Here is a 43,906-nt window from a genome sequence, read left to right as displayed (position 1 = left end):
GTGCAATATTTATTTTTTAAAACTTAACTTTAATTATAAATTTTATATAAAAAGTTGAACCTTATCCTTGGTAGTTAACTCGGACAATGAGTAAACTATAAAGATCACTTAGTGAGGTACCAAATGCAACAGTATGACAATCAACGACATGAGTTTACTCCGCAAGATGTGGAAATAGTCTCAAAAGAGACGCTGTTTCGTGGTTTTTTCAAAATGGTTAAGTACACATTTAAACATAGACTGTTTGAGGGCGGCTGGAGCCAACCAATAGAGCGAGAGATGTTTGAGCGTGGACATGCTGCCGCTTTGCTACCTTATGATCCTGTGCGTGACGAAGTTGTGATCGTCGAACAGATCCGTGTTGGTGCCCTAGAGCATGAGAACCCATGGCAATACGAAATTGTTGCTGGGATCATTGATACGGACGAATCGCCACAAGATGTCGCTCGTCGTGAGGCGATGGAAGAAGCCGGAGTCGAAGTCGGATCTGTATTGCCTATTACTTCGTATTATCCTTCATCTGGTGGTTGCTCTGAAAAGCTCGACGTCTTTGTTGGCTGTGTTGATGCAACGACAGCCAAAGGGGTACACGGATTGGACTACGAAGGTGAAGACATTCGTGTACAAGTGATGAGTCGCGAAGCTGCTTATCAGTTGGTAAAAGATGGTGTATTTGAAAATGGAGCCACGATCATTGCGCTACAGTGGCTACAATTGAACTACCAAGAATTACAGTCAGAGTGGATAGATTAACGTCATGCCAAATATCGCGGTCAAAAAACCGTATCATGTTGATCTTGCTGAATTGATGCGAGTTTACGAGACTAACTATGCCAAACTGAACGCTTTGTTACCGGTTGGGCATGAGGTTGGTGACGTTCGCTGTTACCAAGCCGTTAATATGGTGTATCAATTGACAGTGAATGAGGTCACAAAATACACCACATTAATAGATATATGTCAGAGTGATGCGATGCCAGTGTTTCCTTTGCCAAAAATGTCTGTCAGGCTATATCACGACGCTCGAGTTGCAGAAGTGTGCGCTAGCGGGGATTTTTCGCGAGTCAAAGCGAAATATGACTACCCCAACACTAAGCTTCTGCAAAAGGACGAGAAATTTCAATTGAATAAATTTCTTGGGGAATGGTTAACGTTTTGTTTAAAAACGGGTATCAGCCGAACCCCAATTGCCTTTTAATTGAGCCTATTTATCAACACTTTTAAAGTCTAAACAGTAACGTATCTGGATTTGTTATTTTGGAATTATCACACACTTCAAAATTTGATGAGAGCACTATTAAGCTTGTGCAGCTAACGGACACGCATTTATTTGCGCCGAGCAATGGCAGCTTATTAAGCATCAACACTCAAGATAGCTTTCGTGCTGTAGTCGATGGCATTGTTAGTCAGGGCTTTGACTATCAAGCGATTTTAGCAACCGGTGATATATCTCAAGATCACAGTGCTGAGTCGTACCAGAAATTTGAGTCAGGGATTCAGCCTTTGGAAAAGCCATGCTATTGGCTGCCAGGGAACCATGACTTTAAGCCTAATATGGGCAGTGTTTTACCATCACCACAAATACAGTGTGTTGAGCATGTCTTGCTAGGCGATAACTGGCAGATGGTGATGCTAGACTCGCAGGTGGTTGGTGTGCCTCATGGTCGCCTCAGCGATCAACAGCTTGACCTATTAGAACAGAAGCTGACGGAGTTCCCTGAACGTAATACCTTGGTTCTATTGCACCACCATCCATTGTTGGTTGGCAGCGCATGGTTAGATCAACATAACCTAAAAGACGCCGATCAATTTTGGGATGTGGTTCAACAGCACACCAATGTTAAAGCCGTACTGTGTGGTCACGTTCATCAAGACATGAACCGAGATCATCATGGTGTACAAGTCATGGCAACACCGTCGACTTGTGTGCAATTCAAACCTAACTCAGATGACTTCGCGGTTGATACTTTGTCTCCGGGCTGGAGAGAGATTGAATTACATCAAGACGGTACCGTTAGCACGCAAGTTCGTCGTCTGCCTCATGGGCAGTTCTTGCCTGATTTTAAGGCTGCTGGTTACTAATGAAGGCGGTTATTGATGCCAGGCTCTAATCAACAAGCTAATAAGCCATCGCTGCTTCTCTATATTCACGGATTTAACAGCTCATCACGTTCTCATAAAGCGAATGTGATGGCAGATTACTGTGCGGAGCATCGCGCTGATATTAAAGTCGTAACCCCTCAACTGCCGAGTTTCCCTCAACAAGCGGCACTTCATTTACAGCAGCTGGTGGAGCAATACAAAGAGCAATATCAAATAGCGTTGGTCGGTAGCTCGCTGGGTGGCTATCTTTCAACATGGCTGAATAGCCACTATGGTTTTAAAGCGGTGGTTGTAAACCCAGCAGTGAAGCCGTATGAGCTTCTTGCTGACTATTTAGGTGAACAAGTAAACCCATACACAGATGAACGATATGTACTGGAAACAAAACATATTGATGAACTGAAGGCGTTAGAGGTTTCGGCTATCGCTAAGCCGAGCGACTTCTGGTTACTTCAGCAAACGGAAGACGAAGTTCTGGATTACCGACAAGCGGTAGAGAAGTACCAAGGTGCAACACAGACAGTAGAAGAGGGCGGGGATCATAGCTTTGTTGATTTTGAACGCTACCCACAACAAATCATCACCTTTCTAAATCTTTAATCTGTTCCACCAACCAAGTGATTTTCTCTTGTTTGCCTGTTATTTCATCTATCAATGGTGAAATATCATAGTTTGATGTCTTAGTTTTTGAACTAGCTTGACATCATTACTCAGCTTCCAGACTATATTCCCCAATACTTCGCTCGTTCGCTCTACTATGACGGTTCATAGTAATGATTCTGCTTTAGTGAAACTGGAGCCAGCGAACTGACGCAAACTTTTTGAGTAAACTCCGTATTATGACTGAACAATATAATGCAAAAGACCTCGAGGTACTTGAAGGTCTCGACCCTGTGCGACACCGCCCGGGAATGTATACCGAGACAGAAAGACCTAACCACCTTGCCCAAGAAGTCATTGATAACTCGGTCGATGAAGCACTAGCGGGACACGCTAAGAAGATCAAAGTGGTACTTCATGCAGACCAATCGTTAGAAGTTACCGATGACGGCCGTGGTATGCCTGTCGATATCCACCCTGAAAAAGGGATCTCAGGTGTTGAGCTGATTTTAACTAAGCTCCACTCTGGCGGTAAATTCTCGAATAACAACTATAAGTTCTCTGGTGGTCTGCACGGTGTAGGTATCTCGGTTGTAAACGCGCTGTCAAAACGTGTTGAAGTGACCGTACGCCGAGAAGGTCAGGTTCACGAGATCGCACTTGAAGGCGGTCATGCAGTAACAGAGCTTACTGTGACGGGCACTTGTGGTCATCGTAACAGTGGTACATCAGTACATTTCTGGCCTGATCCTAAGTACTTCGATAGCCCTAAATTCTCGACACTTCGTCTGATTAACAACCTACGTGCAAAAGCAGTGCTTTGCCCAGGTTTAGAAATTACCTTTATCGACAAAGTCGGTGGTGAAGAGCATAAATGGTTCTATGAAGATGGTCTAAAAGACTACCTTGCCGAAGGCGTGAAAGGTTACACCTTGCTGCCTGAAGAACCGTATGTTGGCGAATTCGTTGCTGAAACAGAAATGGCAAACTGGGCGATCATCTGGCAGCCAGAAGGCGGCGACATGATCACCGAAAGTTACGTGAACTTAGTACCGACTAAACAAGGTGGTACACACGTAAACGGTCTTCGCCAAGGTCTTCTTGATGCAATGCGTGAGTTCTGTGAATTCCGTAATTTGCTGCCGCGTGGCGTTAAGCTAACGGGCGACGATATCTTCGATCGCTGTTCGTACGTACTGTCGGTGAAGATGCAAGATCCGCAGTTTGCTGGTCAAACAAAAGAGCGCTTGTCTTCACGTCAAACTGCTGCGTTTGTGTCTGGTGTGGTAAAAGATGCGTTTAGCCTGTGGTTGAACGAAAAGCCACAACTGGCAGAACAGCTAGCAGAAGCTTGTATTGCGAATGCCCACCGCCGTATGCGCGCAAGCAAAAAGGTTGTGCGTAAGAAAATCGCTTCAGGCCCAGCACTGCCGGGTAAGCTAACTGACTGTTCAGTTCAAGACTTAAGCCGTACCGAAATCTTCTTCGTGGAAGGGGACTCGGCGGGTGGTTCTGCTAAACAAGCACGTGATCGTGAGTTCCAAGCAGTTATGCCACTTCGCGGTAAGATCCTAAATACATGGGAAGTGTCAGCAGACCAAGTATTGGCTTCGCAAGAAGTGCACGACATCTCGGTGGCTCTAGGCATCGACCCGGACAACGATGATTTATCCGGCCTGCGTTACGGTAAGATCTGTATCCTTGCCGATGCGGACTCGGATGGTCTTCATATCGCGACACTGCTGTGTGCTTTGTTTACTCGCCATTTCCATGCATTAGTTGAAGCGGGTCATATCTATGTGGCAATGCCTCCTCTGTATCGTATCGATTGCGGTAAAGAAGTGTTCTACGCACTTGATGACGCAGAGAAAGACGGTGTGCTTGAGCGACTATCGCAGAAGAAAGCCAAGATCAACGTGCAACGATTCAAAGGTCTGGGTGAAATGAACCCACTTCAGTTGCGTGAAACCACCATGGATCCAAACACTCGTCGCCTTGTGCAGTTAACGATTGATGACAGCGAAGCAACCAACGAGATGATGGACATGCTGCTTGGTAAGAAACGTGCAGATGATCGCCGTACATGGCTACAGACTAACGGTGATATGGCCGAGGTATAATGGATGTCTAACGAAATTACATATGATGGCGTTGAACAGCTGCCAATGCGCAAGTTCACCGAAGATGCCTACTTAAATTACTCAATGTACGTGATCATGGATCGTGCATTGCCGTATATCGGTGATGGCTTGAAGCCAGTACAGCGTCGTATTATCTACGCGATGTCTGAGCTAGGCTTATCGGCTGCATCGAAATACAAAAAATCAGCACGTACCGTTGGTGACGTATTAGGTAAGTATCACCCACATGGTGACTCTGCTTGTTACGAAGCGATGGTATTGATGGCGCAGCCTTTCTCTTACCGCTACCCATTGGTAGATGGTCAAGGTAACTGGGGTGCTCCTGATGATCCGAAATCGTTCGCTGCGATGCGTTATACCGAAGCCAAATTATCTAAGTTTGCTGAGGTTCTTCTAGGTGAACTAGGTCAAGGCACTGTTGACTGGCAACCAAACTTTGATGGCACGATGAAAGAGCCTCAAATGTTGCCTGCTCGCCTACCTCACATCCTACTTAACGGTATTACAGGTATCGCGGTAGGTATGGCGACCGATATTCCACCACACAACGTGCGTGAAGTCGCTAATGCAGCCATTCACCTAATTGATACGCCTAAGTCTGAGCTTTCAGACGTGATGGGTTTCATTCAAGGTCCAGATTACCCGACTGAAGCTGAGATTATCTCCCCGAAATCGGACATCGAAAAGATCTACCGTACTGGACGTGGCAGCATCAAGATGCGCGCGGTTTGGCACAAGGAAGGCTCTGATATTGTTATCACGGCTTTACCTCATCAAGTGTCAGGTGCGAAGTTACTTGAGCAAATCGCTAACCAGATGCGCGCTAAGAAGCTGCCAATGGTTGACGACTTGCGAGATGAATCGGATCACGAGAACCCAACGCGTATCGTTGTCGTTCCTCGTTCGAATCGTATCGACTGTGACCAATTGATGAGTCACCTGTTCGCGTCGACGGATCTAGAGAAAAACTTCCGCGTTAACTTGAACATGATTGGTTTAGATAATCGTCCTCAAGTTAAAGGCTTAGTTCAAATCCTGAAAGAGTGGATCGAGTTCCGTCGCACAACGGTTCGCCGTCGTTTGCAGTACCGTTTAGATAAAGTACTGGCACGCTTGCACATCTTAGAAGGTTTGCTTGCTGCTTATCTTAATATCGATGAAGTGATTGAGATCATTCGTACAGAAGACGAACCATGTCCTGTCCTAATGAGCCGTTTCAACATTTCTGAAATTCAAGCCAATGCGATTCTTGATATTAAACTTCGTAACTTAGCTAAGTTAGAAGAGTTTAAAATCCGAGCAGAGCAAGAAGAGCTTGAAGCTGAACGTGAAAAGCTTGAAAAGCTACTCGGTTCAGAGCGTCGCTTGAATACGCTGATCAAGAAAGAAATCCAAGCAGATGCGGATAAATATGGCGATGATCGTCGTTCACCTCTGATTGAGCGCGCTGAAGCGAAAGCGCTAACAGAGCGCGACTTAGTACCAAGCGAACCAATCACGGTTGTGTTGTCTGAGAAAGGTTGGATTCGTCATGCCAAGGGGCATGAAGTTGACGCTGAAGGTTTGAACTACAAATCGGGTGATAAATTCTTAGCGAGTGCTAAGGGTAAGAGTAACCAGCAAGCGGTGTTCCTCGGCAGTGATGGTCGAAGCTACTCCCTTGAGTCACATTCATTACCGTCGGCGCGAAGCCAAGGTGAGCCAATTACAGGCCGCTTGAACGTCAGCCCAGGTACTTCTATTCGCCAAGTGGTGATGGGAGAGAATGAACAATTATGGTTAGTCGGTTCTGATGCAGGTTATGGTTTTGTTTGTAAGGGTAGCGATCTGCTGTCCAAGAACAAGAGCGGTAAAGCCTTGGTTAACTTGCCACAAGCTTCTGAAGTGATGATGCCAAGCCCTATTGCTGACTTGGACAGTAATCAGATTCTGGCGATTACTAACCAAGGTCGTATGTTGTTGTTCCCGATTAAAGATCTCCCTCAGCTGAGCAAAGGTAAAGGCAACAAGATCATCAACATCCCTTCTGCGAAAGCAAAAGAGCGTGAAGAGTTTGTCTCACATCTTATGGCTATCCCAGAGAATGCGACGCTGACTATCTACGCCGGTAAACGTAAGCTTGGTTTGAAACCTGCGGATCTTGAAAACTTCCGTGGTGAACGTGGTCGTCGTGGTGGTCTACTGCCTAGAGGACTACAGCGAGTGACTCGCATCGATATCGAAGAGCAAAGTGAATCGTAGAGATACTTGAAACAATCTTTAGATAAAAGAAAACCCAGCCTATGAGCTGGGTTTTTTGTACTTGTGTATTAGCAGCTTGAATCATTGCTTACAGAGTTTGCTCTACAGGCGAGTATCTTCGGCGATGGTCACCTTTAAGGTTTTGCTTTCACCTTGGCGCAATATACCCACATCGATAACTGTACCAGGTCGCAGGTCGGTAACGATGTCCATTACACTCTGGCGACCATTTACTTGGTTATCGTTGATACTGACAATAATGTCTTGAGCTTCAAAACCCGCATCGGCAGCCGGACCATTCGTGTCTATCCCCAACACAACGATCCCGCCGATATTCTTAGTACCCAACATGCGTGAGGTGACTGAGTTGATGTCTTGTCCATCGATACCAATATAGCCACGAATCACACGACCATCGGCGATGATCTTTTCCATGATTTTATTAGCAAGCGGATAGGGGATAGCGAATGAGATCCCATAGGTTTCCATGTCGGTAGCTTGCTGGAAAGAGGCGGTATTGATACCGACTAGCTCACCTTGTGAGTTCACCAGTGCGCCACCTGAGTTACCTTCATTGATTGCCGCATCGGTCTGGATAAAGGCTTGATGGCCATCGGCACTGATCGAAGAACGGCCGGTTGCAGAGATGATACCAAAGGTTGTTGTTTGACCTAGGTTGTATGGGTTACCGATAGCCAGTACAACATCACCGACATTGGCTTTGTAATTAGGATTGAGTGGGATCACCGGTAGATTATCACCGCTGACTCTAAGTATCGCGATATCGGTGCGTTTGTCTGAACCGACAAGTTGCGCAGCTGCTACTCGGCCATCTTGAAGTGCCACAACTATTTGGTCTGCTTGAGCCACCACATGGAAGTTGGTAATGATGTAACCTTTCTCGCTAACAATCACCCCAGAGCCCAAACCTTGTGTGAGCAGTTTGTTTCGATCGCTTTCAGCGTATTTACGGCTATAAATGTTAACCACTGCAGGCGCCGCGCGGCGAACTGCTTGGTTAAATGAAATCTGAAGAGAGCCAATATTATCGACTTTAGGGCTAGTGACGTCAGCGACAATCGCTGGTCTTAAGCTCGGGAAGGCGAGAAGAATAAGCGCCGCTGAAACGAGTCCAAGGGAAATAGAACGAAATAGAAAGGACAGCATGTTTCCCTCTTCAACAAGTAAGGTGTGAAGCCTCCATCAATGGATGACTGATTTGATTACAAGTGAAGCATAGCATTTTGATTGATCTAAAGAAAAGGGAGACTGAGTAAGTTTAAAGCAAACTTACTGAGCCTCCCTGTAATTGCGCTGACGTAAGACTATCGAATCACAAGATAGATAGTTCGGTCGCCTCGCTGGATATTAAGCGCCAGTACACCAGGTTGTTTTTCAAGAATCTCTCTAAACTCAGCAAGGTTCTTAACGGGCTGGCGGTTTACTCCGATGATGATGTCATCTTTCAGGAGTTGATAGGCTTCGGCTGGTGAACCTTGAGCAACATTCGATACCTTGACGCCCGTTGCAGAGTCACTCTCTGTTGTGTTGGTTAACTCAGCACCAGCTAGTCCTTCATGGAGCTTCTCAGCTTGTGTTTTATTATTGGTGGATTCACCAAGCGTCACATCAAAGGTTTTGCTCTTACCGTCACGAACCACACCCAGTTCAATCTGCTTACCAGCGCCGAGTGTTGCGACCTTAGCTCTTAACTCGCTGAAGGTATCAATGCGTTTGCCATTAATAGAGACAATAATATCGCCCGCTTTCAGTCCTGCTTTATCGGCTGCGCTGTCAGGGACGATTTGGCTAACAAAGGCGCCCTTGCTTGATTCATAACCGAGTGCTTCTGCCAATTCAGAGGTCACTTCTCCGCCTTGAACGCCAAGCATGCCGCGTTTTACTTCACCGAAGTCGAGAATTTGTTCTGTCAGGTTTGTCATCATATTAGAAGGGATTGCAAAGCCGATACCGACATTACCTCCGTTAGGGCCAAGAATGGCGGTGTTGATACCAATTAGCTCACCGTTAAGGTTCACTAGCGCACCACCAGAGTTGCCGCTGTTGATTGCTGCATCGGTTTGAATGAAGTTTTCAAAGTTTTCTAGATTCAGGCCGCTACGGCCGAGTGCAGAAACAATACCGGATGTCACGGTTTGCCCAAGTCCGAATGGGTTACCGATCGCGACACTAAAATCACCAACTCTTAGTTTGTCTGAGTCTGCGACTTTTATCTGGGTCAGGTTTTTGGCTTCTTCTAATTTTAGCAGTGCGATATCAGACATCTGGTCGCCGCCGATTAGCTCAGCATCGTACTCTCGACCATCATGCAGTTTTACTTTGATATCGTCCGCACCATTAATGACATGGTAATTGGTCACGATATGACCTTTCTCGGCGTCAATGATGACACCAGAGCCTAATCCGCGGAAGGGACGCTCTCGTGTTTGTTCTGGACCAAAAAAGAATTGAAATTGTTCAGGGATTTGCTGACGTTGTACCTGTTTGCCTTCTACGGCAATACTAACCACAGCGGGGGTCACTTGTTCAAGCATAGGAGCAAGGCTCGGTAATTGTTCATTACCCACACTTAATGGCAGTGCGGCTGTTGCTTTAATGGGGGTGATGATTGAACTTAAGCTTAAAGTTAGCACTGATAAAGCAAGCAAAGGTTTTTTCATCATAAACTCCTCTCTAGTTAAGGTCTTAACCCTCTTATACGTTTAATAAGTATGATAAGTTTCAAATGACCTGAGTGAAAGTTATGACTCAAAAACCTTTGTAAAGTTCACAGAAGTGTTAAATGTTTACGATGCTTTTGCTGTAACAACATCGGGAGCATTCATGATTTCTTTCTTCTGCTCTGTAAATAAACCGGTTGCGCCATTAGCGTAATCTTTCGGTTGTTCCTCAAGTGTCGCCTCTTTTACTGAAGGCTTCTCTTGTGGCTTGTCCGAATGGGCAGCGGCTGTTTTCACAAACGGGTTATCTTGCTCTGGCAGGTTAGGAATCAGCTCTGAGCTTGTTTTTTCCATGTGTTGGTACAGTTTTGTGTAGTCTTTACCTAATGTGTCCAACATTTCTGCTGATTTCGCAAAGTGATCAGCCAGCTCTTGTCGCTGCTGCTCAAGGGCAAACTTTGCGCTATCCAATTCTTTCTGTACGTTCTTTTGTTTTTTGTATTCAGGTGTCATGAGACGAGAAATAGCGACCCCTAAAATAACTCCGACTAGTAAACCGGCAACGGCATACATCCAAGGCATAACAGCTCCTTATTATTGTTTTTTAACATGTTTGTTACTACTTAGTTACACGTGATACAGCTCCATGGTACTATGAGAAAGCCGCAGTATAAAGAGAAATGCGTGTGCGCTAGTTAGCAGTTTGATGCTGCATTATTCACCACATCACGTTATTCCTCGTACTGTTTGGGCTCATTTTTAGTTGTTGTCTGATATTGCTTTCATTGTGGAAATGTCGTCATGAATCCCATTAAAAAATACGAACAAGATATAAAAGAACATGGATTTCAAAGAGATCCAGCACAAGAGCAAGCCGTAAAATCTTTAGATGAACTCTTTCATCAATTTCAAGATTACATGAATACGCCCATTCCTCAACTGACTCGCTTCCAGAAATTACTAGGCAAAAAGCCAGAACTGCCACAACCACCGAAAGGTCTCTATTTTTGGGGTGGCGTAGGGCGAGGAAAAACGTACTTAATGGATACGTTCTATGATGCCTTACCGACCACTAAAAAAATGCGTGTTCACTTTCACCGCTTTATGTATCGAGTTCATGATGAGCTAAAGGCGCTAGGTAATGTGAGTGATCCATTGCCTTTAGTCGCAGACAAGTTGAAGGAAGAAGCGGACATTATCTGTTTCGACGAATTCTTTGTTTCAGACATCACCGATGCGATGATCCTAGGAACCTTGTTCCAAGAGTTATTCGCTCGAAACGCTATCTTGGTTGCGACCTCTAATATTCCACCTGCGGATCTGTATCGCAACGGGTTACAGCGAGCGCGTTTCTTACCTGCCATCAAGCTCATTCAAGACAACTGTCATATCCTTAATGTCGATAGTGGTATTGACTATCGTCTACGTACCTTAGAACAGGCTGAGATTTACCATTACCCGCTAGATAGCCAAGCGAATATTAATCTCGAAAAGTATTACGCTCAGCTCGTTGGTGAAGATAAAGAGAAGCTTAAGCAGATAGAGGTTAACCACCGTCAATTAGATGTAGTCGAAGCGAGTGATGGCGTACTGCATGGTACCTTTGCTCAGCTTTGTCAGTCGGCTCGTAGCCAGAACGACTATATTGAGTTGTCTCGGGTTTATCACACAGTTCTATTGGCGGATGTATTGCAAATGGGCGCGACTTCAGATGACGCTGCGAGGCGCTTCATTGCATTAGTTGATGAGTTCTACGAGCGCAATGTGAAGCTGATTATTTCAGCGGAAGTGGAGCTAGAAAAGCTATACACCCATGGTCAGCTAGAGTTTGAATTTAAACGTTGTCAGTCGCGTTTAATTGAAATGCAGAGCCATGAATATTTGGCAAAAGAACACTTAAGTTAGCTTTGATTATCTCGAATAAGAAATAGAATTAAAAAAATCGTGATTTTGTTCAAAAAGAGGTGATTTTTTCTTCGCTCTTCTCTATAATCCTGCGACCTACCGTTACTGCGGGCCTCTAGCGATGAGTAAAATCACGTTATGCCAAGAGTTTTCCAACACTCGAAGGGGTGATGAATGGTAACTCTTAGACAGTGGGAATACGCGAGTATTCCTTAAGTGTAAATTTTTTAAATAGGTAATTATTAGCATGAAAACTTTCGTTGCTAAACCAGAAACTGTAAAACGCGACTGGTATGTTGTAGACGCTGAAGGCAAAACTCTTGGCCGTCTAGCAAGTGAAATCGCTTCTCGCCTACGCGGCAAGCACAAAGCAGAATACACTCCTCACGTAGACACTGGTGATTACATCATCGTTGTTAACGCTGAGAAAGTTGCTGTAACTGGTAACAAAGCTAAGGGTAAGGTTTACTACCGTCACTCAGAGTTCCCAGGTGGTCTTAAAACTATCACTTTTGAAAAGCTAATTGCTAAGAAACCAGAAATGGTTCTAGAACTAGCAGTTAAAGGTATGCTTCCACGTGGTCCTCTAGGCCGCGCGATGTACCGTAAGCTTAAAGTGTACGCTGGTACTGAGCACAACCATGTTGCTCAACAGCCACAAGTACTAGACATCTAAGGGGATTATGAAAATGGCAGAGAATCAATACTACGGCACTGGTCGTCGCAAAAGCTCAGCAGCTCGTGTTTTCATCAAACCAGGCTCTGGTGAGATCGTAATCAACAAGCGTAGCCTTGATGTTTACTTCGGTCGTCCAACTTCTCGTATGGTTGTTAAGCAACCTCTTGAGCTAGTTGAACTAACTGAGAAACTTGACCTTTACATCACTGTTTCTGGTGGTGGTATTTCTGGTCAAGCTGGCGCAATCCGCCACGGTATCACTCGCGCTCTTATGGAGTACGATGAAACTCTACGTCCTGCTCTACGTGCAGCTGGCTACGTTACTCGTGACGCTCGTTGCGTTGAACGTAAGAAAGTTGGTCTACGTAAAGCACGTCGTAAACCTCAATTCTCTAAGCGTTAATTTTTCTTTACGAAAAAGTACACGCCCCCAGTTTTACGACTGGAATTGTGGTTCAAAGCTCGGCTATATGCCGGGCTTTTTGTTTTTATACCCCCTCTAAACGCTTTCCCTTCCTCGTTTTATTTCCAAATTCTTATATTTTGAAAGCTTTTGTAACCCAATGTGCGCTTTGCCTCATGATTGTTACAAAAAGGTAGCTTTATCTTGTCAAAAAGTAGGGTTTTATTTATCATTTGCCGTCAATAAATAGAACTAAATACATATTTTGTTAGCCATGCTCTTTAATCGGAATTATTTCAATCCACAAGGAGCAAATGGGAGAATGTTTGGATGAGCAACGCGCCTTTAAATAACGGTCGCAGGCGTTTCTTAACCGCAACAACAGCCGTTGTTGGTGGTTTAGGAGCAGCTGCTGTAGCCGTGCCTTTTATTAAATCATGGAATCCGAGTGCCAAGGCGAAAGCTGCGGGCGCGCCGGTGGAAGTGGAAGTCAGTAAGTTAGAACCGGGACAAATGGTTCGTGTCGAGTGGCAAGGTAAACCTGTATGGGTTGTACGCCGTGCTGAGTCGGTACTAGAAAACCTAAAATCGATCGGTGGTCAACTTCGTGACCCTCAATCTGAAGCTGAACAACAACCAGAATACGCACAGAACGAGTTCCGTTCAATTAAGCCGGAATTCTTCGTTGCTGTTGGTTTCTGTACGCACTTAGGTTGTTCTCCAACTTACCTGCCGGATTCTTTTGCAGAACAAGTTCAGGGTGTTAAGTCTGGTTTCTTCTGTCCTTGTCATGGTTCAAAGTTTGATATGGCAGGTCGAGTATTCCAAGGCGTACCAGCTCCATTGAATCTTGTTGTACCAAAGCATATGTATTTGAGTGACACTAAGATCATGATCGGTGTGGACGAGGGAGACGCGTAATGCAAGGATTGCTTGATTGGGTAGAGAAACGTCTACCCGCGATGAATGCGTATAAAAAGCATTTATCTGAATACCCAATGCCTAAGAACTTTAACTTTTGGTACCTTTTCGGTTCTTTGGCAATGTTGGTATTGGTTAACCAAATCCTTACGGGTATTTGGCTAACAATGAACTACGTACCGTCAGGTGAGGGTGCATTTGCTTCTGTTGAATACATCATGCGTGATGTGGAATACGGTTGGCTACTACGTTACATGCACTCAACAGGTGCTTCGGCATTCTTCGTTGTTATCTACCTGCACATGTTCCGTGGCCTAATCTATGGTTCTTACCAAAAGCCTCGTGAGCTACTTTGGATCTTCGGTATGTTGATCTTCTTAGTGCTTATGGCTGAGGCTTTCATGGGTTACCTACTACCATGGGGTCAAATGTCTTACTGGGGTGCTCAGGTAATCATTTCTCTGTTTGGTGCGATCCCTGTTATCGGTGATGACCTAACGCTTTGGATCCGTGGTGACTACATCATCTCTGGTGCAACGCTGAACCGTTTCTTCGCACTGCACGTTATCGCTCTACCAATTGTACTTCTGCTGCTTATCGTACTTCACGTACTAGCACTGCACGAAGTGGGTTCGAACAACCCAGACGGTATTGAGACGAAACTTCCTAAAGGCACAATGGGCGACGACTACAAAACGCAGTTCCCATTCCACAAGGATTACACTAAGAAATACGACATCATTGACTCTATTCCTTTCCACCCATACGGGACCGTGAAAGATATGGTTGGTGTGGCCGGTTTCCTATTCTTCTTCTGTTATGTGCTGTTCTTTAACCCAGAGATGGGTGGATTCTTCCTTGAGCCGCCAAACTTTGAAGCTGCTAACCCACTGAAAACACCAGAGCACATCGCTCCGGTATGGTACTTCACGCCGTTTTACGCAATTCTGCGTGCTGTTCCTGATAAGTTGCTAGGTGTTGTAGCAATGGGCGCATCTATTGTTGTGCTATTCCTACTACCATGGTTCGACCGTTGTAAAGTGCGTTCTTACCGTTACCGTAGCAAACTGCATTTGATTAACATCATCCAATTCACAATAAGCTTTATTGCGCTTGGTGTACTTGGTGCGCTTCCAGCAACGCCAACATACACGCTACTGGCTCAAATCTTTAGCTTAGGTTACTTCATGTTCTTCGTTCTACTGTGGTTCTACAGTAAAAATGAAGCGACGAAACCATTACCAGAAAGGGTGACATTCAAATGAAAAAGTGGATTGTAATTTTATTTGCTATGTTGCCGTCACTGGTGATGGCAGCGGGTGCAAACGTACCATTAGACAAAGCGAACAATGATTTAACAGACAAAGCTTCATTGCAAAATGGCGCTAAGATGTTCATGAACTACTGTTTCGCTTGTCACTCAACGCAGTACCAGCGCTATGAACGTGTTGCGAATGATTTAGAGATCCCCGTTGATCTTATGAAGGAAAATCTGATTTTCGACCCTGAAGCGAAAATCGGTGACTTGATGGTTAATGCTATGCCTTCTGATCAAGCGGCAAGTTGGTTTGGTGCTCCGCCACCAGACCTAACATTGGTTGCTCGTGTTCGTGGCGCAGACTGGCTGTACACTTACCTTCGTACTTTCTATGAAGATCCGTCTCGTCCATTTGGCGTGAACAACATTGTTTTCCCAAGCGTTGGTATGCCGCACGTTCTTGAAGAACTGCAAGGTATCCCAACACCAATCTACGATACTCATATGGTAGATGGCGAGGAAGTGACGGTTGTTGTTGGCACTGAGACTGACGGCTCTGGCGAATTAAGTGCTGGTGAATACGACGAAGCAGTTCGTGACCTTGTTAACTTTTTGGTTTACTCGGGCGACCCAGTTCAACTTGAGCGTCATGCTATGGGTTGGTGGGTAATGGCCTTCTTAGTAATCTTCACTATCATCGTGATTTTGCTGAAGAAAGAGTATTGGCGTGATGTGCACTAATTGTGCTATAATACCGTGCTAATTCCCAAATTATGTTAATGTTCAATGGAGGCTTTAGGCCTCCATTGTTTTTATTTAAAGTGTACTGGAGGGCTCCATGGCTGTAGCTGCCAATAAACGTTCTGTAATGACTCTTTTCTCAAGTGCTTCTGATATGTATAGCCATCAGGTGCGCATCGTTCTTGCTGAAAAAGGCGTAAGTGTTGAAGTTGAGTTGGTTGATGAAAAAAATCTACCAGCAGAGCTTGTTGAACTGAACCCGTACAAATCAGTACCTACTCTTGTTGATCGTGAGCTTGCTCTATATGACTCGAAGATCATCATGGAATACCTAGATGAGCGTTTCCCTCACCCACCGTTGATGCCTGTATACCCGGTTGCTCGTGGTAACAGCCGTCTAATGATGTACCGCATTGAGCGTAACTGGTATTCAGTTGCAGAGAAGATCGTTAAAGGCAACGCTGAAGAATCTGAAGCAGCTCGCGTTAAACTGCGCAACGACCTACTGACTCTTGCTCCTATCTTCGCTGAGTATGAATACTTCATGAGCGAAGAGTTTAGCCTAATTGATTGTTACCTAGCTCCGCTATTATGGCGTTTACCTGAGCTTGGTATCGAACTAATTGGTCCTGGTTCTAAAGAGCTTAAGATTTACATGAACCGCGTATTCGAACGTGATTCATTCCTAGCTTCTCTAACTGAAGCTGAGCGTGAGATGCGACTCGTTCGCTAAGCGTTTATGGATATTTCTAATATGACTCCACGCCGACCATACATGCTTCGTGCATTTTATGAGTGGCTGGTTGATAACGAACTAACTCCACACCTTGTTGTTGAAGCAACATTACCGGGTGTGCGAGTTCCAGAAGAGTTTGTTCAAGATGGTCAGATCATTCTGAACATCGCGCCTCGTGCGGTTGGACAACTTGAACTGGGTAACGAAGCTGTGACGTTTAGTGCTCGCTTTAGTGGTCGTCCACACTCTGTGATCGTTCCGCTTTACGCAGTACAAGCGATTTATGCTCGTGAAAATGGTGCTGGTACCATGTTTGAACCTGAAGAGGCTTACATGGAAGCGTTTGAAGAAGGGATTGAAGAAAGTCCTTTTGAAGAACCAGAAAAAGGCCCATCTTTGAGCGTAGCAACGGCAGACGTAGATGCTGAAGAGCCAGACTCAGATCCTGAGCCACCTCGTCCAGCGAAAGGTCGCCCAAGCCTTCGTGTTATCAAATAACGTTAGTTATACCAATCACAGTAAGTAAGTGATCAGAAATAGCGCAGGAAAAAAGCTTGAGAGCAAGGCGGAATTTTTTGATAAGTAGTTATTCTACAATCAAAAATTCTAACGCAGTTATCGAGATTTTTAACAAGCTAGAATGATAGATTATTTACTACGATTGGTATTAGATAACGAACCAAATAAAAAAGCAGCGACTCGTCGCTGCTTTTTCTTTTCTGCTATATCGCATTTAGTTGACTGGCTTACGGCTAGTTAACAGCCGTCTCTTCTTCACCGTATTCAAACGCTCGAATAACCTGTTTTACGCCAGATATGTTACGCGCAACTTCTGTCGCGATATTGGCATGCTCTCTAGTCACGAGTCCAAGTAGGAATACTTCAGAATCCTCAGTAATCACTTTTACTTTGATGCCGTTAAGCTCAGCATTCGCAAGCAGAGCTGATTTCACCTTAGTGGTAATCCAGCTGTCTTTACTGATAGCACTTACAGACAAAGGTTCTTTCACTCGAACTTGATTGTGGATGCTCTCAACGCCAGCCACTTCTTTGGCTTGGTTTTCAAAAGCGCGACGTTCTGAATCTGTGGTTGCTTGCCCCATCAACACCACTGAACCTCGGTATGAGCTTGCGGTGACACGTACATTGCCACGGAATGGTTGTTTATTGGTAATCGCTGCAACTTCAAATTCGATGTTGTTGTCGTTCCAAATCTCTTTGGTTGTTCGCGTATCTGTGACTAGGTTTGCAGTAGTTGCAGCACCAGCAATGAAAATGCCAGCACAACCAGACAGAGACAGTGTAAGTAGCGAAACATTAATCAGCTTAAACAGCCTCATAGAGGTTAATGATTTCATTGTGATGCTCCGTATATCACTCTTCGTGGGCAGGGAAGAGTACTTGATCGATTAGGTCACATAGGCAGTGCAGTGTCACCATGTGTACTTCATGAATGCGCGCTGTACGGTGTGACGGGATACGAATCTCTACATCGTGTTCACCAAGCAAACCTGCCATCTCACCACCATCTTTACCGGTAAAGGCGATGATGGTCATATCGCGAGTTACCGCCGCTTCCATTGCCTTGATGATGTTCTTGCTGTTACCGCTAGTCGAGATAGCCAACAGAATATCGCCAGTTTGACCGAATGCACGCACCTGCTTAGAGAAGATCTCTTCATAGTGGTAGTCGTTAGCCACAGCCGTTAGCGTGGTGTTGTCTGCTGTGAGTGCCATTGCTGGAAGGCTAGGGCGCTCTGTTTCAAACCGGTTGAGTAGGCACGATACAAATTGCTGAGCATTCGACGCCGAACCACCATTACCACAACAAAGAATTTTGTTTCCGTTAAGCAAGGTCGCAACCATTGCTTGAGCGGCATGCGTGATTGCGTCAGGCAGAGCTTCTGCAGCCGCAATTTGGATTTGAATACTTTCTGTGAAACTTTCTTTAATGCTGTCTAGCATGTTTATCCTTGGGTAATCGCGTTTTGAATCCAGTCGATAGTGTCATTCGGCCCTTCAATGGCAACAATATCAAACCTGAAATCTGTAGAGTGCACCGACAAGCCTTGCTGCATAAGCCAAACATTGGCTGTTTTGAGCAGTTTCTGTGACTTCTTGGCAGTCACCATTTCAGCGGCATGTCCGTAGCGGGTTTGCTTGCGGTATTTTACCTCAGCAAACACAACCGTATTGTTATGGCGCATTATAAGATCAATCTCGCCACATTTTGCTATGAAGTTTTCTTCTATTAACGATAAACCGTGGTTAATCAGATAAGATTTTGCCACGGCCTCGTATTTATCACCCACTTGTTTGTGGGTGATGGTTGGTTTGGATAGGAACTTTCGGCTAAAAAGCCCCATGCTCTGCCCAGCTGATTTCACGTTGAACCACACAGTTGTTATCGATGGTTAGCACACCCGTTTCACCTGGAATGCTGTAACCTTGCACGGCTTTCATCTGTGGCAGTGCATCCATTAGATAGTATGCATCCATTCCTAGTGCTTGCAGACGCTTTTGGCCGTTTGAGTGCGCAGGCCATAGGTCGTTGAGCTCTTTATTAAGCTCGTTTTTATTCTCAACTAATAGTGGGATATCGCTGTAGAACACACCGGTTAGGTCTTCATACTGCTTATCACCGCTGTTGCTGCGTGAGTTTGAGAACAGAGCGGGTTGGCTCGCATCTGGGTTAATTGCAACTTCAATGAAGGGTTTGATTAGTGTTAGCTCTGAGTTCTTAGCCACAATGTAGACAGAATCGATATCACGACGGCTGCGTGGCTCGGTTTCTAGGTCTAGGTTCAGTAATCCGTCCATTTGAGCGATACGCTGTTGGCTCTCTTGCAAGCCGAATACCTGATTCACATTACGTTGCAGTTGGCGTTTGTCAGAGAACAAGCTGATAGCAACATCGTTGCTGCTGTATTTTTTCCACTCTTCTTTAAACGCTTGCTCAACTCGCTCACCTAAACGTCCTCTTGGCGCAAGGATAAGCGGGTACTTGTAGCCTTGAGCAAATAGGTGCTTCGCTGCCTGAGCGACTTCTTGCTCTGGCGATAGAGCGAGATAACAAATGTTAGTATCTGGTTCTAGTTGCGTTGGAATGTTCAGAGCTAAAGCTGGAATCGAGTTCTCGTGGTTTTTCTGCGCTTGCTGAAGTTTAGTTATGTTGCTCTTAATCAGCGGGCCAACGATGAAATCAACGTTGTTCTCTTCCAGTGTCGCTTTAATCTCAGCGGCACTTTGCACGTTGGTATCCATTACCGTCAGCGTTGCATCTTCTTCGCGCTCTTTGTCATTCATCATCGCAAAGATGAAACCGTCACGCACAAGTTGTGCTTGCTTGCCGTACTTACCGGTTAGAGGCAGTAACAGTGCAGTGCTGGTTGGCTTGCTGATCTCTAGTGCCAAGACGTCAGTGATCGCCTGAGGTGTGTATGTCGCTGCTGGGTGCTGAGGATTCTCTGCTAGCCAATCCGACAAGGTTTCCTGCAGGTTTGGAAGGTTTGAGTTCAGCGTCTTCATGTAAATCGCCAGCTGTAACCAACCTGCGAGAACGTCTTCTGTAGGCGACGTCTTAAGCTCCAGAATCTCATATTGAGAGTAGCTATTTAGGTTCTGCCAAATACGGTCAGCAGCTTGTTGTTGGAGCTCGTCGTCAGCGTCTAGATATTCTGAATAAAGAACTAACTCACGGCTTGCTTCAAAATACTCGCTTTGCATTTCAGAAATGTTCGCGCGTAGCTCGTGATAATCTTTCCACTGCTCGTTCGGAAGTTTCCACCAAGGCTGGAAGTTCAGTTGGCTATAAGCTTGTTCAGGCTGCGAGTTATTCACCAACAGTTGAGCGCGAGCTAATTGCCATTCCGCTTGTTGCGTTTCGCTCAGCTCTTGTTTTGCTAAGCGTTTAATAAGCAGAGTTGCTTGATCGGTTTTTCCAGCTTGCACAGAAGCCTTAAGCGCCATGATTAACCAGTCGTTTTGTAGACTTCCTTTGCTACTATCCGCTTGCATCATGTAACTTTCAGTTGATTGCGCTGGATCTAGTGTAATATCAACGCTCGTTGGTGCTTGAGGACCTGAAGAACAAGCCGCCAATGTAATTGCTAATGCAATTGGAGTTAGTAAGCGTGGTACACTGAGTCTCTTATGGTTCATCGTTGCCATGAGTTCTTTAAATTCCGTATAAATTTGTATCTATATTAATCGTTGAAGTGATGGTAAACAAATGACAGATAACAAAACCTTGCTCACAGAGAGCCCAACTCTCTACATTGTGCCAACCCCAATCGGAAATTTGGGAGATATCACTCAAAGAGCAATTGAAATTTTATCAAGTGTCGATGTTATTGCAGCCGAAGACACACGCCACACGGGTAAGCTGCTTGCTCACTTCAATATATCAACCAGAACGTTCGCTTTACATGATCATAATGAACAAACTAAAGCGCAAGTTCTAGTCGAAAGGTTATTAGAAGGTCAGTCTATCGCATTAGTCTCTGATGCGGGTACTCCTTTAATTAGTGACCCAGGTTACCATCTTGTCTCACAATGTCGTCAAGCGGGTGTGAGAGTTGTGCCACTTCCTGGTGCTTGTGCTGTGATTACCGCGTTAAGTGCTTCTGGTTTACCGTCAGATCGTTTCAGCTTTGAAGGCTTCTTACCGCCCAAAAGCAAAGGTCGTAAAGACAAGTTCTTAGAGATCGCAAAGGCAGAGCGCACCTGCATCTTCTATGAATCACCACACCGTATTTCAGACTCTTTGCAAGACATGCTTGAGATTCTTGGCCCTGACCGTGAGGTTGTATTGGCGCGTGAGCTAACTAAAACCTTCGAAACCATCCAAGGGCTGCCACTGGGTGAACTTATTGAGTGGATTGAAGAAGACGCGAACCGTAAACGCGGTGAGATGGTGTTACTGATTCACGGCCACCGTGAAGAAGCGAGCACAGAATTGCCAGACGAAGCGACTCGCACACTAGGCATTCTAACCAAAGAGCTGCCTCTTAAAAAAGCGGCGGCAATGACGGCAGAAATCTACAATCTGAAAAAGAACGCTTTATACAAATGGGGCCTAGAGCATCTAGACAACTAGAAACCTCTTTATAGAGTAGCTAACCTGTATTGAAAAGCTTGTGAGGAATGATGGTATTGCCGTCATTCCTCTTTTTTTGTTTGAATTGTGTGAAATTCACGCAGTTGCTTAGAGGTTTGCACCATATTTGTGATCTCGCTAGACACTGCACCCTAATCTCTATACAATCCGCCCTCGGAGTTGAACGGGTAATCGCTGCTTTGCTGATGTCCTTCGGGAGACTGACGTTGAGGTCCTTCGGGAAACTGACGTTGAAGTCCTTCGGGAGACTGGCAGAGGGGAGGAACGTCCGGGCTCCATAGAGCAGGGTGCCAGATAACGTCTGGGGGGCGCGAGCCCACGACAAGTGCAGCAGAGAGAAGACCGCCGATGGCCTCATTTCTTCGGAAGGGGCACAGGTAAGGCTGAAAGGGTGCGGTAAGAGCGCACCGTGCGACTGGCAACAGTTCGTAGCAAGGTAAACTCCACCCGGAGCAAGATCAAATAGGCCCTCACATTGCGTTGCTCGCGTATGGGGGCGGGTAGATTGCTTGAGCCTGTGAGCGATTGCAGGCCTAGACGAATGGTTACCGCCGCGCAAGCGGAACAGAACCCGGCGTATGTGTCAACTCCACCTATATAAAGAACCCATCATTACTTAACGGTAGTGATGGGTTTTTTGCTTTATATTGACGTAAATTATTTAGATTTCCTTAGAATCCTTCATCCTGATATGAGCTTGGGTCAAAAATTCCCAAAGCCTATACACAATATGGTGGAGATACGGCGTGAAATCAGTACACTAAAACGTTAATAGAACAAATTATTGCCGAACTAATGGCTCAATCCACTCACTGAGAAGACTATGACAGAAGCATTCAAACATATTTCAGTATTGCTTAACGAATCTATTGACGGACTTGCGATCAAACCTGACGGTACCTACATCGATGGTACTTTTGGCCGTGGTGGTCACAGCCGTACAATCCTGTCTAAACTGGGCGAGAATGGACGACTCTTTAGTATTGACCGCGATCCACAAGCGATTGCAGAAGCGCAAAAGATTGATGACCCTCGTTTTACGATTATTCACGGCCCGTTCTCAGGTATGGCTGAATATGCGGAGCGTTATGACTTAGTCGGTCAAGTGGATGGTGTGTTACTGGATCTAGGTGTTTCTTCACCACAGCTAGATGACGCTGAGCGTGGCTTTAGCTTCATGAAAGACGGTCCGCTTGATATGCGTATGGACCCAACAACCGGTATTCCTGTCTCTCAGTGGTTAGTTGAAGCCGATCTTGATGACATCACATGGGTTATCCGTGAGTTCGGTGAAGACAAACACGCTCGTCGTATCGCGAAAGGCATCATCGCTTATCAAGAGAATGAAGAGAACGAACCTCTAACGCGCACTGGTCAGTTGGCTAAGCTTATCTCGGATGTAGCTCCAAAAAGCTTCAAAGAGAAAAAGCACCCAGCAACACGTGCTTTCCAAGCCTTCCGTATCTACATCAACAGTGAACTTGAAGAGATCGATACAGCCCTGAAAGGCGCAGCAAGCATTCTTGCTCCTGAAGGCCGTTTGTCTGTTATTAGCTTTCATTCTCTTGAAGACCGCATGGTGAAGCGCTTTATCCGTAAAGAGAGCCAAGGTCCGCAAGTACCACATGGCCTGCCACTAACAGAAGAGCAGATCAAAGCGCTAGGCAGTGCTGATCTTAAGCCTGTTGGTAAAGCGATCAAGCCTTCTAAAGATGAAGTGGATGAGAATACTCGTTCGCGTAGCTCAGTATTACGAATCGCAGAAAAGCTATAGTCAATGAAGACCTCCAAACCTAACTTAGCCAAGATAATATTTTTTGATTTGATCTCCGTGGGTAAAGTCCCATTGGTGCTGCTTATCTGTATCTTCGCGAGCGCGATGGGGGTCGTTCTCACGACACACATGTCACGTCAGGCAATCACGCAAAAAGACATGGCATTGAGTGAGCGTGAACAGCTTGATAATGAATGGCGAAATTTAATGCTTGAAGAGACGGCTCTGGCTGAACATAGCCGCGTTCAAGCATCGGCAAAACGAGAGCTAGACATGAAACGTCCAGACTCCGACAAAGAAGTTGTGATCACACTGAAATGACCGGAAAAAAGGAAAAAGCCCCCGCGAAAGCCGTTAAGAAACCAACGAAAGAGCGAGTGAAGAGCGAAAAGGACTCGGATCCAATTCTGATTAAATGGCGTTTCAACGTCGTTATTGCTTTTGTGTTGGTTGCCTTTTCTGTACTAGTAGGTCGTGTGGCTTACATCCAAGTCATTGAACCAGATAACTTAATTCGTCAGGGCGACCTTCGTTCTGTACGTGTTAAGGCTATTCCTTCTGCCCGCGGTATTATTTCAGACCGCAATGGCGAACCACTTGCCGTCAGTGTGCCTGTTGAGGCGGTATGGGCTGACCCGAAAACCATCTTCGATAAAAATGGCATGGCCCAAATTGATCGTTGGTATGCGCTAGCTGATGTACTTGGCTTAGATCGACAATCGATGATCAACAAGATCTCCAGCGACAAATCTCGTCGTTTTATCTACCTACAAAGACAAGTTAGCCCAGCAATGGCGAAATACATCCGCGACTTAAAGCTGGTGGGTATTGGTCTTAAAGCAGAATCACGTCGTTATTACCCAGCCGGTGAAGTCAGCGCGCATCTTATTGGTGTGACCGGAATTGATGGACACGGCCTAGAAGGTGTCGAGCGCAGCTACGATAAGTGGCTCACGGGTGAAGCAGGTAAACGTACAATCCGTAAAGACCGTTACGGGCGAGTAGTTGAAAACATTGCACTAGAAGAGCGTGAAGAAGGTAAACCACTCGAATTGACCATCGATCAGCGCTTACAAGCCATCGCTTATCGAGCGATTAAACAGGCGGTAGCCGATCACAAGGCGACGTCTGGATCTGCCATCTTATTAGACGTAAAAACGGGTGCGGTTTTGGCCATGGTTAACGCACCGTCTTACAACCCAAACAATCGTGCTGATTTACAAAGCTTTAAGATGCGTAACCGCGTGATCACCGATGCTTTTGAGCCAGGTTCGACGGTTAAGCCGTTTGTTGTTCTTGCCGCTCTCGAAAATGGTACCGCGGATGCTGATACTGTAATTGATACGGGTAACGGCATCATGCAAATCGGTGGTAGCCGTGTACGTGATACTTCCAAAGTTGGTAAGGCAGACTTGGCGTTAATCCTTAAGAAGTCGAGTAACATCGGTGTGGCGAAGTTAGCACTGGATATGCCACTTGAAGCGCTACTGGGCATGTACAGTTCTGTTGGTCTTGGCGAGATGTCTGGGCTGAATCTAGTCGGTGAGACCGCGGGTATTTTCCCGAACCGTCGACGCTGGTCTAAGTTTGAAATCGCTACCTTATCCTTTGGTTATGGTCTAGCGATTACTCCGCTGCAATTGGCTCATGCCTATGCGACGTTAGCGAATCACGGTGTTTACGAACCTATCCATATCGTTAAAAGCAACGACCAAGATTTCTCAAAACAGATCATCAAGCGCGAAAATGCTGAGTTGGTTTTGAACATGCTAGAAGGCGTAACCCAAAAGGGCGGTACAGCGACAAGAGCTGCCGTGCCGGGTTACCGAGTAGCAGCAAAAACAGGTACATCTAGAAAAGCGATTTCCGGTGGTTATGGAGACGAGTACTTCGCCTATACCACAGGTGTTGCTCCAGTGAGTGACCCAAGAGTCTCTTTGGTTGTGATGATCAATGAACCTCAAGGTGACCTCTACTATGGTGGCTCGGTCGCAGCCCCTGTTTTTTCTGAAATCATGAAGGGCGCACTGCAAATTCTGAATGTCCCTGCTGATGAAAACAAGTTTCAAGAATAGAGTCAATCAGGATTCAATATGAGTAATAGCCTCACGCTGTCATCTTTACTTTCTCCTTGGGGGGATTTTAGTGCTCCCGAGTTAGCGTCGATTGCGGTTGAGCAATTGGAACTCGACAGTCGTGCCATCAAGGACGGTGATATTTTTGTTGCCATTGTAGGGCACGCAGTCGATGGTCGTCGTTTTATCGATAAAGCCATTGCTCAAGGTGCAAAGGCGGTTATTGCACAAGCAAGCGATGACAAAACGCACGGCTTGGTTGAATGGTTAAATGCAGTGCCGGTGGTTTATGTATCTGATCTAAATTCAATTCTCTCTGAACTGGCCGGTCGTGTTTACTCGTCTCAGGCGACTAAGCTGATTGGTGTTACCGGCACCAATGGCAAAACCACTATCACCCAATTGATTGCTCAGTGGCTAGATTTAGTCGGCCAACGCTCTGCGGTAATGGGCACCACGGGTAACGGTTTTCTAGACAACCTTAAAACGGCGGCGAATACGACCGGTAGTGCGATTGAAATACAACGTACGCTGAGTGAGTTGGCTGAAGAAAACGCTGTTTATACCGCGATGGAAATCTCGTCTCATGGTTTGGTTCAAGGCCGAGTTAAGGCATTGGATTTTGAGGCTGGTGTATTTACTAACTTGAGCCGTGACCACTTGGATTACCACGGCACGATGCAAGAGTACGCTCTGGCTAAGAAGAGCTTGTTTACTCAGCATAAGTGTAAGCACGCTGTGATTAATGTTGATGATGAAGTCGGTAAAGCTTGGATGGCTGATCTGTCCAATGCAGTAGCTGTGTCATTGCTTCCGTTATCGGGCTACCAGCAGTCAGTATGGGCATCGGATGTTGCTTATGCAGAGACGGGTATCAAACTCGCTTTTGATGGTAGCTGGGGGCAGGGACAACTGTCTGTTCCTTTAATTGGCCAGTTCAACGCATCAAATGTATTGGTTGCTTTCGCGACCCTACTTGTACTAGGCATCGACAAGCAAACCTTGATCGACACAGCACCTCAATTGCAACCTGTTATTGGTCGCATGGAATTGTTCCAAGTACCAAACAAAGCGAAAGTGGTTGTCGACTACGCGCATACACCTGACGCATTAGAGAAAGCATTGGCAGCACTACGTGTACATTGCTCTGGAAAGCTATGGGCAATCTTTGGCTGCGGTGGTGATCGAGATACAGGCAAGCGCCCTATGATGGCGGTTACCGCAGAGCAGTTCGCCGATAACATTATTATTTCAGATGACAACCCTCGCAGTGAAGACCCGGCATTGATTGTTAAAGACATGCTGGCAGGTTTAAGTGAGCCTGAAGTCGCCTTTGTTGAACACGATCGCTTTCAGGCGGTTAAGTTTGCTCTAGAGCAGGCGGGTAATAACGACATTATTCTTCTGGCTGGTAAAGGCCATGAGGATTACCAAGTATTAAAAGACAAAACGATCCACTATTCGGATCGAGAGTCAGCACTACAACTTTTAGGTATTTCATAATGATTGATGTATCACTCGAGCAGATCTGCTCCGTGGTCAGTGGTCAGCTGATAGAGGCTGGCAAATCGAGCAATAGTTTGATCAATGCGGTTTCTACCGATACTCGCACCGTTGAAGAAGGTGCACTGTTTGTTGCTCTCGTAGGTGAACGTTTTGATGCGCATGATTTTTGTGGTCAGGCTGTTGAGGCCAATGCGAGTGCGTTATTAGTTCAACGAAAACTTGACCTAAATATTACTCAAGTTGTTGTTGAAGACACTAAACTTGCTTTAGGTCAGCTAAGTGCTTGGATCCACAAACAATGTAACGTGCCAACCATGGCGATAACAGGAAGCTGTGGCAAAACGACCGTCAAAGAGATGGTCGCGAGTATTCTACAACAACGTGGCAAAGTGCTGTTTACAGCGGGTAACTTCAATAATGATATTGGAGTACCACTAACCTTGCTGCGCAGTGAACCCAATGACGACTATGCCGTGATAGAACTGGGCGCGAACCACATTGGTGAAATTGCCTATACCACGCAGCTTGTGAAACCACAGGTGGCCTTAGTGAATAACGTTGCTGCCGCGCATCTAGAGGGCTTTGGCTCAATTGATGGTGTTAAACAAGCGAAAGGCGAAATTTTTCAGGGGCTTGCTGCTGGTGATACTGCTATTGTTAACCTAGAGAGCAATGGTGGTGACTTCTGGAAAGATGTGCTTGCAGACAAAAACGTACTGACCTTTTCTGAAAGTGATGACACGGCGGATTACTTTTCGACGAATATTCGCATCAACGAGCAGGGTGAAGCTTGCTTTGATATGCAGACCCCGCAAGGTGCTATCGATGTCGAACTTGGCATTATTGGTCAGCACAATGTAGCCAACGCATTAGCCGCAGCAGCACTGAGCATTCAATTCGGTGCCACGCTTGCAGAAATTAAAAGCGGTTTAGCGAATCTCATCTCAGTTAAAGGCCGAGTTGAGGTTCAACAATTAAGTCAGAATATCAAGCTGATAGATGACAGTTACAACGCCAGTGTACCGGCAATGAAGGCTGCAGCTAAATTGTTGTCGAGCTTCAAAGGTCAGCGTTGGTTGATTTTAGGCAATATGGCTGAGTTAGGCGATGAAAGCCTTGCACTTCACCGTCAAGTCGGTGAATATGCTGCCCCATTCGCTTTTGAGCATGTACTCACTTACGGTGATGATACCAAGGTGATTAGTGAAGTGTGTAACGGCACTCACTTTGCAACGCATGAAGCGATGATCGCGCACATAGAGCAGCACTTGAGCTTGCCAGAAAACGCGCCACATACCTTGTTGGTAAAAGGCGCCAATAGTGCAGGAATGAGTAAAATAGCCGCTGCTTTAAAGGAGAACTTTTCATGATAATTTGGCTTGCAGAGCTACTACAGCCACACTTTTCTTTTTTCCGTTTGTTCGAATACTTATCGTTTCGTGCAATCGCGAGCATTTTGACGGCTTTATGTCTGTCGCTGTGGATGGGACCTCGTTTAATTGAGCGTCTGCAAATGCTGCAAATTGGCCAAGTTGTTCGTAATGACGGCCCAGAGTCTCACTTCAGTAAGCGTGGTACACCAACCATGGGTGGTGTGATGATCCTTGCTGCGATCATCATTACGGTCTTACTTTGGGCTGACTTATCAAACCCTTACGTTTGGGCCGTACTTGTCGTGCTAGGCGGTTACGGTGCAGTTGGTTTTGTTGATGATTATCGTAAAGTCGTTCGTAAGAACACTGATGGCTTGATTGCGCGTTGGAAGTACTTCTGGCAATCGGCTATTGCATTGGTTGTGGCGTTTGCTCTGTATGCTCATGGGCAAGACACTGCTGCGACACAATTAGTGGTGCCTTTCTTTAAAGATGTGATGCCACAACTTGGTTTACTGTACATTGTTCTAACTTACTTTGTTATTGTGGGTACCAGTAACGCGGTAAACCTAACTGATGGCCTAGATGGCTTGGCGATTATGCCAACGGTTATGGTTGCTGCGGGTTTTGCTGTTATCGCTTGGGCGACAGGTAACGTTAACTTTGCAGCATACCTACACATTCCATACATCCCATACACCTCTGAACTGGTGGTGGTATGTACTGCTATCGTTGGTGCAGGCCTTGGCTTCCTATGGTTTAACACTTACCCAGCACAAGTATTCATGGGCGATGTTGGCTCTCTAGCACTGGGTGGTGCGTTAGGTGTGATTGCGGTACTCGTTCGTCAAGAGTTGGTACTAGTGATCATGGGTGGTGTGTTTGTAATGGAGACTCTGTCAGTGATTCTGCAGGTGGGCTCTTACAAATTGCGTGGTCAGCGTATTTTCCGCATGGCACCGATTCACCACCACTATGAACTTAAAGGTTGGCCAGAGCCGCGTGTTATCGTGCGTTTTTGGATAATCTCAATGGTATTAGTACTGGTTGGCCTAGCGACACTGAAAGTTCGTTAATCCTATGTGAGCCTCTGAGTAGGGGCTCTTTAAAACTATTAAGAGCATCTTGTTTAAATGGAACGTTGGCAAAATATTCAAAATGTAGTGGTTGTGGGGCTCGGTATTACCGGGCTCTCTGTCGTTAAACATCTCGTAAAATATCAGCCTCATACTCATGTGAAGGTGATTGATACGCGAGAGCTACCACCAGGAAAGGAATCTTTGCCTGAGTCGGTAGAGCTGCATTCTGGAAGCTGGAATAGCCAATGGTTAGCGGAAGCTGATTTGGTGGTAGCTAACCCAGGTATCGCCTTAGCAACCCCTGAAATTCAAGATGTGCTTCAAGCAGGTACGCCTGTTGTCGGTGACATTGAGTTGTTTGGCTGGGCGGTGAATAAACCTGTCGTGGCGATTACTGGTTCAAACGGCAAGAGTACCGTGACGGATTTGACAGGCGTACTTGCTAAAGCGGCTGGCCTTAACGTTGGTGTCGGTGGCAATATTGGTATTCCGGCTTTAGACCTTCTTGAGCTTGATGCAGATTTATATGTGCTTGAGCTTTCAAGCTTCCAGTTAGAAACCACATCGAACCTAAACCTTGTAGCAGCAGCCTTTTTGAACCTGTCAGAAGATCACATGGATCGCTATCAGGGTATGGCTGATTATCGTGAAGCCAAGTTAAGAATTTTTAATAACGCGCAGTGTGCGATTGTTAATCGTGAAGACAAAGATACTTACCCTGACCAGACAATGCCATTGTTGACTTTTGGCCTAGATAACCAAGAGTTTGGTGTATCAATGATTGATAGTACTGAGTGGCTAGTCGATCACGGTAAACCTGTCCTTGCTACCCAAGATTTAACATTGGTTGGACGTCACAATGTGGCGAATGCGTTAGTCTCACTTGCACTATTGAAGCAAGTTGGTATCGACTACAGCAAAAGTCTTGAGGCTTTGAAGGCCTATAACGGTTTGACGCATCGTTGCCAAGTCGTGGCTGACAAGCGCGAAATCAAATGGGTTAATGACTCCAAAGCAACGAATGTAGCCAGCACATTGGCAGCCCTGTCTGGGTTGGAGTATCAAGGTACGTTATATCTTTTGGTTGGCGGCGTTGGTAAAGGTGCTGACTTTAGTGAGTTTGAACCCGTATTGGCGCAACTTGAGCGTGTTCAGCTGTGCTGTTTCGGTGAAGATGCAGAGCAATTCATGCCTCTGCACCCATCGGCACAAAAGTTCGATACCATGCAGCAGATAATCGAATCTATCTCGCCACAGCTGGTGGCTGGAGATATGGTGATGCTGTCTCCGGCGTGCGCAAGCTTCGATCAATTTAATAATTTCATGGCAAGAGGTGATGCGTTCACTGAGCTTGCTCATGAGTATGCTTAACGTGTTGAAGGACTAACATTCAGTGCAAAGAGTCAAAGAGATTAATCAATCCATCTGGCAGTGGCTAAACCGTGCTACTCCCGAGGCGCTTTACGATCGTCAATTGGTGTGGATTGCTCTTGGGCTAATGCTGACAGGTTTGGTGATGGTGACGTCTGCTTCGTTCCCCATCAGTGCTCGTTTAACCGATCAGCCGTTTCACTTTATGTTCCGTCATGCCATCTTCCTTGTATTGGCGTTAGGTGTCTCTAGCGTCATATTGCAAATCCCGATGCAACGCTGGTTTCAATACAGTATGTATCTACTGGGCTTGTCCTTCTTCTTGCTGATTGTGGTATTAGCCGTCGGTAAGTCGGTTAACGGCGCATCGCGTTGGATCCCATTAGGGCTATTTAACTTACAACCCGCTGAAGTCGCCAAGTTATCGCTGTTTATCTTTATGGCGGGCTACTTGGTTCGGAAGCAAGATGAAGTGAGAAAAACCTTCTTCGGTGGTTTTGGTAAACCGATCATGGTATTCGGCGCTTTTGCCGTGCTGCTGCTAGGCCAGCCCGATTTAGGTACTGTGGTCGTAATGCTAGTGACCCTGTTCGGCATGCTATTCATTGCTGGTGCCAAGCTTTCACAGTTTATCGCCTTGATGGTGGCAGGTATTGCCGCGGTCGTCGGTTTGATTGTTATAGAACCTTATCGTGTTCGACGTGTTACCTCATTCTGGGAACCTTGGAACGACCCGTTCGGCAGTGGTTACCAGTTAACTCAGTCATTGATGGCGTTTGGCCGTGGTGATTGGATGGGGCAAGGGCTCGGTAACTCAATTCAGAAACTCGAATACTTACCCGAAGCGCACACCGATTTTGTATTTGCTGTGTTGGCAGAAGAATTGGGTTTTGTTGGCGTGACCTTGGTCTTGATACTCATCTTTAGCTTGGTTTTTAAAGCCATTTTTATTGGCAAAAAAGCCTTTGAACACGATCAAGTGTTCAGCGGCTATCTGGCTTTTGGTATTGGTATTTGGTTTGCGTTTCAGACGCTTGTTAACGTAGGTGCTGCATCTGGCATCGTTCCGACCAAAGGTCTAACCCTACCGCTAATCAGTTATGGTGGTTCGAGTTTAATTGTTATGTCTGTGGCGGTATCAATGCTGCTGCGCATTGACCACGAATGCCGAATGCAACAAAAAGAACAAGCTGATAGTCAAAACGAATTAGTAGAATAAGAATCTAACGTGATGAAACAAAACAAAAAACTTTTAGTGATGGCTGGTGGTACTGGCGGTCACGTTTTCCCAGGGTTAGCAGTAGCGAAAAAGCTTCAGCAACAAGGTTGGGAAATTCGCTGGTTAGGCACAGCAGACAGAATGGAAGCGGATTTAGTGCCAAAGCATGGCATTGAAATCGACTTCATCAAAGTGAAAGGCCTGCGTGGTCAAGGCATTAGCAAGTTAATTAAAGCGCCGTTCCAGATTATTAATGCCATACTTCAAGCAAGGCAACACATCAAAGCATGGCAGCCTGATGTGGTACTTGGTATGGGTGGCTACGTGAGTGGCCCGGGTGGTATCGCGGCATGGTTGTCTGGCATTCCAGTGGTTCTCCATGAACAAAATGCAGTGGCAGGTTTAACCAACCAATGGCTGTCTAAGATTGCTAAAAAGGTTTTCCAAGCTTTCCCTGGTGCGTTTCCTACTGCAGAAGTGGTGGGTAACCCAGTACGCGAAGATGTGGTTGCCTTAGCTGAACCCGAGCAACGCATGGCTGAGCGTGATGGTGACATCCGCATCTTGGTTATGGGCGGCAGTCAGGGCGCAAAAATCCTAAACGATACCTTGCCAGTAACGATGGCGCAGCTTGGTGAAGGCTTCACTGTGATGCACCAAGCGGGTAAGAACAATCAACAACAAGTTATTGAGCAATACAAATCACATTCTGTTGGTAATGTTCAAGTGACTGAATTTATTGATGATGTGGCGCAAGCTTATGAGTGGGCAGATCTATTAGTGTGTCGCTCAGGAGCATTAACCGTATCTGAAGTCTCTGCGGCGGGTGTGGGTTCTATCTTCGTTCCGTTTATGCACAAAGACAGACAGCAAGCGTTGAACGCCGATCACTTAGTTGAATGTGGCGCTGCGTTAATGATTGAACAGCCTCAATTGACGGCTGATAAGCTAGCGAACACGATCGCTGAGCTTGATAGAAATGAATTAAAAATGATGGCAACAAAAGCTCGTCAAGCCGCCAAGCTTGATGCTGATGTGACCGTCGCTGAAGCGATTAAAGCTTTAGCAAAATAATGAGATTGAATTGATGACGATTGAACATACCCAAGACTTAGCGCAAATCCGTGCAATGGTGCCAGAGATGCGCCGTGTTAAATCTATCCACTTCATTGGTATTGGTGGTGCCGGAATGAGCGGGATTGCTGAAGTCTTGCTAAATGAAGGCTACCAGATCACGGGTTCTGATATTGCTCAAAACCCAGTGACTGATCGTTTAGTTAGCAAGGGTGCGACCGTTTATATCGGTCACCAAGCGAGTAACGTTGCCGACGCAAGTGTGGTGGTTGTTTCAACCGCTATCAACGAAGAAAACCCAGAAATTATTGCAGCTCGTGAAGCGCGCACACCGATCGTTCGTCGTGCAGAAATGCTGGCTGAGCTGATGCGTTTTCGTCACGGTATTGCTGTGGCAGGTACGCACGGTAAAACAACCACGACTGCGCTAGTGACACAGATTTACTCGGAAGCCGGCCTAGATCCAACCTTCGTAAACGGTGGTTTGGTTAAAAGTGCAGGCACAAACGCACGTTTAGGTTCAAGCCGTATCCTTATCGCTGAAGCTGATGAAAGTGATGCTTCATTTTTACATCTGCAACCTATGGTTAGTATCGTGACAAACATTGAAGCGGATCATATGGATACCTATGGCGGCGATTTCGAAACGCTAAAGCAGACATTTATCGATTTCCTACACAACCTGCCGTTCTACGGCCAGGCTGTGATGTGTGTAGATGATCCTGTTGTACGTGAACTTATCCCTCAGGTGAGCCGCCAAGTGATTACTTACGGCTTCTCTGAAGACGCAGATATTCGTATTGAAAACTACGTACAAGAAGGTCAACAAGGCAAGTTTACGGTTGTACGTGAAGGTAAAGCTAACTTAGATATCACGTTGAACATTCCAGGTCGCCACAACGCATTGAATGCATCGGCTGCGATTGCTGTTGCAACAGAAGATGACATCAGCGATGAAGCGATTCTCAAAGCGATGGCGGGAACGGAAGGCACGGGTCGCCGTTTCGATCACCTAGGTGAGTATGAAACAGGTAAAGGCGTTGCAATGCTGGTCGATGATTACGGTCATCACCCAACCGAAGTTGATGTGACGATTCAAGCTGCTCGTAGTGGCTGGACTGATAAACGTCTTGTTATGATCTTCCAACCGCACCGTTATAGCCGTACTCGCGATCTGTATGATGATTTCGCGAACGTTCTTGAGCAGGTTGATGTCCTAATTCTGTTAGATGTTTATTCTGCAGGTGAGAAACCTATTGCAGGGGCTGACGGACGCTCATTAAGTCGAACTATTCGTGGGCGTGGTAAGATAGACCCAATCTTTGTTGCCGATATCAACGCACTGCCATCGGCTTTAGCCAACGTAATTCAAGGCGGTGACCTTGTTTTAACGCAGGGTGCAGGCGATGTTGGTCGAGTAGCGAAGCAGTTGGAATCGTTACAGTTAGACATTAATAAAATGCAGAACGCGTAACAGAATACTGTCTACAGACTGTGGTCAATCGCTCACTTCTTGCGATTGACCTAAAATTGACCAAAAATCTTATTATCAACGTTTGATAGTTTGATTTTGCTCAGTATAATTCATAGGTTAAAGTAAGTGCTTTTACCTCTATTACGAAGATAGGGAATAGAATTGCGAACCAACGACAGGGAATGCGGGCTTTGGTAGAAAGTACTTTTAGCGAAAACCGCCACCTATTCAGTTTACCGTCGCTCAAGAAACACGCCTTAGGCGGGTCTTTTTTTGTCATGGTATTGCTATTCATTGGGTTTCTTTTCTATACCACACTAACTTGGATGTGGGACGATCAGCGATTGCCTCTCTCCAAAATAGTACTTCAAGGCGACTTAACTTACGTAACCGCTGGTGATGTTCAACATGCCTTTAGCGAGCTAGAGCACATTGGAACCTTCATGTCGCAAGACATCGGTGTGTTGCAAGACAGTTTAGAAGCGTTACCTTGGGTTTCAGTGGTCTCCATTCGTAAGCAGTGGCCAGACACAATAAAAGTATTTTTGACTGAGTACCATGCGGCAGCAATCTGGAACGGTAACATGCTGCTGAATGACGATGGTCAGGTGTTTAATGGTGATATCGGCCTGTTGAAGGGCGATAGAGTTAAGCTTTACGGCCCAGACGGCACCAGCCAAGAAGTGATAGAAAAGTGGCGACAGATAACCCCTTTGATTAACAGTCTAGGGTTAACCGTTACCTCTCTCGTTCTCAATGAGCGTCGCGCTTGGCAAATAATCCTAGATAACGGTATCCGTTTAGAACTAGGTAAAGATTCTTTAGATGAGCGTGTTGAACGCTTCATTTCGCTTTACAACGAACTTGGTAGTAAAGCGAATCAAGTGAGCTACATCGACCTCAGGTATGATACGGGAGCCGCTGTAGGCTGGTTTCCAGAGCAAGAGTTAGAAGAGAGCACAGATGACTAAGACCGCAGATGACAACATAATCGTTGGTCTTGATATAGGCACTGCGACCATATCAGCTCTAGTTGGTGAAATATTGCCTGATGGTCAAATCAATATCATTGGTTCAGGGCAAAGCCCATCCAGAGGTATGGATAAAGGTGGTGTAAACGACCTAGAGTCGGTAGTTAAGTCGGTTCAGCGAGCTATTGATCAAGCAGAGTTGATGGCGGAATGCCAAATCAGCAATGTATTTATCTCGCTATCGGGTAAACATATCGCAAGCCGAATTGAAAAAGGCATGGGCACTATCTCTGATGAAGAGGTGTCTCAAGACGATATGGATCGAGCGATCCATACCGCGAAATCAATTAAAATAGGTGATGAGCAGAGAATTCTGCACGTGATCCCACAAGAATTTACCATTGATTATCAAGAAGGGATTAAGAACCCACTTGGCTTATCTGGTGTTCGAATGGAAGTCAGTGTTCACCTAATTTCTTGCCATAGCGACATGGCGAGAAACATTATTAAAGCTGTTGAACGATGTGGTCTCACAGTAGAACAAATCGTGTTTTCAGGACTTGCCTCAAGCAATGCGGTAATTACTGAAGACGAGAGAGAGCTTGGAGTATGTGTTGTCGATATCGGTGCGGGTACAATGGATATTTCCATTTGGACTGGCGGCGCACTTCGACACACAGAAGTCTTTTCCTACGCAGGAAATGCAGTAACCAGTGATATTGCCTTCGCTTTCGGCACGCCAGTGAGCGATGCTGAAGAGATAAAAGTAAACCATGGTTGCGCTCTGAGTGAACTCGTAAGCAAGGATGACTCTGTTAACGTCCCAAGTGTTGGTGGTCGCCCATCGAGAAGTTTGCAACGACAAACTTTGTCGGAAGTGATTGAACCACGTTACACTGAACTTATGGGTCTCGTTAACCAAACTATTGATACGGTTCAATTACAGCTACGAGATGAAGGTATTAAACACCACCTTGCAGCTGGCGTCGTTCTCACTGGTGGAGCGGCACAAATTGACGGATTGGTAGAGTGTGCGGAACGTGTTTTCCGCAATCAAGTTCGAGTTGGTAAGCCGTTAGAAGTTAGTGGCTTAACTGACTATGTTAAAGAGCCGTATCATTCTACGGCGGTTGGTTTACTTCATTACGCAAGAGATTGTCAGATCAGTGATGAAGGTGATTACAGCGAACCTAAGCGTTCAGCACCTTCTATGTCTGGTTTATTTGGCAAATTGCGTAATTGGATACAAAAAGAGTTTTAACCTGAGTTGCAGGAAAAAACGGAGATAACACATGTTTGAACCGATGATGGAAATGTCTGACGATGCAGTAATTAAAGTCGTTGGAGTTGGTGGCGGTGGCGGTAACGCTGTTGAGCACATGGTACGTGAATCAATCGAAGGCGTAGAATTCATCAGTGTTAACACTGATGCACAAGCACTTCGTAAAACAAGCGTGAGCAGCGTGATCCAAATTGGTGGTGATATCACTAAAGGTTTGGGCGCTGGTGCAAACCCACAAGTAGGCCGTGATGCAGCTCTCGAAGATCGAGAAAGAATTAAAGAAGTTCTAACTGGCGCCGATATGGTATTTATCGCAGCTGGTATGGGCGGTGGGACTGGTACAGGTGCTGCTCCAGTTATTGCTGAAGTTGCGAAAGAGTTGGGTGTGCTGACGGTTGCTGTTGTAACTAAGCCATTTAGCTTTGAAGGCAAAAAGCGTTTAGCGTTTGCTGAGCAAGGTATTGAAGAGCTTTCTAAACATGTGGATTCATTAATTACGATTCCAAATGAAAAGCTACTTAAAGTACTTGGCCGCGGCGTAACTCTGCTAGAAGCTTTCGCAAGTGCAAATGATGTACTTAAAAACGCTGTACAAGGTATCGCTGAGCTAATTACTCGCCCTGGTATGATTAACGTCGATTTCGCGGATGTTCGCACCGTAATGTCTGAGATGGGTCATGCAATGATGGGTAGCGGTATCGCAAAAGGTGAAGACCGTGCTGAAGAAGCTGCTGAAACGGCAATTTCTAGCCCACTACTAGAAGACATCGACCTAGCTGGCGCACGTGGCGTTCTTGTGAACATCACAGCAGGCCTAGATATGCGTCTAGATGAATTCGAAACAGTAGGTAATACAGTTAAGGCATTCGCATCTGATAACGCAACAGTTGTGATTGGTACTTCTCTAGACCCTGATATGACGGATGAAATCCGTGTAACTGTTGTAGCAACAGGTATCGGCACAGAGAAAAAACCAGACATTACATTAGTTGCTGGTGGTAAAGCTAAGGTTGCACCAACTCCTCAACCACAGGTAGCGGCTCAAACTGCACCAAAAGTGGAAGAGAAAATGGCACAGCCATTGCAAGAGAAAACTGAGGTTAAACCTCAAGTTAAGCCACAGCCAACAACGTCACCTGTTTCTTCAGGTACAGGCGCTAGCCAGAGTGCTGCACCTAAAGCTGAGAAAGAGAGTGGATACTTAGATATTCCAGCATTCTTACGACGTCAGGCTGATTAACAAATACCCAAAATTTGACTATCGTCGAATTAATGGTAAAATTCGCGGTCGGTAAATACTGACCGTGATTTGTAGCACTGATAACGAGGCAAGCAGATGATCAGACAACGTACTCTGAAAGAAATTGTGAAAACAACTGGTGTGGGTCTCCACTCTGGTCGTAAAGTCACACTTACTCTTCGCCCGGCAGCTGCAAATACAGGTATTGTTTATCGTCGTACTGATGTAAATCCACCTGTAGATTTCCCAGCTGATCCAGCATCAGTTCGTGACACTATGTTATGTACTGCTCTTGTTAACGACGAAGGCGTACGTATTTCTACAGTGGAACACCTTAACGCAGCTTTAGCGGGTATGGGTATCGACAACATTATTGTTGAGGTTGATGCACCAGAGATCCCAATTATGGATGGTAGCGCAAGCCCATTTGTATATTTGCTACAGCAAGCAGGTGTAGAAACACTGAATGCAGCGAAGCGTTTTATTCGAATCAAAAAGCCTATCCGTTTTGAAGATGGCGATAAGTGGGCAGAATTCGTCCCATTTAACGGCTTCCGCATGGACTTTGAGATCGACTTTAACCATCCCGCTATTGAATCTGATGAGCAACGTTTGTTGTTTGATTTCTCTTCACAAGGTTTTGTGAAAGAAATTTCTCGCGCTCGTACTTTCGGTTTCATGCGTGATATTGAGTATCTACAATCCCAAAATCTAGTACTTGGCGGTAGCTTTGATAATGCTATCGTACTGGACGAATACCGAATTCTTAATGAAGAAGGTCTACGTTTTGACAATGAGTTCGTAACTCATAAAGTACTAGATGCGATTGGTGACTTGTACATGTGTGGACACGCTATTATTGGTGAGTTTCGTGCATACAAATCAGGTCACGGCCTAAACAACCAACTACTACGTGCAGTACTTGCTGACGCAGAAGCTTGGGAATGGGCAACATTCGAAGAAGAAGTAGGCTCTCCTGTTGCATTTGCTGAACCAGGAATGGTTCTAGCGTAATTGTTGTTTACAGCAATATAAGATTTCGAAAACCAGGTCATTGACCTGGTTTTTTTGTATCTATTTTCCAGATACAGTGTCGTCAACATCCGAAAGTTGTCTCCCAATGAGCTGCAGTCTGGCTAATCCATCAGCAATTAGAAAGAAAAGTTCCAAGCACATCAAACAAATGGGGTTATAAATGGTTGTTGGTGTGAAAATTACTTACACTAAAGGGCATTAATTTTAACTCAAGCCTTGAAAACTCTACTCTCAAGTACAATATCAAAGATACTAGATTTATCTCAGTATCCTTGGTTAGTAACTGAAGACTAGTTCATAGCTAGTAGAGACACTGACGGCATTTAAAATAGATCGCGGACGATCTGAGAACTAAGAGATTCCAAGCACATGATTACTAAGCTGCTGACAAAGGTAATTGGCAGTCGCAATGACAGAACACTGCGCCGCCTTAGAAAAATTGTAAAAGAAATTAATAACTTCGAACCAACGTTTGAAGCACTTTCAGACGAAGAACTAAAAGCAAAAACGGTTGAATTTCGTGAGCGCTTAGATAAAGGTGAATCGCTAGACCAACTTCTACCTGAAGCATTTGCTACGGTACGTGAAGCGTCTAAGCGTGTTTACGGCATGCGTCACTTTGACGTGCAAATGATTGGTGGCATGGTTCTAAATGCTGGCCAAATTGCAGAAATGCGTACTGGTGAAGGTAAGACTCTTACAGCAACCCTACCAGCTTATCTTAACGCCCTACCTAGCAAAGGTGTTCACGTAGTAACGGTGAACGACTACCTAGCGAAGCGTGATGCGGAAACAAACCGCCCATTATTTGAATTCCTTGGTATGACTGTTGGCGTAAACGTGCCAAACATGGCTCCACCAGAGAAGAAAGAAGCGTACCAAGCGGATATCCTATACGGAACAAACAACGAGTTTGGCTTCGATTACCTACGTGACAACATGGCTTTCCGTGCTGAAGATCGTGTTCAACGTGAGCGCTTCTTTGCTGTTGTCGATGAGGTTGACTCAATCTTAATCGATGAAGCTCGTACTCCACTTATTATCTCTGGCCCAGCTGAAGATAGTTCAGATCTTTACACGCGTATTAACACGTTGATCCCTAACCTTGAGCGCCAAGATAAAGAAGATTCTGAAGAGTACCGTGGTGAAGGTCACTACACCATGGACGAGAAATCGAAACAGGTTCACCTGACTGAAAACGGTCAAGAATTTGTAGAAGAGCTAATGGTCAAAAACGGCCTGATGGAAGAGGGTGACACGCTTTACTCTCCAACTAATATCAGCCTATTGCACCATGTTAATGCAGCGCTGCGTGCACACGTACTGTTTGAGAAAGACGTCGACTACATCGTTACTGAAGAAGGCGAAGTGGTTATCGTTGATGAACATACTGGTCGTACTATGCCAGGTCGTCGTTGGTCTGAAGGTTTACACCAAGCTGTTGAAGCTAAAGAAGGTGTGAAGATTCAGAATGAAAACCAGACGCTAGCATCGATTACATTCCAGAACTTCTTCCGTCTATACGAAAAACTGTCAGGTATGACAGGTACAGCCGATACAGAAGCTTTCGAATTTCAGTCTATCTACGGCCTAGAAACAGTGGTTATCCCAACCAACAAGCCTATGGTCCGTAACGATATGCCAGATGTGGTTTATCGTACCGAAGAAGACAAGTTCAATGCGATCATTGAAGACATCAAAGACCGTGTAGCTGCTGGTCAGCCATCATTGGTTGGTACGGTTTCTATCGAGAAGTCTGAACTACTGTCTAACGCACTGAAAAAAGCAAAAATTAAGCACAGCGTTCTAAATGCTAAATTCCACGAAATGGAAGCAGAGATCGTTGCACAAGCTGGTATGCCGAGTGCGGTAACTATCGCAACTAACATGGCTGGTCGTGGTACCGATATCGTATTAGGTGGTAGCTGGCAGGCACAAGTTGAGAAGCTAGAGAATCCAACCAAAGAGCAGATCGAGAAGATCAAAGCTGACTGGAGAGTAATCCACGATAAAGTGCTTGAGTCAGGTGGTCTGCACATCATTGGTACTGAGCGTCATGAATCTCGCCGTATCGACAACCAGCTACGTGGTCGTTCTGGTCGTCAAGGTGATGCGGGTTCTTCTCGTTTCTACCTATCAATGGAAGATTCTCTGCTACGTATCTTCACATCGGATCGTATGGCTGGTCTTATCCAAAGTGGTATGGATGAAGGCGAAGCGATCGAATCTAAGATGCTTTCTCGCTCAATTGAAAAAGCACAACGTAAAGTTGAAGGTCGTAACTTCGATATTCGTAAGCAGCTTCTTGAGTACGATGATGTAGCCAATGACCAACGTAAAGTGGTTTATGAGCTTCGTGATGAACTGATGAGCTCTGACGATATCAGCGAGATGATCGAACACAACCGTGAAGATGTATTGGCATCAGTGATTGATGAATACATCGCACCTCAGTCTCTTGAAGATATGTGGGATATCGCGGGTCTGCAAGATCGTCTGAAGAATGACTTCGATCTAGACTTTGATATTCAAGGTTGGTTAGACGAAGACGACAAGCTTTATGAAGAAGCATTGCGTGAGCGTATTCTTGCTATGGCGGTTGATTCGTACAAACAGAAAGAAGAAGTGGTTGGTGCTCAAGTACTGCGTAACTTCGAGAAATCTGTGATGTTACAAACGCTAGACGGCCTTTGGAAAGAGCACTTGGCTGCGATGGATCACCTTCGTCAAGGTATCCACTTACGTGGTTATGCTCAGAAGAACCCGAAACAAGAGTACAAGCGCGAGTCGTTTGAACTGTTTGAAGGCCTACTAGATGTACTGAAAACAGACGTTGTTACCATCCTTTCTAAAGTGCGCGTTCAGCAACAAGAAGAAGTTGAAAAGATGGAAGCTCAACGTCAAGCTCAAGCTGAAGAAGCGGCGCGTCGTGCACAAGCGCAACATGCAACAGCTGAAAACCAGCTAGCTGACGATGAAGCTGAAGCGGCATCTCCACAAACGGTAGTGCGTGACGAGCGTAAAGTTGGCCGTAACGAGCCATGCCCATGTGGTAGCGGTAAGAAGTACAAGCAGTGTCACGGTAAAATCGCGTAAGTTTAATGAATCGTTGCTGTAGCGCATGATAGCTGCGTTGGTGGTACTCACTTACAGTCGTAAGCTCCGTGCCACCGCCTTGCTCTCATACACTACAACTTAGCTTCATAAAACTGACAAATAGAATATAAAGAGTCGCTTAGGCGGCTCTTTTTGTATGTAAATTTCATGGCTTACTTTGTTACGCAAGGAAGTCGCCATTCCCTATAGCGAGAACGAGCGTAGTAGGGAATCTCGTTTAGTTAGGCTCACGTTGTTTTAGCTCCCCAGCTCAGTCGGTCCTCCTTCTTGAGGATGACGTATTCAGGGACTATGTGAGTTCACGTTTTATTAAGGAACACCATCATATGAAAAGAATCCACATTGTAGCGGGCATTATCTTCAACCAAGATAAGTCACAGGTATTTATCACTAAACGTCCAGACGACAAACACAAAGGCGGTTTCTGGGAATTTCCAGGTGGCAAGGTTGAAGAGGGTGAAACCATTGAGCAAGCGATGACTCGCGAGCTTGATGAAGAGATTGGCATCAAGGTGACAGAGCAGTCTCTGTTTGAGCACCTTGAATTTGATTACACGGATAAGTCACTTAAGTTCGATTTCATTCTCGTGACTGATTTTGAAGAGCAGCCTTATGGCAAAGAAGGTCAACAAGGTGAATGGGTAAGCCTAGAATCATTGAATCAATACGCCTTCCCAGAGGCAAATGTGCCAATTTTAGAGCGAGTAATAAAAGAGTTTTCGTAATTGCTAGCCTGAGTTTGAGATTGTTGTTAGTTTAAAGAGATTAATCGATTGAACGTTGCTGCAAGAGATAAGTGGCAACGGTAACCAAAACAATGGAGATATTCGCAGTGGTAAGAATTGCAATTGCAGGAGCAGCGGGCCGCATGGGCCGCAACTTGGTGAAAGCCGCTCATCATAATTCAGAAGCAAGTGTTGGAGCTGGTTCAGAGCGTCCAGAGTCATCTTTGGTCGGCGTAGATGTCGGCGAGTTATGCGGTGAAGGTCGTTTTGATGTTGCTTTAGTCGATGATTTGTCTAAAGCCATCGAAGAGTTTGATGTGATTGTCGATTTTACTGCCCCTGTTAGCACATTAGCGAATATTGAACTTTGTAAACGTCACGGTAAAAAACTGATCATCGGTACAACGGGCTTCTCTGAAGAAGAGAAGCAGGTGATTGATGCTGCTTCAAAAGAGATGGCTATCGTAATGGCACCTAACTACAGCGTTGGTGTGAACCTGGTCTTTAAGCTGCTAGAGAAGGCCGCTAAAGTGATGGGCGATTACTGTGATGTCGAGATCGTTGAGGCTCATCACCGTCATAAAGTCGATGCACCGTCAGGTACTGCGATTGGTATGGGCGAAGCTATTGCGGGTGCTATGGGCAACGAGCTGAACGATGTAGCTGTATGGTCACGCGAGGGTATTACTGGCGAGCGCACTAAAGATGAGATTGGTTTCGCGACGATTCGTGCCGGTGACATTATTGGTGAACACACCGCTATGTTTGCTGATATCGGTGAACGAGTGGAAATTACCCATAAAGCCACTGATCGAATGACCTTTGCTAATGGCGCAATCAAGGCCGCGGTTTGGTTAAATGATAAACCAGCAGGCTTTTATACCATGACGGATGTGCTTGGTTTGAATGACCTATAAATAGATATTTATGCGCTGGCAATTGCCGGCGCTTTCTTTATTTGGTGCCTTTTCCTTAGTAATCTCACTTCTCCGATCTTCCTTCTACTTTCTTCTTATCGCCTTTTTGACTCCATTTCTATGCTGTTTATGTGGTCTTTAGTATG

Annotated in this window: 39 protein-coding genes and 1 other RNA gene; 33 read left to right on the top strand and 7 right to left on the bottom strand. The window is 45.6% G+C overall.

The window, feature by feature from the left end; all coding sequences use genetic code 11:
* The first annotated feature begins 123 nt into the window (after positions 1-123).
* From nudF to parC, 6 genes are all read left to right on the top strand, one after another.
* The gene (gene nudF / locus AB4517_RS13190) at positions 124-753 is read left to right on the top strand and encodes an ADP-ribose diphosphatase (RefSeq protein WP_017061425.1); all 630 of its coding nucleotides are present in this window, start codon (positions 124-126) and stop codon (positions 751-753) included.
* A gap of 4 nt (positions 754-757) precedes the next feature.
* Positions 758-1,198, top strand: coding sequence for a DUF1249 family protein (locus AB4517_RS13185; RefSeq protein WP_008222561.1), 441 nt, complete (start codon positions 758-760; stop codon positions 1,196-1,198).
* Positions 1,199-1,257: 59 nt separating this feature from the next.
* Positions 1,258-2,082, top strand: a complete 825-nt coding sequence (cpdA, locus tag AB4517_RS13180; RefSeq protein WP_017061426.1) for a 3',5'-cyclic-AMP phosphodiesterase — start codon at positions 1,258-1,260, stop codon at positions 2,080-2,082.
* A 15-nt stretch (positions 2,083-2,097) separates the two neighbouring features.
* Positions 2,098-2,703 carry an esterase YqiA gene (gene yqiA, locus AB4517_RS13175; RefSeq protein ID WP_017061427.1) on the top strand — a complete coding sequence of 202 codons (606 nt, stop codon included), beginning with the start codon at positions 2,098-2,100 and terminating at the stop codon, positions 2,701-2,703.
* Positions 2,704-2,942: 239 nt separating this feature from the next.
* The gene (parE, locus tag AB4517_RS13170) at positions 2,943-4,823 is read left to right on the top strand and encodes a DNA topoisomerase IV subunit B (RefSeq protein WP_017061428.1); all 1,881 of its coding nucleotides are present in this window, start codon (positions 2,943-2,945) and stop codon (positions 4,821-4,823) included.
* Positions 4,824-4,826: 3 nt separating this feature from the next.
* A complete protein-coding gene (parC, locus tag AB4517_RS13165; protein ID WP_017067236.1) occupies positions 4,827-7,085 on the top strand; it encodes a DNA topoisomerase IV subunit A in 2,259 nt (752 codons plus the stop codon).
* 102 nt (positions 7,086-7,187) lie between these two features.
* On the opposite strand, the gene degS is transcribed toward parC, so the two are convergent.
* From degS to zapG, 3 genes are all read right to left on the bottom strand, one after another.
* Positions 7,188-8,252: an outer membrane-stress sensor serine endopeptidase DegS gene (gene degS, locus AB4517_RS13160; RefSeq protein WP_372148458.1), complete on the bottom strand. Its 1,065-nt coding sequence runs from the start codon at positions 8,250-8,252 to the stop codon at positions 7,188-7,190.
* Between the two features lie 158 nt (positions 8,253-8,410).
* Positions 8,411-9,766 carry a Do family serine endopeptidase gene (locus tag AB4517_RS13155; protein ID WP_017061431.1) on the bottom strand — a complete coding sequence of 452 codons (1,356 nt, stop codon included), beginning with the start codon at positions 9,764-9,766 and terminating at the stop codon, positions 8,411-8,413.
* A 126-nt stretch (positions 9,767-9,892) separates the two neighbouring features.
* The gene (gene zapG / locus AB4517_RS13150) at positions 9,893-10,348 is read right to left on the bottom strand and encodes a Z-ring associated protein ZapG (protein WP_017061432.1); all 456 of its coding nucleotides are present in this window, start codon (positions 10,346-10,348) and stop codon (positions 9,893-9,895) included.
* A gap of 219 nt (positions 10,349-10,567) precedes the next feature.
* On the opposite strand from zapG, the gene zapE reads away from it, so the two are divergent.
* The 8 genes from zapE to sspB all read left to right on the top strand — a co-directional run bounded on the left by zapE (position 10,568) and on the right by sspB (position 16,907).
* Complete coding sequence (gene zapE, locus AB4517_RS13145; protein ID WP_017061433.1) at positions 10,568-11,671, top strand: cell division protein ZapE; 1,104 nt, start codon at positions 10,568-10,570, stop codon at positions 11,669-11,671.
* Positions 11,672-11,918: 247 nt separating this feature from the next.
* Positions 11,919-12,347, top strand: a complete 429-nt coding sequence (gene rplM, locus AB4517_RS13140; RefSeq protein ID WP_010434689.1) for a 50S ribosomal protein L13 — start codon at positions 11,919-11,921, stop codon at positions 12,345-12,347.
* A 13-nt stretch (positions 12,348-12,360) separates the two neighbouring features.
* Positions 12,361-12,753 carry a 30S ribosomal protein S9 gene (rpsI, locus tag AB4517_RS13135; protein ID WP_004740758.1) on the top strand — a complete coding sequence of 131 codons (393 nt, stop codon included), beginning with the start codon at positions 12,361-12,363 and terminating at the stop codon, positions 12,751-12,753.
* Positions 12,754-13,083: 330 nt separating this feature from the next.
* Positions 13,084-13,674, top strand: coding sequence for a ubiquinol-cytochrome c reductase iron-sulfur subunit (gene petA / locus AB4517_RS13130; RefSeq protein ID WP_017061434.1), 591 nt, complete (start codon positions 13,084-13,086; stop codon positions 13,672-13,674).
* Positions 13,674-14,939 (top strand): cytochrome bc complex cytochrome b subunit, encoded by a 1,266-nt coding sequence (locus AB4517_RS13125; protein WP_017061435.1) that lies wholly within the window; start codon positions 13,674-13,676, stop codon positions 14,937-14,939. The genes petA and AB4517_RS13125 overlap by 1 nt, the downstream gene beginning before the upstream one ends.
* On the top strand, positions 14,936-15,673 hold the full coding sequence (locus AB4517_RS13120) for a cytochrome c1 (RefSeq protein WP_017061436.1): 738 nt from the start codon (positions 14,936-14,938) through the stop codon (positions 15,671-15,673). Before AB4517_RS13125 ends, AB4517_RS13120 begins: the two co-directional genes overlap by 4 nt.
* 97 nt (positions 15,674-15,770) lie before the next feature.
* Positions 15,771-16,406 carry a stringent starvation protein SspA gene (gene sspA / locus AB4517_RS13115; protein WP_009848943.1) on the top strand — a complete coding sequence of 212 codons (636 nt, stop codon included), beginning with the start codon at positions 15,771-15,773 and terminating at the stop codon, positions 16,404-16,406.
* A gap of 6 nt (positions 16,407-16,412) precedes the next feature.
* The gene (gene sspB, locus AB4517_RS13110; RefSeq protein WP_017072808.1) at positions 16,413-16,907 is read left to right on the top strand and encodes a ClpXP protease specificity-enhancing factor; all 495 of its coding nucleotides are present in this window, start codon (positions 16,413-16,415) and stop codon (positions 16,905-16,907) included.
* Positions 16,908-17,161: 254 nt separating this feature from the next.
* Here the strand turns inward: sspB and AB4517_RS13105 are convergent, their stop codons facing one another.
* Genes AB4517_RS13105 through AB4517_RS13090 form a run of 4 tightly spaced genes read right to left on the bottom strand, consistent with a single transcriptional unit; the run spans position 17,162 to position 20,579 of the window.
* On the bottom strand, positions 17,162-17,767 hold the full coding sequence (locus AB4517_RS13105) for a BON domain-containing protein (protein WP_372148457.1): 606 nt from the start codon (positions 17,765-17,767) through the stop codon (positions 17,162-17,164).
* Between the two features lie 16 nt (positions 17,768-17,783).
* On the bottom strand, positions 17,784-18,374 hold the full coding sequence (locus AB4517_RS13100) for a phosphoheptose isomerase (RefSeq protein WP_004729817.1): 591 nt from the start codon (positions 18,372-18,374) through the stop codon (positions 17,784-17,786).
* A 2-nt stretch (positions 18,375-18,376) separates the two neighbouring features.
* Positions 18,377-18,775 carry a YraN family protein gene (locus tag AB4517_RS13095; protein WP_017059277.1) on the bottom strand — a complete coding sequence of 133 codons (399 nt, stop codon included), beginning with the start codon at positions 18,773-18,775 and terminating at the stop codon, positions 18,377-18,379.
* Positions 18,762-20,579, bottom strand: coding sequence for a penicillin-binding protein activator (locus tag AB4517_RS13090; RefSeq protein ID WP_017069550.1), 1,818 nt, complete (start codon positions 20,577-20,579; stop codon positions 18,762-18,764). Before AB4517_RS13090 ends, AB4517_RS13095 begins: the two co-directional genes overlap by 14 nt.
* A gap of 61 nt (positions 20,580-20,640) precedes the next feature.
* Here AB4517_RS13090 and rsmI point away from each other — a divergent pair, with 61 nt between their 5' ends.
* The 19 genes from rsmI to dapB all read left to right on the top strand — a co-directional run bounded on the left by rsmI (position 20,641) and on the right by dapB (position 43,760).
* Entirely contained in the window at positions 20,641-21,507 is an 867-nt protein-coding gene (rsmI, locus tag AB4517_RS13085) for a 16S rRNA (cytidine(1402)-2'-O)-methyltransferase (RefSeq protein ID WP_019824587.1), read from the top strand.
* A 176-nt stretch (positions 21,508-21,683) separates the two neighbouring features.
* Positions 21,684-22,123, top strand: an RNA gene (gene rnpB / locus AB4517_RS13080) — RNase P RNA component class A.
* Between the two features lie 228 nt (positions 22,124-22,351).
* On the top strand, positions 22,352-23,302 hold the full coding sequence (gene rsmH / locus AB4517_RS13075) for a 16S rRNA (cytosine(1402)-N(4))-methyltransferase RsmH (protein ID WP_017066240.1): 951 nt from the start codon (positions 22,352-22,354) through the stop codon (positions 23,300-23,302).
* Between the two features lie 3 nt (positions 23,303-23,305).
* Entirely contained in the window at positions 23,306-23,623 is a 318-nt protein-coding gene (gene ftsL, locus AB4517_RS13070) for a cell division protein FtsL (protein ID WP_017062901.1), read from the top strand.
* Positions 23,620-25,377, top strand: coding sequence for a penicillin-binding transpeptidase domain-containing protein (locus AB4517_RS13065; RefSeq protein ID WP_372148456.1), 1,758 nt, complete (start codon positions 23,620-23,622; stop codon positions 25,375-25,377). The genes ftsL and AB4517_RS13065 overlap by 4 nt, the downstream gene beginning before the upstream one ends.
* 18 nt (positions 25,378-25,395) lie before the next feature.
* The gene (murE, locus tag AB4517_RS13060; protein ID WP_372148455.1) at positions 25,396-26,880 is read left to right on the top strand and encodes a UDP-N-acetylmuramoyl-L-alanyl-D-glutamate--2,6-diaminopimelate ligase; all 1,485 of its coding nucleotides are present in this window, start codon (positions 25,396-25,398) and stop codon (positions 26,878-26,880) included.
* Positions 26,880-28,253, top strand: a complete 1,374-nt coding sequence (murF, locus tag AB4517_RS13055; RefSeq protein WP_372083351.1) for a UDP-N-acetylmuramoyl-tripeptide--D-alanyl-D-alanine ligase — start codon at positions 26,880-26,882, stop codon at positions 28,251-28,253. Before murE ends, murF begins: the two co-directional genes overlap by 1 nt.
* Positions 28,250-29,332 carry a phospho-N-acetylmuramoyl-pentapeptide-transferase gene (gene mraY / locus AB4517_RS13050; RefSeq protein ID WP_017059284.1) on the top strand — a complete coding sequence of 361 codons (1,083 nt, stop codon included), beginning with the start codon at positions 28,250-28,252 and terminating at the stop codon, positions 29,330-29,332. The genes murF and mraY overlap by 4 nt, the downstream gene beginning before the upstream one ends.
* Positions 29,333-29,389: 57 nt before the next feature.
* Positions 29,390-30,706 carry a UDP-N-acetylmuramoyl-L-alanine--D-glutamate ligase gene (gene murD, locus AB4517_RS13045; protein WP_372083352.1) on the top strand — a complete coding sequence of 439 codons (1,317 nt, stop codon included), beginning with the start codon at positions 29,390-29,392 and terminating at the stop codon, positions 30,704-30,706.
* 22 nt (positions 30,707-30,728) lie between these two features.
* Positions 30,729-31,925 carry a cell division protein FtsW gene (gene ftsW / locus AB4517_RS13040; RefSeq protein ID WP_017059286.1) on the top strand — a complete coding sequence of 399 codons (1,197 nt, stop codon included), beginning with the start codon at positions 30,729-30,731 and terminating at the stop codon, positions 31,923-31,925.
* A 12-nt stretch (positions 31,926-31,937) separates the two neighbouring features.
* The gene (murG, locus tag AB4517_RS13035) at positions 31,938-32,999 is read left to right on the top strand and encodes an undecaprenyldiphospho-muramoylpentapeptide beta-N-acetylglucosaminyltransferase (protein WP_372083353.1); all 1,062 of its coding nucleotides are present in this window, start codon (positions 31,938-31,940) and stop codon (positions 32,997-32,999) included.
* Positions 33,000-33,012: 13 nt separating this feature from the next.
* Positions 33,013-34,473, top strand: a complete 1,461-nt coding sequence (gene murC / locus AB4517_RS13030; RefSeq protein WP_017059288.1) for a UDP-N-acetylmuramate--L-alanine ligase — start codon at positions 33,013-33,015, stop codon at positions 34,471-34,473.
* 278 nt (positions 34,474-34,751) lie between these two features.
* Positions 34,752-35,444, top strand: a complete 693-nt coding sequence (locus AB4517_RS13025; RefSeq protein ID WP_017059290.1) for a cell division protein FtsQ/DivIB — start codon at positions 34,752-34,754, stop codon at positions 35,442-35,444.
* The gene (ftsA, locus tag AB4517_RS13020; protein ID WP_010434747.1) at positions 35,437-36,705 is read left to right on the top strand and encodes a cell division protein FtsA; all 1,269 of its coding nucleotides are present in this window, start codon (positions 35,437-35,439) and stop codon (positions 36,703-36,705) included. The genes AB4517_RS13025 and ftsA overlap by 8 nt, the downstream gene beginning before the upstream one ends.
* A 31-nt stretch (positions 36,706-36,736) precedes the next feature.
* Entirely contained in the window at positions 36,737-37,966 is a 1,230-nt protein-coding gene (gene ftsZ, locus AB4517_RS13015; RefSeq protein WP_010434749.1) for a cell division protein FtsZ, read from the top strand.
* A gap of 96 nt (positions 37,967-38,062) precedes the next feature.
* The gene (gene lpxC, locus AB4517_RS13010) at positions 38,063-38,980 is read left to right on the top strand and encodes a UDP-3-O-acyl-N-acetylglucosamine deacetylase (RefSeq protein ID WP_010434751.1); all 918 of its coding nucleotides are present in this window, start codon (positions 38,063-38,065) and stop codon (positions 38,978-38,980) included.
* Positions 38,981-39,370: 390 nt separating this feature from the next.
* Positions 39,371-42,097 (top strand): preprotein translocase subunit SecA, encoded by a 2,727-nt coding sequence (secA, locus tag AB4517_RS13005; RefSeq protein ID WP_017059292.1) that lies wholly within the window; start codon positions 39,371-39,373, stop codon positions 42,095-42,097.
* A 347-nt stretch (positions 42,098-42,444) separates the two neighbouring features.
* A complete protein-coding gene (mutT, locus tag AB4517_RS13000) occupies positions 42,445-42,843 on the top strand; it encodes an 8-oxo-dGTP diphosphatase MutT (protein WP_048618233.1) in 399 nt (132 codons plus the stop codon).
* Positions 42,844-42,935: 92 nt separating this feature from the next.
* Positions 42,936-43,760 (top strand): 4-hydroxy-tetrahydrodipicolinate reductase, encoded by an 825-nt coding sequence (gene dapB / locus AB4517_RS12995; protein ID WP_020628676.1) that lies wholly within the window; start codon positions 42,936-42,938, stop codon positions 43,758-43,760.
* The last annotated feature ends 146 nt before the right edge of the window (positions 43,761-43,906 follow it).

Source organism: Vibrio sp. 10N.222.52.C3 (genome assembly GCF_041474195.1).
GTDB lineage: Bacteria > Pseudomonadota > Gammaproteobacteria > Enterobacterales > Vibrionaceae > Vibrio > Vibrio crassostreae_C.
The sequence above is the reverse complement of the archived record's forward strand: the minus strand, read 5'-3'. Positions and strand labels throughout refer to the sequence as shown.

What these genes read in the sequence shown, in the direction of transcription:
- nudF (WP_017061425.1), top strand. Translation starts at nt 124, where the DNA reads ATGCAACAGTATGACAATCAACGACATGAGTTTACTCCGCAAGATGTG.
- AB4517_RS13185 (WP_008222561.1), top strand. Translation starts at nt 758, where the DNA reads ATGCCAAATATCGCGGTCAAAAAACCGTATCATGTTGATCTTGCTGAA.
- yqiA (WP_017061427.1), top strand. Translation starts at nt 2,098, where the DNA reads ATGCCAGGCTCTAATCAACAAGCTAATAAGCCATCGCTGCTTCTCTAT.
- parE (WP_017061428.1), top strand. Translation starts at nt 2,943, where the DNA reads ATGACTGAACAATATAATGCAAAAGACCTCGAGGTACTTGAAGGTCTC.
- parC (WP_017067236.1), top strand. Translation starts at nt 4,827, where the DNA reads ATGTCTAACGAAATTACATATGATGGCGTTGAACAGCTGCCAATGCGC.
- degS (WP_372148458.1), bottom strand. Translation starts at nt 8,252, where the DNA reads ATGCTGTCCTTTCTATTTCGTTCTATTTCCCTTGGACTCGTTTCAGCG.
- AB4517_RS13155 (WP_017061431.1), bottom strand. Translation starts at nt 9,766, where the DNA reads ATGAAAAAACCTTTGCTTGCTTTATCAGTGCTAACTTTAAGCTTAAGT.
- zapG (WP_017061432.1), bottom strand. Translation starts at nt 10,348, where the DNA reads ATGCCTTGGATGTATGCCGTTGCCGGTTTACTAGTCGGAGTTATTTTA.
- zapE (WP_017061433.1), top strand. Translation starts at nt 10,568, where the DNA reads ATGAATCCCATTAAAAAATACGAACAAGATATAAAAGAACATGGATTT.
- rplM (WP_010434689.1), top strand. Translation starts at nt 11,919, where the DNA reads ATGAAAACTTTCGTTGCTAAACCAGAAACTGTAAAACGCGACTGGTAT.
- rpsI (WP_004740758.1), top strand. Translation starts at nt 12,361, where the DNA reads ATGGCAGAGAATCAATACTACGGCACTGGTCGTCGCAAAAGCTCAGCA.
- petA (WP_017061434.1), top strand. Translation starts at nt 13,084, where the DNA reads ATGAGCAACGCGCCTTTAAATAACGGTCGCAGGCGTTTCTTAACCGCA.
- AB4517_RS13125 (WP_017061435.1), top strand. Translation starts at nt 13,674, where the DNA reads ATGCAAGGATTGCTTGATTGGGTAGAGAAACGTCTACCCGCGATGAAT.
- AB4517_RS13120 (WP_017061436.1), top strand. Translation starts at nt 14,936, where the DNA reads ATGAAAAAGTGGATTGTAATTTTATTTGCTATGTTGCCGTCACTGGTG.
- sspA (WP_009848943.1), top strand. Translation starts at nt 15,771, where the DNA reads ATGGCTGTAGCTGCCAATAAACGTTCTGTAATGACTCTTTTCTCAAGT.
- sspB (WP_017072808.1), top strand. Translation starts at nt 16,413, where the DNA reads ATGGATATTTCTAATATGACTCCACGCCGACCATACATGCTTCGTGCA.
- AB4517_RS13105 (WP_372148457.1), bottom strand. Translation starts at nt 17,767, where the DNA reads ATGAAATCATTAACCTCTATGAGGCTGTTTAAGCTGATTAATGTTTCG.
- AB4517_RS13100 (WP_004729817.1), bottom strand. Translation starts at nt 18,374, where the DNA reads ATGCTAGACAGCATTAAAGAAAGTTTCACAGAAAGTATTCAAATCCAA.
- AB4517_RS13095 (WP_017059277.1), bottom strand. Translation starts at nt 18,775, where the DNA reads ATGGGGCTTTTTAGCCGAAAGTTCCTATCCAAACCAACCATCACCCAC.
- AB4517_RS13090 (WP_017069550.1), bottom strand. Translation starts at nt 20,579, where the DNA reads ATGGCAACGATGAACCATAAGAGACTCAGTGTACCACGCTTACTAACT.
- rsmI (WP_019824587.1), top strand. Translation starts at nt 20,641, where the DNA reads ATGACAGATAACAAAACCTTGCTCACAGAGAGCCCAACTCTCTACATT.
- rsmH (WP_017066240.1), top strand. Translation starts at nt 22,352, where the DNA reads ATGACAGAAGCATTCAAACATATTTCAGTATTGCTTAACGAATCTATT.
- ftsL (WP_017062901.1), top strand. Translation starts at nt 23,306, where the DNA reads ATGAAGACCTCCAAACCTAACTTAGCCAAGATAATATTTTTTGATTTG.
- AB4517_RS13065 (WP_372148456.1), top strand. Translation starts at nt 23,620, where the DNA reads ATGACCGGAAAAAAGGAAAAAGCCCCCGCGAAAGCCGTTAAGAAACCA.
- murE (WP_372148455.1), top strand. Translation starts at nt 25,396, where the DNA reads ATGAGTAATAGCCTCACGCTGTCATCTTTACTTTCTCCTTGGGGGGAT.
- murF (WP_372083351.1), top strand. Translation starts at nt 26,880, where the DNA reads ATGATTGATGTATCACTCGAGCAGATCTGCTCCGTGGTCAGTGGTCAG.
- mraY (WP_017059284.1), top strand. Translation starts at nt 28,250, where the DNA reads ATGATAATTTGGCTTGCAGAGCTACTACAGCCACACTTTTCTTTTTTC.
- murD (WP_372083352.1), top strand. Translation starts at nt 29,390, where the DNA reads ATGGAACGTTGGCAAAATATTCAAAATGTAGTGGTTGTGGGGCTCGGT.
- murG (WP_372083353.1), top strand. Translation starts at nt 31,938, where the DNA reads ATGAAACAAAACAAAAAACTTTTAGTGATGGCTGGTGGTACTGGCGGT.
- murC (WP_017059288.1), top strand. Translation starts at nt 33,013, where the DNA reads ATGACGATTGAACATACCCAAGACTTAGCGCAAATCCGTGCAATGGTG.
- AB4517_RS13025 (WP_017059290.1), top strand. Translation starts at nt 34,752, where the DNA reads ATGGTATTGCTATTCATTGGGTTTCTTTTCTATACCACACTAACTTGG.
- ftsA (WP_010434747.1), top strand. Translation starts at nt 35,437, where the DNA reads ATGACTAAGACCGCAGATGACAACATAATCGTTGGTCTTGATATAGGC.
- ftsZ (WP_010434749.1), top strand. Translation starts at nt 36,737, where the DNA reads ATGTTTGAACCGATGATGGAAATGTCTGACGATGCAGTAATTAAAGTC.
- lpxC (WP_010434751.1), top strand. Translation starts at nt 38,063, where the DNA reads ATGATCAGACAACGTACTCTGAAAGAAATTGTGAAAACAACTGGTGTG.
- secA (WP_017059292.1), top strand. Translation starts at nt 39,371, where the DNA reads ATGATTACTAAGCTGCTGACAAAGGTAATTGGCAGTCGCAATGACAGA.
- mutT (WP_048618233.1), top strand. Translation starts at nt 42,445, where the DNA reads ATGAAAAGAATCCACATTGTAGCGGGCATTATCTTCAACCAAGATAAG.
- dapB (WP_020628676.1), top strand. Translation starts at nt 42,936, where the DNA reads ATGGAGATATTCGCAGTGGTAAGAATTGCAATTGCAGGAGCAGCGGGC.